Origin of the sequence: Dinoroseobacter sp. PD6, assembly GCF_028807315.1 — a bacterium.
GTDB classification, from domain to species: Bacteria; Pseudomonadota; Alphaproteobacteria; order Rhodobacterales; family Rhodobacteraceae; genus Dinoroseobacter; species Dinoroseobacter shibae.
On sequence record NZ_JARAMN010000015.1, the window covers coordinates 1 to 50755 of the forward strand.

The window sequence follows — 50755 nt, forward strand, 5'->3', positions numbered from 1 at the left end:
CCGCACCGTCGGCGCAGGCGTCGTGTCGAAGATCATCGAGTAACCATGACCAGCAGGGCGGGACAGGATCCCGCCCGACAGGTTCGACGAGGGGCGGCGTAACCCGCCGCTCCTCCTCTCAATCTCAAGCCGCGAAAGGCAATGACAATGGCCATCCAAAGCCAGAACATTCGCATCCGTCTCAAGGCGTTCGATTACCGTGTGCTGGACGCCAGCACCCAGGAAATCGTCAACACCGCCAAGCGGACCGGTGCCCAGGTGCGCGGGCCGATCCCGCTCCCGAACAAGATCGAGAAGTTCACGGTTCTCCGTGGTCCGCACGTGGACAAGAAGTCCCGCGACCAGTTCGAGATCCGCACGCACAAGCGTCTTCTCGACATCGTCGATCCGACCCCCCAAACCGTGGACGCGCTGATGAAGCTCGACCTCGCGGCGGGTGTGGACGTGCAGATTTCGGTCTGAGGAGGGCAAGACAGATGCGCTCTGGAGTGATTGCAAAGAAGGTGGGCATGACCCGCCTGTTCATGGAAGACGGCAAGCAGGTGCCCGTCACCGTGCTGCAGCTGGACAAGCTGCAGGTGGTGGCACAGCGCACCGCCGAGAAGGACGGCTATTCGGCCGTTCAACTCGGCGCGGGGACGGCCAAGGCCAAGCGGACGACGAAGGCCATGCGCGGCCATTTCGCCGCCGCCTCGGTCGAGCCCAAGCGCAAGGTTGCGGAATTCCGCGTGGCGCCCGAGAACCTGATCAATGTCGGTGAGGAAATCACCGCCGATCATTACTTCGAAGGCCAGTACGTGGATGTCTCCGGCACCTCGATCGGCAAAGGCTTTGCCGGCGCGATGAAGCGGCACAATTTCGGCGGCCTGCGGGCCTCCCACGGTGTGTCGATCTCGCACCGCTCGCACGGCTCCACGGGTCAATGCCAGGACCCAGGCAAGGTGTTCAAGGGCAAGAAGATGGCCGGCCACATGGGCGCTGCGCGGGTGACCACGCAGAACCTGCAGGTCGTGCGCACCGATGCTGATCGCGGCCTGATCATGATCAAGGGCGCTGTCCCGGGATCGAAGGGTGGCTGGGTGACGATCAAGGACGCGGTGAAGAAGCCCGTGCCCGAGAACGTGATCCTGCCCGCGGCGCTGAAGTCCGCGGCCGAAGAGGCCAAGCGTCTGGCCGAGGAAGCTGCCGCCGCGGCGGAAGCCGAAGCGAAGGCTGCTGAGGAGGCTGCGGCCGCCGAAGCGGCTGCTGCCGAGGAAGCCGCTCTGAAACAGGCCGAGGCTCAGATCGAAGCCGAGAAGAAGGAAGGTGACGAATGAAACTCGACGTCATCAAACTGGACGGCGAAGCGGCCGGCTCGGTCGAGCTGGACGAGGCCCTGTTCGGGCTGGAGCCGCGTGCGGACATCCTGCACCGCGTGGTCCGCTGGCAGCGCAACAAGGCGCAGGCCGGCACCCACAAGGTCAAGACCCGCTCGGAAGTCAGCTACTCCACCAAGAAGATCTATCGCCAGAAAGGCACAGGCGGCGCACGCCACGGCGCGCGGTCTGCGCCGATCTTCCGCAAGGGTGGTATCTACAAGGGTCCGACCCCGCGCAGCCACGCCCATGACCTGCCGAAGAAATTCCGCAAGCTGGGTCTGAAGCACGCCTTGTCCGCGAAGGCCAAGGCAGGCGAGCTTGTGGTGATCGACATGGCGACCTCCGAAGGCAAGACCGCAACCCTGGCCAAGCAAATCAAGAACCTGGGCTGGAAGCGGGCGCTTGTGATCGACGGGGCGCAGGTGGATGCGGGCTTCGCCAAGGCCGCGGCCAATATCGACACGCTCGATGTGCTGCCGTCCATGGGCGCAAACGTCTATGACATCCTCAAGCGCGACACGCTGGTGTTGACGAAGGCGGGTGTCGAAGCACTGGAGGCACGACTGAAATGACCGCCAAAGCACAGCATTACGACGTGATCCGCAAGCCGATCATCACCGAGAAGGCCACCATGGCGTCCGAAAACGGCGCTGTGGTCTTCGAAGTGGCCATCGACAGCAACAAGCCCCAGATCAAGGAGGCCGTCGAGGCGCTCTTCGGTGTGAAGGTGAAGGCGGTCAACACGACGATCACCAAGGGCAAGACCAAGCGCTTCCGCGGCACCCCGGGCAAGCGCAAGGACGTCAAGAAGGCCTATGTGACGCTCGAAGAGGGTGACACCATCGACGTGTCCACCGGTCTGTGAGGCCGTGGCGGGGGGAACCCCGCTCTCCATCCTGATTGAGAAGCCCCGGTCCTGAACAGGCCGGGGCTTCTTGCATCTGGGGTGTGGTGCGATCTCTAGGCGTCCGGTGCGGGCGAGATCCGCCAGGTGCTCCGCCCGGTGGAGGAGGTGAAGGTGACGGTGTCGCCTGACAACTCCGTCACGGGGCATTCGGTACCGGCCATGCCGGGCGGGCCGGTCAGGGTACGGCAGTAGGCGCCGTCGGTGACGCTCCAGCGTCCTTCGGCGAAGCCGGAGATTGTGCCGTCTTTGGCGAAGGTTACCTGGAATTCGGGGGCGCCGTCGAGGGTGAGGGTCTTGCCCGCCAGCGCGCGGGTGATCGGCCCGTCCTCGGGCGGGGCGAGGCCGAGATCCTGCGCGGTGCAGCCCGCCAGCGCCAGTGCCGCCAGCCCCATGACAAATCTCATCATCCACCTCCTTGTTTCATCATATAGAACAGCAGCTTGGCGCGGGGTGCAAGGCGAAGTCCGGGCCGCGGCACCGGGGGCCTGTGCATTCCTGGTCCTATCGCCGCGCGCCCCGCGCCGGGTGCCGCGCCCGCCGATGGCGCGATCCCGTGCCCTCGGGCGCGCAGAATCGGGAGCCGGGATCTGGGGGGAAACTTCGGTCGGATCGGTGTCGGACAACTGTCGGCTATGTGTCGGACAAGTGTCGGGCACCTCCGCACGCAGGTTTCGAAAAAGTCGAACGGGCGCGCCTAGCGGACGGTGATCGTGTAGCAGCCGCCGAGCGTTTCGCCAGGCACCGCGCTGCTGCGGTTGATGGTGCAGAACTCGTCCCGGCCCTTGAAGCCCGCGTTGGGCGTATAGGTGATGCCGCGCCGGGTCAGGCCGACCGTGCCCGATTTCGGGGCCTTGCGCAGGGAAACCTCGGTTGCCTCGGTAAAATCCTGCCCGCCATTAGAGAAGAACCCGACGAAGGGGATCAGGCAGGGGCCGCTGCCGGTCATCTCGTAACTGCCGGTGCCCTTGCCGCTGGCCCATCCGCGCCCGGTGGAGCCGTCGCAGGCCGCGGCGGCGAGGCCGGTGCCCATGGCAAGACAGGCGAGGGTGAGGGCGGTCAGGGACGGGATACGCATGGGAAAGCTCCGGATGTGACAGACATGAGATTTCCCCCCCACCCTAGGCGCGCCTTTGGGCGGCAGTCAAACCTGCGTCTGGGTCCCCGTTCTGCGGCGCCTTCCCGAGGCGAGGCCGGTCGCGCGTGTTGCGCGCCCGGACCTCTCTGCGGTGGCTGGTCGGATCAGAGCTCCGAGGCCGGCGTGCTCACGATCTCGGACCAGTTGGTGGTGGCCGTGTCGATGGTCTGGGTCGTCTGGCGCAGGTAGAGGTCATGCGCGCCTTCGGAGGAGTTCAGGTAAAGCTGGCCGTCCACGATGTCGAAGAATTCGGGCTGGGTGGCGATCTTCTTGCCCTTGGAGGCGCCGACAGTGCACCAGCCGCCGAAGGCCGGGGCGAAGGCGGCCGGATCGGCCTCGAAGGCCGCCTTGTTCTCGGCCGACGAGAACTTGTAGACGGCCCCATCATACTCCGCCTTGAACTCCGCGACGCCCTTGGTGGGGGCCCCGGCAGTGTGGTAGGCGACCGGGTCGTAGCCGTTGATCGCGATGTTCATGTCATTGTCGGTGATGAACACCTCGTCGGCGGCGAAGGCGGTGCCGAGGGACAGGGTGGTGGCCAAGGTCGCGACGGCAAAGCCGGTCCGGAGAGAGTTCAGGGACAGGGTCTTGGGCATGGGGGTTTTCCTCGCTGGGGTATGGTCCGAACGCCGACCGCTTTGAGAGATGTCGACGTTGCACGGTGTCCGTGCAGGTCAAGACTTGCCGCGCGGACGGGGGGAAAGCGAATAAACTCGGATCACCAAACGATCACTGCTACGGCATGCGCGCGTGATCGGGGGGGCGGGCCGGGGCCAAGCCCTTGTTTCTGTCGTCCCAGCCGCCCGGCTCTTGGCAACTTGCGCGGACTTGGTAGCTTGGAGACCTGTGCGCATGGCTATTGGGTGGTTGAGATGCAACGGAAACGACCGAGTGATTTCGAGACGCATTTCCTCACATATGCGGGGACTGGCACTGACTTGATCTTCAACCGCGGGCTCGACTTGCCGGGCTTTGCATCCTTTCCGTTGCTGGAACAGGCAGACACACGTCTTGTTTTGGCTCAGCAGATGGAGGCCTTGGTCGCGCTCGCAGACGAGGCCAAATTGGGGTGCATTCTGGACACGCCCACCTGGATGGCGAATGTTGATCGCGCCGCTCCGCTTGGCTATGACGCAGACCGCCTTGACCACGTGAACCGGGATGCGGCGGCGGTGATGGAGCAGGTGCGTCAAGCTGCGAAAAGGGACGATGTCCTGCTTTCGGCCTGCATCGGCCCTCGGCAGGATCCATATGTTCAGGACGCGGCGATGACGGTCGAGGACGCGCGCAGCTATCATGCACGGCAACTGTCGGTTTTTCAGGACACCCCCGTCGATTTCGCGACCGGGTACACGTTCAACCGCGTCGACGAGGCGGCGAAGTGCGTGCTGGCCGCGAAAGAGGCCGGGCTGCGGATCGTCATGTCATTTGTCGTTGAAACGGACGGGTGCCTTGCGGACGGAACGACACTGCTCGAGGCGATTGGGCATGTCGATGCAAAGTCGGAGCAGTTTGCTGATTATTTCATGGTCAACTGTGCGCATCCTTCACATTTCGCCAATGCTCTTGTCGCGCATCCGCGTTTGCAAGGCGTCGTGGCAAATGCATCGGTTTGTTCGCACGCAGAGCTTGACGAGGCTGAGAGTCTGGACGCAGGAGACCCGGTACAGCTGGGCAAGGAGTTGGCCGAGATCCGTCGCGCCAACCCGGACCTTCGGGTGTTCGGAGGGTGCTGCGGGACGGATATGCGTCACATGGCGTGCATTGCGGATGCCCTGTCCTCAGTGTGACGCTGCCACTTTGCAGGCTGCGCCGCGCGTGGCCGGGGCTGGTCGAAGGCCTCAAGGATGAGATGCTCGGTGGTTTCGACCAAAGAGCCGCTTTCAGATCAGGTCGGGTGTTGCCGCCATGGCGCTTGACCCGCTCCCCCTCATCTCCTTCGCAAGGCCCTAGATCCGTCCGGAGCTTTGGTTTGGTGTGGTGGTCGGGTAAGGCCTTGCCGGACGGGCCAGGTATTGGTGGGGTGAAACCCCACTTTACGGATAAACCAGATGGGGATCTTCGGGGTCCTGTGAGCGAAAAGGCCGGGCACCTATCCGGCATGCAACAATAGAAGTCGGATCACCAACCGATCACTGCTGCGGTATGTTCGCGTGATCGGGGCGCGGTGGCCGGGCTGATCTTGAGCGGGACGCCGAGGCGTGACCGGTCAAGGGCTGACTTCTGCGCACGTGCTGTCGCGCCATTGGGCGCTCCGCGCGTCTGAGGCGTTTGCGGCGGCTTGGAGCATGGGAACGGTACCCGTCGCTCCGGGGTTGAGGGCGTTGTTTGGCAGGGATCCGCCGGGATTGAGCGGTTGTGTGCTCAGGGCGGGGGCGCGATGCGGAACCTTCTGGGTCGGGACGCGTTTTCACCAAATATGTACATGTACACTTCCATACAAAAGGGGAAACAAATGTTCCGCACAGCAACTGCGATCAGTCTTGTCATGGCAGCTTCCGCAGGAGGCGTCTTTGCGGGGAACCCGGAGCCCGCGCCCGTCGCGCCGGTGATGGTGGCGCCCGTTCCAGCGCCCGCGCCCTTCTGGGCGGGCGGCTATATCGGGGCCCAGCTTGGCTATGCCTATGGCGACTTCGACATCGATGCGGCCATCGATGGCGACGACAATGATGATGGTTTCATCGGGGGTTTGACCGCCGGTTACCTTTTTGACGTGGGCTCCGGCTGGTATGTCGGCCCCGAGGTCCAGTACGACTGGGCCGATCTGGAGATCACCGAGGATGGCGGGGACACCGCGAGCTTTGACGAGATCGCGCGTCTGAAGCTCATCGTCGGGCGGGAGATCGGCAACGGCCTGCTCTACGGCACGGCGGGCATCGCCTATGGCAGCCTCGACAGCGCCGGTGACGTGTTCGACGGAATCGACGGCAGCGATACGAACTGGCTCCTTGGCCTCGGCTATGACTACCGGGTGGGCGATAACTGGACCGTCGGGGGCGAGTACATGTACCACAGCTTCGACGACGTGGACCTCAACACGCTTCACATCAAGGCGGCCTACCGCTTCTGAGGTTGACGCATCCCTCGTGACGACGGCTCAAAGCCCCGCTTCCTGCGGGGCTTTTTGCGTGGCGGGCTGGGCCTGCGGGGTGTCGGTGGGCCGATATCGCCTGTGGCGCTTGACGCCCTGACCTGACTGCCGTACGAGACCCCATCCGCAAGGCCCCGGATTCGTCCGGGGCTTTGGTTTTGGTTTGGTGCCGGGCAGAGCCCCGGCCTGCGACCAAGCGAGATGGGGACCTTCGGGGCCCTTCAAACCGAGAAGCCGGGTTCTACCCGGCACGCAACAACGGAAGACAGAAAGCATGGCACTCAAGTCGTATAAGCCGACGACGCCGGGCCAGCGTGGGCTGGTTCTGATCGACCGTTCCGAGTTGTGGAAAGGCCGTCCGGTCAAATCCCTCACCGAGGGTTTGTCCAAGAAGGGTGGCCGGAACAACACCGGACGGATCACGATGCGCCGCCGGGGTGGCGGGGCAAAGCGTCTCTACCGGATCGTGGATTTCAAGCGTCGCAAGTTCGACGTGGAAGGCGTGATCACCCGGATCGAATATGACCCGAACCGGACCGCCTTCATCGCGCTGGTCACCTACACCGATGGCGAGCAGGCCTATATCCTGGCCCCGCAGCGCACCGCCGTGGGCGACAAGGTGGTGGCCTCGCAAAAGGCCGATATCAAGCCGGGCAACGCGATGCCGTTCTCGGGCATGCCGATCGGCACGATCGTGCACAATATCGAGCTCAAGCCCGGCAAGGGCGGCCAGATCGCCCGTGCCGCGGGCACCTATGCCCAGTTCGTCGGTCGCGATGGCGGCTACGCCCAGATCCGTCTGAGCTCGGGCGAGCTGCGGCTTGTGCGGCAGGAATGCATGGCCACCGTCGGTGCCGTGTCGAACCCGGACAATTCGAACCAGAACCTCGGCAAGGCGGGTCGCAACCGGCACAAGGGCATTCGTCCTTCCGTGCGCGGTGTCGTGATGAACCCCGTCGATCACCCCCATGGTGGTGGTGAGGGCCGGACCTCTGGCGGGCGTCACCCGGTCACCCCCTGGGGCAAGCCGACCAAGGGGGCCCGTACCCGCAACAAGAACAAGGCGTCCAGCAAGCTGATCATCCGCTCGCGGCACGCCAAGAAGAAGGGCCGCTGATAGATGACGCGTTCTGTTTGGAAGGGCCCCTTTGTCGACGCTTACGTCCTCAAGAAGGCCGAGAAGACCCGCGAGTCGGGCCGCAACGAAGTGATCAAGATCTGGTCGCGCCGCTCCACCATCCTGCCGCAATTCGTGGGCCTGACCTTCGGGGTCTACAACGGTCGCAAGCACATCCCGGTGAACGTCACCGAGGACATGATCGGCCAGAAGTTTGGCGAGTACTCTCCGACCCGGACCTATTACGGTCACGCGGCGGACAAGAAAGCGAAGAGGAAGTAAGTCATGGGTAAGGACAAGAATCCCCGCCGCGTGGCTGAGAACGAGGCGATGGCCAAGACGCGCATGCTGCGCACCTCGCCGCAGAAGCTCAACCTCGTCGCGCAGATGATCCGGGGCAAGAAGGTCGACAAGGCGCTGGCCGATCTGACCTTCTCGCACAAGCGGATCGCCGTGGACGTGAAGAAGTGCCTTCAATCCGCGATCGCCAATGCCGAGAACAACCATGGGCTGGACGTCGACGAGCTGATAGTTGCGGAAGCCTGGGTCGGCAAGAACCTGACCATGAAGCGCGGGCGTCCCCGGGCCCGTGGCCGGTTCGGCAAGATCATCAAGCCCTTTGCGGAAATCACCATCAAGGTCCGTCAAGTTGAGGAGCAGGCATAATGGGTAACAAGGTTAATCCCATCGGCATGCGGCTTCAGGTCAACCGGACCTGGGACAGCCGTTGGTATGCAGACACCAAGGACTATGGTGACCTGCTGCTCGAGGATCTGAAGATCCGCGAGTTCATCAAGGAAGAATGCAAGCAGGCCGGCATCAGCCGTGTGATCATCGAGCGTCCGCACAAGAAGTGCCGGGTGACGATCCACACCGCCCGTCCCGGTGTCATCATCGGCAAGAAGGGTGCGGACATTGAAGGTCTGCGCCGCAAGATCGCGGCGATGACCGACAGCGAGCTGCATCTGAACATCGTCGAGGTCCGCAAGCCGGAGCTGGACGCGGCCCTGGTCGGCGAGAGCATCGCCCAGCAGCTGGAGCGTCGGGTGTCCTTCCGCCGCGCCATGAAGCGCGCGGTGCAGAACGCCATGCGCATGGGCGCGCAAGGCATCCGGGTAAACCTGGCGGGGCGTCTCGGCGGTGCGGAAATCGCGCGGACCGAGTGGTACCGTGAGGGGCGTGTGCCGCTGCACACCCTGCGCGCGGATATCGACTTCGCCAATGTCGAGGCCACCACGGCCTACGGCATCATCGGGATCAAGGTCTGGATCTTCAAGGGCGAGATCATGGAGCACGATCCGCAAGCGCGCGATCGGCGTCATGCCGAGCTGCAAGAAGGCGGTGGCCCGCGTCCCCAGGGTGGCGGTCGTCCGCGCCGGGATCGCTGAGGAGTATTGAACGATGCTGCAACCAAAGCGCACGAAATTCCGCAAACAGTTCAAGGGCCGCATCCGGGGCGAGGCGAAGGGCGGGTCTGACCTGAACTTCGGCACCTACGGTCTGAAGGCCTTGCAACCCGAGCGGATCACCGCCCGCCAGATCGAAGCCGCCCGCCGGGCCATGACGCGTCACATGAAGCGTCAGGGCCGAGTCTGGATCCGGATCTTCCCGGACCTGCCGGTGACCTCCAAGCCCGTCGAAGTTCGGATGGGTAAGGGCAAGGGTTCGGTCGATTTCTGGGCCTGCAAGGTCAAGCCGGGCCGGATCATGTTCGAGATTGACGGTGTGTCCGAGCCGGTCGCGCGCGAGGCCCTGCGCCTGGCGGCCATGAAGCTGCCGATCAAGACCCGCACGGTCGTCCGCGAGGACTGGTGACCCGGTCGAAAACGCAAGGCGTTTTCTGACCAGCGGGGTGTCGGCGGTTTTCGCAGAAAACCGTCCCGGCCCCGCACCTTCCGAATTCCAAGGCCCCCGCCCAACCGGCGGGGGCTTCTTCGTCTCTCCCAGCCCGTGTCGGAGTTGCCATGACCGCAGACACCCTCAAACCCGTGGATATCGTGAAATGGATCGCCACGGTGATCCAGTTGATCGGCTACGGCCTGACGGGGCTGAACCTCGTGCCCTGGAACGTGTGGTTCTTTTTTGCCGGGATCTTCCTGTGGTTCGCCGTGGGCGTGATGTGGAAGGACCGCGCGATCATGGTCGTCCATGTGGGCGCGTTCATCTCGCTGCTGGTGGGCTACCTGAACGCCTGACGGCGACAGCGGGGCGGGGGCAAGCCCGTTGGAACGGGCTTAAGCGCCTTGCAAGTCGCTTGCTGAAGGCGCTTGCAAGCGCCTTGGCCCGGAGCCGCGCCCCGGGTTCATCCGATCAGCACCACTGCCCAGCCCGCCAGCCCGATCTGGACCAGCTGGATCACCACTGACAGGCCGTGGAGCATTCCGAAGGCGCGTTTGTCGCCGCGGTCCGTGGCCGCGTTGATCTGGGCCATCAGGATCTGGCGGGCATAGACCGTGCTGAGCGCGATCGTCGCGAAGAGCCCGGCGGCTAGCGGGGAGACGAACCAGGCCGCGACCGCTGTGACCGCCGAGAGTCCGATCACCGCGAGGTAGTAATAGGGGAAGGTGCCGCGCAACAGCGGCCGCACCCGGTCCATCGGCAGTTGCGCGAAGAGCACCGGCGCGAAGCCGAAGCTGTAGAACACCATGCCGCCCAGCAGGGTGGCGGACATCAAGAGCACAAGGTCGGTCATCACAGCCTCCGGTTCCGGTCGCGGAACAGATAGGCGGCGTGGGCTCTCCGTCTATGCCCAGGCGTAATTGAAGCTGACGGAGATGCGTTCTTCCTCGGCCATGTTCATCGGGACCTCGTGGCGCAGCCAGCTTTCCCACAGGAGGACATCGCCGACGGCCGGTTTGGCGTAGACGAAGGTTTGCAGGTCTTCGGGGGCGTCTTTCAGCCGTGCGGGGGCGGCCATCATGCGGGCCGACCGGGGGTCTTCGAGTTTCAGGGCGGAGGTGCCTTCGGGCATGGCCACGTAGGTGGTGCCGGAGATCACCGAATGGGGGTGGATGTGGCTCGCATGCATGCCGCCCTGGGGCAGGATGTTGATCCAGATGTCTTCGAGTTTCAGCGCGCGGCCATCGAGGTCGAAGGCGAGATCCTCGGCGAAGGCGGCGACATGGGCATCGAGCGCCTTGACGAGATCGGCGAAGATCGGGAAGCGCCAGGGCAGGTCCGTGAGCGACGCGTAGGAGGTGTAGCCGGGATAGCCGTTCTGCTCGCACCAGTCCTGTCCGGCATCGTCATCTTCGGCGATCACGAGGCAGGATTTCTCCAGCTCGCCCGGGTCCAGGGCGGGTCCGAACTCGGCCAGTTGCGCGCGGTAGAGCCGGGTGACGAAGAGAGAAGTGATCGCGGGCATGGGCCTTCCTTTCCGGGTCTGGGTCGGCAACCCGACGCACCCCTTGGAAAACAGGGAAATGCGGGCTTGCCATGGGTCTCTGGGGGGCCTATACGGCCCTCTCATCTTGGACTCCACCAGAATCGAGGTGACCCGGCATGCGGCAACGCATGAAAAGGGGCCCACTGGTGACGTTGAAAAAAGGAAATGGCGATGAACGCCCAGGAACTGCGTGACAAGACGCCGGACGAGCTGCGGGATCAGCTGGCCGCGTTGAAGAAGGAAGCCTTCAACCTGCGCTTCCAGCAGGCCACCGGCCAGCTCGAGAACACTGCCCGCATGCGCTCCGTGCGCCGCGATGTGGCCCGGGTGGCCACGATCCTGACCGAAAAGGCCGCCGCTGCGGCCGCGACCGAATAAGGAGCGCCGCACATGCCCAAGCGTATTCTGAATGGCGTTGTGACCAGCGACGCGAATGCCCAGACCGTCACCGTGTCCGTGGAGCGCCGCTTCACCCACCCGGTTCTGAAGAAGACGATCCGGAAGTCGAAGAAATACCGCGCCCATGACGCCGAGAACGCGTTCAAGGTCGGGGACAAGGTCCGCATTCAGGAATGCGCGCCGATGTCGAAAACCAAACGTTGGGAAGTGATCGCCAACTGAGGCATCGCTTTCGCGATTTATCGAAACCCTGGGGCGGCTCGCATCGCTGTCTCCAAAGGTCGGGAGAAACCACATGATCCAGATGCAAACCAATCTGGATGTCGCTGACAACTCCGGCGCACGCCGTGTTCAGTGCATCAAGGTTCTGGGTGGGTCCAAGCGTAAATACGCCTCCGTCGGCGACATCATTGTCGTCTCGGTGAAGGAAGCCATCCCGCGCGGTCGCGTGAAGAAGGGCGACGTCCGCAAGGCCGTCGTCGTGCGCACCGCCAAGGAGGTCCGTCGCGAGGACGGGACCGCCATCCGTTTCGACCGCAACGCGGCCGTGATCCTCAACAACAACAACGAGCCGATCGGCACCCGGATCTTCGGGCCGGTGGTTCGCGAGTTGCGCGCGAAGAACTTCATGAAGATCATCTCGCTCGCGCCGGAGGTGCTCTGATGGCTGCGAAACTCAAGAAGGGCGACAAGGTCGTCGTGCTGGCCGGCAAGGACAAGGGCAAGGAGGGCGAGATCTCGTCCGTCTCGCCGAAGACCGGCAAGGCCGTGGTTGACGGGCTGAACATCGCCATCCGCCACACCCGCCAGTCCCAGAACAGCCAGGGCGGCCGCATCCCGCAAGCGATGCCGATCGACCTGAGCAACCTGGCGCTCGTCGACAGCAACGGCAAACCGACCCGCGTCGGCTTCCGCATGGAAGACGGCAAGAAGGTCCGCTTCGCCAAGACCACGGGGGAGGTTGTCTGATGTTGGACGCTGCCACCTATACACCGCGCCTGAAGGCGGCCTATGCGGAGACGATCCGCGCCGCCATGAAGGAAGAGTTCGGTTACAAGAACGACATGATGATCCCGCGCCTGGACAAAATCGTCCTGAATATCGGCGCCGGGGCCGAGGCCGTGAAGGACAGCAAGAAGGCCAAGTCGGCTCAGGACGACCTGAGCGCGATTGCCGGTCAGCGGGCGGTCATCACCAAGGCCAAGAAGTCCATCGCGGGCTTCCGGGTGCGTGAAGACATGCCGCTCGGCGCCAAGGTCACCCTGCGCGGCGACCGCATGTACGAGTTCCTCGATCGCCTGATCACCATCGCCATGCCCCGCATCCGCGACTTCCGCGGCGTGAAGGGCTCGGCCTTCGATGGGCGCGGCAACTATGCCCTGGGGCTCAAGGAACACATCGTCTTCCCCGAGATCAACTTCGACAAGGTCGATGAGGTCTGGGGCATGGACATCATCATCTGCACCACCGCGGCTTCGGACGCGGAAGCGAAAGCGCTGTTGAAGCATTTCAACATGCCCTTCAACTCGTGACGCGCGGGAGAGACTGATATGGCTAAGAAAGCAATGATCGAACGCGAGAAGAAGCGTCAGAAGCTGGTGGCGAAATACGCCGCGAAGCGCGCCGCTTTGAAAGAGATCGCGAATGACGACAGCAAGCCGATGGAAGAGCGCTTCAAGGCGCGCCTGAAGCTGGCGGAACTGCCGCGCAACAGCTCGGCGACCCGGCTGCACAACCGGTGCCAGCTGACGGGCCGTCCGCATGCCTATTACCGCAAACTGAAAATCAGCCGGATCGCCCTGCGCGACCTCGGCTCCGCAGGCCAGATCCCCGGCCTCGTGAAGTCCAGCTGGTAAGGAGGGTTAGCACATGATGAACGATCCTCTCGGCGATATGCTGACACGTATCCGGAATGCGCAGATGCGGGGCAAGTCCACCGTGCGCACACCGGCCTCCAAGCTGCGGGCCTGGGTGCTCGATGTTCTGACCGACGAAGGCTACATCCGTGGCTACGAGAAGGTCGCGGACAGCAAGCACCCGGAACTGGAGATCAGCCTCAAGTACTACGAGGGTGTTCCGGTGATCCGCGAGCTCAAGCGGGTGTCCAAGCCCGGCCGTCGCGTTTACATGGGGTCGAAAGACATCCCCTCGGTCCGCCAGGGCCTGGGTGTGTCCATCGTCTCTACCCCGCGCGGCGTCATGTCCGATGCAAATGCACGCACTGCCAATGTTGGCGGCGAAGTGCTTTGCACGGTCTTCTAAGGAGGTCCCGCGATGTCCCGTATTGGTAAGAAACCGGTCGAGCTGCCCGCAGGTGTCACCGCCTCCGTGTCCGGCCAGACCATCGAAGTGAAGGGGCCCAAGGCCACCCGCAGCTTCACCGCCACCGATGATGTTACCCTCAAGGTCGAGGACAACGTCATCACCATCGAGCCGCGCGGCAAGTCCAAGCGCGCCCGCCAGCAGTGGGGCATGTCCCGCACCATGGTCGGCAATCTTGTGACCGGCGTCACGAACGGCTTCAAGAAAGAGCTGGAAATCCAGGGCGTGGGGTACCGGGCGCAGATGCAGGGCAACACCCTGAAGCTGAACCTCGGTCTGTCCCACGAGGTGAATTACGAGGTGCCCGCGGGCGTCACGGTCACCTGTCCGAAGGTCACGGAAATCGTGATCGAAGGCACCGATGAGCAACTCGTCGGCCAGGTCGCGGCCAACATCCGCGACTGGCGCAAGCCCGAGCCCTACAAGGGCAAGGGCATCCGCTACAAGGGCGAGTTCATCTTCCGCAAGGAAGGCAAGAAGAAGTAAGGACGCGAGACATGGCAAACAGCAAAAGAGACCTGTTCTTGAAGCGCCGCCTGCGCGTCCGGAACAAACTGAAGAAGATGGCAGACGGGCGTCCGCGCCTGTCGGTGCATCGCTCGGGCAAGAACATCAGCGTGCAACTGATCGACGACGTCCAGGGCCGGACGCTGGCCGCGGCCTCCTCCCTGGAGAAGGACCTGGGCATCGTCGGCAAGAACAATGTCGAGGCCTCCGCAAAGGTGGGTGCCGCGATTGCCGAGCGCGCCAAGAAGGCCGGGATCAAAGAGTGCTACTTCGACCGGGGTGGCTTCCTCTTCCACGGGAAGGTGAAGGCGCTGGCCGATGCGGCCCGCGAGGGCGGCCTGAAGTTCTGAGGTGGGGCCGGGGACGATCCCCGGCCTGCATCTTTGCCACTCGGTCGGGCCCTGTCGGCCCGGTCGCACAGTTGCAGGGGGCGGTGCGCCGTTCTCTCGATGATCCGGGGTCGTGAAGGCCACCTGGATTGACCCAATACAGACGCAAGGAGCCCGCAATGGCAGAGCGTGACAACCGCCGGGGACGCCGCGACGACCGCGACGAGACCCCTGAATTCGCAGACCGCCTGGTCGCGATCAACCGTGTTTCCAAGACCGTCAAGGGCGGCAAGCGTTTCGGCTTTGCCGCACTCGTGGTCGTGGGCGACCAGCGGGGCCGCGTGGGCTTCGGCAAGGGCAAGGCCAAGGAGGTCCCCGAGGCGATCCGCAAGGCCACCGAGCAGGCCAAGCGTCAGATGATCCGCGTGCCGCTGCGCGAGGGTCGGACCCTGCATCACGACATCGAAGGCCGCCATGGCGCGGGCAAGGTGATGATGCGTACCGCCCCCCAGGGCACCGGGATCATCGCCGGTGGTCCGATGCGTGCCGTGTTCGAGATGCTGGGCGTGCAGGACGTGGTGGCCAAGTCCATCGGGTCGCAGAACCCCTATAACATGATCCGTGCAACGCTGGACGGTCTCCGCAAGGAGACCAGCCCCCGCATGGTCGCACAGCGCCGTGGCAAGAAGGTCTCCGACATCCTCAAGAAGGATGGCGAGCCCGCCGACGCCGCCGCCGAGCCGGCCGAAGCCTAAGGAGACGGGAACATGGCAAAAACCATCGTCATCAAGCAGATCGGCTCGCCGATCCGCCGCCCGGAAAAGCAGCGTCAGACGCTGATCGGCCTGGGCCTGAACAAGATGCACAAGACGCGCGAGTTGGAAGACACGCCGGCGGTGCGCGGCATGATCAACAAGATCCCGCACATGGTCCAGATCATCGAGGAAAAGGGCTGAACTTCGGCTCACCCGCGAAAGCGATAGGAAACGCCCCGGACTCCGGGGCGTTTTTCGTTTTCCGATGTGCTCGTCTGGTCAGTCTCGATTTCGCCGCTGAACGGGTCGCCCCCGTCCGACGACGCGACCGGTTCCGACTTGGGCCCTCGGATGGCCTTATTTCGCGCCAAGTTCCTTGCTTTGTGTGTTTCGTGGACAGGAGCTTCCAATGAACGCCTTGGGACCGGACAACGCTTTCTGGATTGATGGAGAGTGGTGCGCTTGGGACAGCATAGTCGATCCAGACGAGGTGACCCATAGTCGTTTGGAGGAGCTGGAGCGCGAAGCGGAGCTTCGTTTCAGGTATCCCAGGGCCGATTTGACTTTGGTGCCCTACTTCAACGACCTGCTGCTGCTCGCCAAAAGCTATTTCCACGACACGGGTCGGCATCTCAATGTCTATGGAGATATTGGCGAGCTGTTCGGTGCTCTTCACTACGGAATAAAGCTCCACAGAAACTATGCGCAGGGCTCTGATGGCAAACTGGGAAACGAGTTTGTCGAGATCAAAACGCTATCTCCCGCCAGGAATGACGACCAGGCGAGCGTCCGCCTTGAAAACCGGCATTTCAGCAAGCTGCTCGTGGTTCGGATTTTACCGGATTTCAGTGTTTCCGGGCGGATGATCGATCGCTGTGATCTGCCAAGGCGTGGAGGCAAGGCGCTGCGCATCCGGTGGAGCAACATGCCCCCATCCCCATAGTCATCGTCGCCTCGACGCGTGCGCGAATTGCGGCAACCGATATGCCGGCCTCGCGGGGGGAGCGGCCGCACTGGCCTTCCCCCACTGCGCCTCAAAAGTGCCCAGTTGGGGCTGCGTCCTGTTTTTGTTATGAACCGAGCGCATTTTTGAGGTGCGACCGGTTCTGGAATGGCGCTTCTAGGGTTGCCCCAAAGCGGGAAGTGCCACCCCTTTCCGGCCTTTTCCGTGCAGAGGGTGCGCGCTTGCGCAGCAGGGGTTGAACCGTCGCGAAAGCGCGCGTATACGCCCCCGGTGGTCCCTGCGGCCCGAGTCTAAAAACAAGCAAGAAACGCCGAGGTCGGGGGCTTTCGCTTCGATCCCCGCATCCGGCAAGGAGAAGCGATATGAAACTCAACGAACTGCGCGACAATCCCGGCGCCACCAAACCCCGCAAGCGGGTGGGGCGCGGCCCCGGCTCCGGCATGGGCAAGACCGGCGGACGCGGCATCAAGGGGCAGAAGTCCCGCTCGGGTGTGGCGATCAAGGGGTTCGAGGGCGGCCAGATGCCGCTCTACCAGCGCCTGCCGAAGCGTGGCTTCAACATGCGCAACCGCAAGAAGTTCGCGGTGGTGAACCTCGGGCTGATCCAGAAGTTCATCGAGGCCGGCAAGCTCGACGCGGGCCAGCCGATCACCGAGGATGCGCTGCTGGCCTCTGGCCTGATCCGGCGGAAGCTCGACGGTGTGCGGGTGCTCGCCAAGGGCGAGATCACCACCAAGATCGACCTGACCGTGACCGGCGCATCGAAGTCCGCGATCGACGCGGTCGAGAAGGCGGGCGGCTCCGTCGCGGTCACTTCTGCGCAGGCGGCTGCGTAAGCGGTTGTGAGCGGCCCCCGCGGCGCTTACATCTAGCATCAGTTTTCCAGCGCCGCCTGACCGGGAAACGGTCCGGCGGCGTTGTTCATGAGACGTCCCGAGGAACGAGATATGGCATCAGCAGCAGAGCAAATGGCCGCCAACATGAGTTGGTCCGCCCTGGGGAAGGCGACCGAGCTTCGGCAGCGGATCTTCTTCACCCTGGGTCTTCTGATCGTCTACCGGCTGGGCACCTATATCCCGGTGCCGGGGATCGACGGCGCGCAGCTGCGCGAATTCATGGACCAGGCGGCCGCGGGTCTCGGCGGCGTTTTGAACATGTTTACCGGCGGTGCGATTTCCCGGATGGGGATCTTCGCGCTCGGGATCATGCCGTATATCTCGGCCTCGATCATCGTGCAGCTGCTGACCGCGATGGTGCCCAAGCTCGAACAACTCAAGAAAGAGGGCGAGCAGGGGCGCAAGAAGATCAACCAGTACACGCGCTACGGCACGGTGTTCCTGGCGACCTTCCAGGCCTACGGGTTGGCGATCAGCCTTGAATCGGGCGGTCTGGTGACCGATCCGGGCTGGTTCTTCCGGGCGGCCTGCGTGATCACGCTGGTGGGCGGGACGATGTTCCTGATGTGGCTGGGCGAGCAGATCACCCAGCGCGGCATCGGCAACGGCATTTCGCTGATCATCTTTGTCGGTATCATCGCCGAGCTGCCCGCGGCCCTGGCGCAGTTCTTCGAGAGTGGCCGGTCCGGCGCGCTGTCCACGCCGGTGATCCTGGGCGTGATCCTGATGCTGCTGGCGACGCTGGTCTTCGTGGTGTTCATGGAGCGCGCGTTGCGCAAGATCCACATCCAGTATCCGCGCCGCCAGGTGGGCATGAAGATGTATGACGGCGGGTCTTCGCACCTGCCGGTTAAGATCAACCCCGCGGGCGTGATCCCGGCGATCTTTGCCTCTTCGCTGCTGCTCCTGCCGACGACGATCAGTACCTTCTCGGGCGGCAACTCCGGCCCGATCATGTCGACGATCCTGGCCTATTTCGGACCCGGGCAGCCGCTCTACCTGCTGTTCTTCGCGGGCATGATCATCTTCTTCACCTACTTCTACACCGCCAACGTGTCCTTCAAGACCGAAGATGTGGCGGACAACCTCAAGAACCAGAACGGCTTCATCCCCGGCATCCGGCCGGGCAAGAAGACCGAGGAATATCTCGATTACGTGGTCAGCCGCATTCTGGTGGTGGGCTCGGGCTACCTGGCCTTGGTCTGCCTCATCCCGGAAATGGTGCGGACCGAACTGGCGATCACGGCGTATTTCGGCGGCACCTCGATCCTGATTATCGTGTCGGTGGGTATGGACACCGTCCAGCAAATCCAGTCCCATCTGCTCGCGCATCAATACGAAGGGCTCATCGAGAAGTCCCAGTTGCGCGGCAAGAAACGCGGCAAAGGGAAGAGGAGCCCGGCACGTCGATGAATATCATACTTCTGGGGCCTCCGGGCGCCGGGAAGGGCACGCAGGCACGCAAGCTGGTCGAGGAGCGGGGCATGACCCAACTGTCGACCGGCGACATGCTCCGCGAGGCCCGGACCAGCGGGACGGAGATGGGGCAACGGGTGGCCGAGGTCATGGACCGGGGCGAGTTGGTCACCGACGAGATCGTCATCGGGTTGATCGAGGAGAAGCTGGCCGGAGAGGCCGGCGGTGGGTTCATCTTCGACGGGTTCCCGCGCACCCTGGCCCAGGCGGATGCACTCGGCGCGCTTCTGGACAAGCTCGGGCAGAGCCTCGATGCGGTGATCGAGATGCGGGTGGACGACGCGGCCCTCGTGGCACGGATCGCCGGGCGCGCGACCTGCGGCGGCTGCGGCGAGGTCTATAACGACACGCTGCGCCCGATCCCGGCGGATGGGAAATGCAGCAACTGCGGCGCCTCGGATTTCAAGCGCCGGGCGGATGACAACGAGGAAAGCCTCAAGCAGCGCCTGATGGAATACTACAAGAAGACTTCGCCGCTGATCGGGTATTACCATGCCAAGGGGACGTTGCGCCCGGTGGATGGCATGGGGGCCATGGACGCGGTGGCTTCCGAGATCGCGGCGGCATTGGACTGAGCTTCCGGCCCTGCGCGCGGGGCATTGGGTCCACGCGGCGCGGGGTCGGCAAGAAACCCCTTGACAGGTTGTGAATCGGGTTGACCTCCGGTCTGAACGGGCCTAGGTCAACCCATCCGGCGCGCGGCGATTCCCGATCGTCGAGTCGCCGGGTCGGGCCCGTGGAGACCCCACGGGCTTTTGGTTGTGAAAAAAGGTTCTGGCATGACGGAACCGCACCGAAAAGGACATATGATTTGGCACGTATTGCTGGCGTGAACCTGCCCACGGGCAAGCGCACCCCCATCGCCCTCACCTACATCACCGGGATCGGCCTGAGCTCCGCGCAAGCGATCTGCGAAGCCGTGGGCATCGAAGAGAGCCGCCGTCTGAACGAGCTGTCGGATGCCGAGATCCTTGCGATCCGTGAGCATATCGACGCCAACTACACGGTCGAAGGCGATCTGCGCCGCGAGACGCAGATGAACATCAAGCGTCTGATGGACCTGGGCTGCTACCGCGGTCTGCGTCATCGCCGCAACCTCCCCGTTCGCGGTCAGCGGACCCACACCAACGCACGCACGCGCAAGGGCCCCGCAAAGGCCATTGCCGGCAAGAAGAAGTAAGGGGAGGGCGCAGACATGGCACGTGACAAGCAGCGCACGAAGAAGAAAGAGCGCAAGAACATCGCCGCCGGCGTGGCGCATGTGAACAGCTCGTTCAACAACACCAAGATCCTCATCTCCGACGTCCAGGGCAATGCGATCGCGTGGTCCTCGGCCGGGACCATGGGGTTCAAGGGGTCGCGTAAATCCACCCCCTACGCCGCCCAGATGGCCGCCGAAGACGCGGGCAAGAAGGCACAGGAACACGGCGTCAAGACGCTGGAAGTTCAGGTGCAGGGCCCCGGGTCGGGCCGCGAGAGCGCGTTGCGCGCCCTGGCGGCTGTCGGGTTCAACATCACGGCGATCCGCGATGTGACCCCGATCGCCCATAACGGCTGCCGTCCGCCCAAGCGCCGCCGCGTCTGAGCGTACACATTTTCCCCGAGGGCCGCGGGTTTTTCCCGTGGCCCTTGGTGTCATTTATTCCTCGGGCGTCTTTGGCACCGGATCACACCGCTGGAGACAGGTATGGAGGCGACACCTATGATCCACAAGAATTGGCAAGAACTCATCAAACCGACGCAACTGGAGGTCAAGCCGGGCAATGAACCCGCGCGCCAGGCCACCGTCGTTGCGGAACCGCTGGAGCGGGGCTTCGGCCTGACCCTGGGCAACGCGTTGCGCCGGGTGCTGATGTCGTCGCTGCAGGGCGCGGCCATCACCAGCGTCCAGATCGACAACGTGCTGCACGAATTTTCCAGCGTTGCGGGCGTGCGCGAGGATGTCACCGACATCGTGCTGAACCTCAAGCAGGTCGCGATCCGCATGGAAGTCGAAGGCCCCAAGCGGGTGTCGATCTCCGCCAAGGGTCCGCGGGTCGTCACCGCCGGGGATATCTCGGAGAGTGCGGGGATCGAGGTGCTGAACCGCGATCACGTGATCTGTCACCTCGACGAGGGCGCGGACCTGTTCATGGAGCTGATCGTGAACACCGGCAAGGGCTATGTCTCGGCGGACAAGAACCGTCCCGAGGATGCGCCCATCGGCCTGATCCCGATCGACGCGATCTTCTCGCCGGTCAAGAAGGTGTCCTATGACGTGCAGCCCACCCGTGAGGGCCAGGTGCTGGACTATGACAAGCTGACGTTGAAGCTGGAAACGGACGGATCGGTCACGCCGGACGATGCCGTGGCCTATGCCGCGCGGATCCTGCAGGACCAGCTGTCGGTTTTCGTCAACTTCGACGAGCCGGAAGCGGCCCGCAGCCAGTCCGAAGAGGACGATCTGGAGTTCAACCCGCTTCTGCTGAAGAAGGTGGACGAGCTGGAGCTGTCGGTGCGGTCGGCCAACTGCCTGAAGAACGACAACATCGTCTATATCGGCGATCTGATCCAGAAGACCGAGGCCGAGATGCTGCGCACGCCGAACTTCGGCCGCAAATCCTTGAACGAGATCAAGGAAGTGCTGTCGGGGATGGGGCTGCATCTGGGGATGGATATCCTGGATTGGCCGCCGGAGAACATCGAGGACCTGGCCAAGAAGTTCGAAGACCAGTTTTGAGGGAAGGCCGGGGTGAACTCCGGCCTACACCCCCGCACGACCGGGCATCCGCCCCAAGGAGAGCGGCTGACACGCATCGGCCGCCGGACAAAGCAAAACAAAGCTACGGAGACAGAAAATGCGTCACGCGAGAGGCTATCGCCGCCTGAACCGCACCCATGAGCACCGCAAGGCCCTGTTCGCGAACATGGCCGGGTCGCTCATCGAACATGAACAGATCAAGACCACCTTGCCGAAAGCCAAGGAACTGCGTCCGATCGTGGAAAAGCTGATCACGCTGGCCAAGCGTGGCGACCTGCATGCGCGCCGTCAGGCCGCTTCGCAGCTCAAGCAGGATGCCTATGTGGCCAAGCTGTTTGACGTGCTGGGCCCGCGCTATGCCGAGCGCCAGGGCGGCTATGTGCGGATCATGAAGGCCGGGTTCCGCTACGGTGACATGGCGCCGATGGCGATCATCGAGTTCGTGGACCGCGACGTGGATGCCAAGGGCGCTGCCGACAAGGCGCGCGAGGCCGCGGACGAAGACGCGCTCTGAGCGTCACCACAGGCCGGAAAACAAAAAACCCCGCCATTGGCGGGGTTTTTTAGTTGGCTCCCGGCTGGACGTCTAATTCTGTTCCAATCTTTGGGCTTTTCGTTGCGTCCGCTCGCGCTCGATGCGCGCCGATATGTCATCGATCAGCGCTTCCAGACACGTGTCGTCCACAGGGGATCCACCCATGAATTCCAGTAAATCTTCACGCGCCGCGTCGGGCAGAGCCATGACACGCGCAAAGAGTCCCGGACTTATTCTAGCGGGCATTCGATACCTCGTTACAACCTTCGGTAGAACGGTTTTGCAGCTTGACGGGATTCTTTTCAACTTGTCTAAAAAGACATGTCCATAAAGCTAGGCATCGAACTGGATCTACATGAATTGGGGCTTCTCTCCCCAACTGGATACTATATCGGCCTTCATATCCGGTTCGCCGCCCCTCTGCTGGACTACCAGACCTATCCACAAGAGTGGAAGGATCGCTACACCGAACAGGCCTATGCGCTGCGCGACCCACTTCTCGCCTGGGGCTTTGGAATGACCGGGGCCACCCGGTGGAGCGAGATCGGAATCCCGGATCCGTTCGGCATCCTCGACGATGCGGCGCGGTTCGGGCTCAACTATGGTGTCGCCGTCTCTTGCGGCGAGATCAGTTCACGGACCATCGCCGGAGCTGCCCGGTCGGACCGTGAGTTCACGGATGACGAGATATCGGCCATCCAGACGATCGTCTTGCGGCTTCACGACACCACGACGCCGCCGGACAGCCTCACCAAGGCACAGATCGAGGCTCTCGGCCACATTGCGGCCGGGGACCGACATACAGCGGCCGCTGCCAAACTCGGTATCTCCGAAAGTGCGTTGAAAGCTCGCCTCACGGCGGCGAGACAGAAGCTGATGGCACGTACCACAGCCGAAGCCATTCAACGAGCGAAGGACTACAGGCTGCTATAGGGGTCTTTGGCCTCGGTCTTCTCGACCCACCACCACCACAAACTGGAGACTGACCCATGCAAACCACCACGCTTTCGTTCGAGAACCTTCACAACCATGGCGAGTTATTCGCAAATCTCTTTCGCGCGAGGCGACAGTCCTTCATTGTTCAGAACAAATGGGACCTGCCCGAGGCGATGGGGATGGAGTACGACCAGTACGACACGCCCGCGAGCCGCTGGGTCGCCGTGCACGAATTCGGCGAGGTTTATGCCGGTATCCGGCTGACGCCCACCACGGCGCGCTGCGGGATCTATACCTACATGATCCGGGACGCCCAGATGGGGCTGCTCGACACCATCCCGCAGGACCTGCTCTATGGGCCTGCGCCGGTGGATGAGAGTGTCTGGGAATCGAGCCGCGTCTTCGTCTCGCACACCACGCCGCAGAAGCTGCGCCGCCGGGTCCATGCCTGCCTGATCAGCGAGATGACCAAGGCCGCGCGGGAGCATGGCGCGTCCAGGGTGCTGGGGCTCGTCCCGGCGGTCTGGACCCGTTTCGCGGACCGGCTGGGCCTGGATATCGAGCCGGCCGGGCGGGTGATGGAGCTGGACGGGATCGACAACCAGTGCGTGTCGATCGACCTGACCCGCAAGCTGCACTAGGCGCCGCGCGCAGAGTGCCTTGAACCGACGGGGCGGAGCGCGCATACCTGCGGCCTCACAGCCTGGCGGGGTCTTCATGCGTCTTTCGGTTTCCTGTCGATACTCCGCGGGGGGGATGTGCGTCCCCCTCGCACCGCGGCCCGCAGGGGGCGCGCCCCTTTCCGGCCGCGGGCAGGGCCATGGCTGATCTGTTCGACCGCGACGGGGCCGCGCCGCCCGATGACGGGCCCCGGCCCCTGGCGGACCGGCTGCGGCCCGCGCACCTGTCCGAGGTGATCGGGCAGGATCACCTTCTGGGCCCGGACGGGCCGCTCGGCGCTATGCTGGCCAATCGTGCGCTGTCCTCGGTGATCTTCTGGGGGCCGCCCGGGGTGGGCAAGACCACCATCGCGCGGCTGCTGGCGGCGGAAACCGACCTTGCCTTCGTTCAGATCAGCGCGATTTTCACCGGGGTGCCGGACCTGCGCAAGGTGTTCGAGGCCGCGCGGCTGCGGCGGCAGGGCGGGCAGGGGACGCTTCTGTTCGTGGACGAGATCCACCGGTTCAACAAGGCGCAACAGGACGGCTTTCTGCCCCATATGGAAGACGGGACCATCGTTCTGGTGGGCGCCACCACGGAAAACCCGTCCTTCGAGTTGAACGCGGCGGTCCTGAGCCGGGCACAGGTTCTGGTGCTGCACCGTCTGGACGCGGTGGCGCTGGAGGCGCTGTTGGCGCGGGCGGAGGCGCTGCTGGGCGTGAGCCTGCCGCTGGAGCCCGGGGCGCGGGCGGCGCTGATCGAGATGGCGGATGGGGATGGGCGGGCGCTCTTGAACCTGATCGAGCAGGTGGCGAGCTGGACGCCCGAAGCGCCGCTCGATGCCAAGGCGCTCGGGCAGCGGCTGAGCCAGCGGGCGGCGCAATACGACAAGTCGGGCGACGGGCATTACAACCTGATCTCGGCGCTGCACAAATCGGTGCGGGGATCGGACCCGGATGCGGCGCTCTACTGGCTGGCGCGGATGCTGACGGCCGGGGAGGACCCGCGGTACCTGATGCGGCGGATCACGCGGATGAGCGTGGAGGATATCGGGCTGGCCGACCCGCAGGCGCAGCGGCTGTGCCTGGATGCGTGGCAGACCTATGAGCGGCTGGGCAGTCCCGAAGGTGAGCTGGCGATCGCGCAGGCGGTGGTGTACCTGGCGCTCGCGCCCAAGTCGAACGCGGCCTATGTCGCCTACAAGGCGGCGATGAAGCAGGCGAAATCCAGCGGCTCGGCCCCGCCGCCCAAGCATATCCTGAACGCGCCCACGGCCCTGATGAAGGATCAGGGGTACGGCGCGGACTATGCCTATGACCACGATGCGGAGGATGGGTTTTCGGGGCAGAACTACTTTCCCGACGACATGGCGCGGCCGCGTTATTACGCGCCGGTGGAGCGCGGGTTCGAGCGCGACCTGGCCAAGCGGCTGGCCTATTTCGCCAAGCTGCGCGCCAAGAGGCAGAGTTGACAAGCCGCGCGCCAGGGCCGACAGAGCGGCCATGATATCCACCCTTCTCCAGGTTGCCCTCGGCGGCGCGGTCGGGGCCAGTTTGCGCTGGCTTCTGGGCGTTGGCGTTCTGCGTCTGACGGGGCCGACGGCGTTTCCGGTGGCGGTGCTGGGCGCGAACGTTCTGGGCAGTTTCCTGATGGGGGTGTTCGTGGTGATGGCGGCGAATCGGGGGCTGACGCACCTGTCGCCGCTGGTGATGACCGGGCTTCTGGGAGGGTTCACCACCTTCTCGGCCTTCTCGCTGGAAACGGTGACGTTGATCGAGCGCGGGCAGCTGGGCCTGGCGGCGGGCTATGTGCTGGCGTCGGTGGTGTTGTCGGTGGGCGGGCTTTGGACGGGGATGCATATGGCGCGGATGGTAGTGGCATGAGCGGTGTGCAGACCCTGACCGTGGGCGTGGACGAGGGGGATCAGCGGCTCGACCGCTGGCTGCGGCGGCGGTTTCCCCATCTGGGCCAGGGCCGGATCGAGAAGATGTGCCGCAAGGGCGAGCTGCGCGTGGATGGCGGGCGGGTGAAGCCCGCGACGCGCCTGCAGACCGGGCAGGCCGTGCGGGTGCCGCCCCTGCCGGAGCCGGGCGAGATCACGGCGCGGCCCGCGCGGGCGCGGATCTCGGATGCGGATCGCGAGATGCTGCAGGCCACGGTGATCTACCGCGACGCGGATATCCTGGCGCTGAACAAGCCCGCCGGGCTGCCGGTGCAGGGCGGCTCGGGGCAGGAGCGCCATATCGACGGGATGGCCGAGGCGCTGCAATTCGAGCTCGACGAGCCGCCGCGCCTGGTGCACCGGCTCGACAAGGACACGTCGGGCGTGCTGCTGATGGCGCGGACCCGGCGCAGCGCCGCGGCCCTGACGGCGGCGTTCCGGGCGCGCCAGACGCGCAAGATCTATTGGGCGGCGGTGGCCGGCGTGCCCCAGCCACAGCTGGGCACCGTGCGCTATGCCCTGATGAAGGCGCCGGGGCACGGCAAGCGCGGCGAGGGCGAGAAGATGCTCTGCATCGACCCCCGGCAGATGGACGCCCATCCGGACGCCAAGCGCGCGACGACGGATTACGCTGTGCTCTCGGCCCTGGGGCGGCGGGTGGCCTGGTGTGCGCTGGTGCCGATCACCGGGCGGACGCACCAGTTGCGCGCCCATATGGCCGAGCTGGGGCATCCGATCATCGGCGACGGCAAGTATGGCGGGTCGGGGCAGGAAAACCTGGGCGATGGCTGGGGCGCGCAGCTGGGCGGCGAGATGTCGAAGAAGCTGCATCTACATGCGCGACATCTGAGCCTGACGCACCCCGTCACCGGCGCGCGGCTGTCGCTGACCGCGCCGCTGCCGCCCCATATGGCGCGCACCTGGGAGGCGCTGGGCTGGGATGCGCGGGACGTGCCCGTGGACCCGTTCGAGGCGCTTGAATGACCCTGCGTCTGGTGGTGTTCGACGTGGACGGCACGCTGGTGGACAGCCAGCAGCAGATCCTTGCGGCGATGATCCAGGCGTTCGAGGGGATCGGCCTCGTGCCACCGGAGCCTGCGGCCATGCGCGCGATCATCGGGCTGTCCTTGCCCGTGGCCATGGCGCAGCTGGCGCCGGAGGTCGGGGCGCGGGACCATGATCGCCTTGCGGAGGGGTACAGGCAGGCCTTCGTGGCCCAGCGGGCCGCGGGCGGGGCGGAGGCGGATGCGCCGCTCTATCCCGGGGCGCTGGCGGCGTTGCGGGCGCTGGCCGAGCGGGACGACACGCTGCTCGGGGTGGCGACCGGCAAATCCCGCCGGGGTCTGGAGCTTCTGCTCGACTGCCACGATTTGCGGCCCTTTTTCATCACTTCGCAGGTGGCGGACGACCATCCGTCGAAACCGCATCCCTCGATGCTGTGGCAGGCCATGGCCGAGACCGGGGTCGATGCGGCGCAGGCGGTCATGCTGGGCGATACCGGGTTCGACATGGAGATGGCGCGCGCCGCCGGGGTCACGCCGCTGGGCGTCGGTTGGGGCTACCACGCGCCCGCGCGCCTGCGCGACCATGGCGCGGTTGAAGTCCTGGCGGATTTCGCCGAACTACCCACCGCGTTGGAGACGATCTGGAGGCAGGGATGAGCGGCTGGGCAGCGAAACGGTTCTGGAAAGAGACGGACATCGTCGAGGCCGGCACGGGGTTCGAGGTGCGGCTCGATGGGCGCAGCGTGCGGACGCCGCTCAAGACCCTGCTGGTGGTGCCGAGCCGCGGTTTCGCCGAACGCATCGCCGCCGAATGGGACGCGCAGGACGAGACGGTGAACCCGCAGTCGATGCCGTTTACCCGCGCGGCAAATGCTGCCCTGGACAAGGTGACGCCGCAGCACGCGGAGGTGGCCGAGATGCTCAGCGCCTATGGCGGCACGGACCTGCTGTGTTATCGCGCCACGGGGCCGGATACGCTGTGCGCGCGCCAGGCAGAGAGCTGGGATCCCCTGCTCGACTGGGCGGCGGAGCGGTACGGGGCGCGGCTGCGGGTGACTGCGGGGGTGTTGCCGGTGGACCAGGACGCCGACAGCCTGGCGCGCTTGTCGCAGGCGGTCGCGGCGTTCACCCCGTTCCAGCTGACCGGTTTTCACGACCTTGTGGCGATCTCGGGCTCCCTCGTTCTGGGGCTTGCGGTGGCCGAGGGCCGGATGAGCGCCGAGGCGGGTTTTGCCGCGTCGCGAATCGATGAAGAGTGGCAGATCTCCCAATGGGGTGACGACGAGGAAGAGGCCGAGCGCATTGCGGTGAAGCGCGCGGACTACCTGCGGGCGAAGGAAATCTTCGACCTTTCGTAACGTCACCTTGGTGCCGGGCGCGCTATGGCGACAAGAACTGTTTCCCGATCGGAAATTAACGTATCCGGTGCCGCCCTGGCGCAGGCCCGAATTCTGGCATGTTTCCCGTGCCTTGTCCGAAAAACGCGACCAATTTGAAAGCGCTTGTGTATTTCTTGGGCATTTCCCACGGCGCCGAAAGTGCTATCTGGTAAGGGAAGGGAATGTACCGCCGAACACTTGACGTTATTTTGGGGAAATGCCCAATTTGTGACGCTGGTGGGAGGGGTGTTCTCTCTCGTGACATGCAAACGGCCACAAAGGCCGACTTTGTCGGACATAACCGGCAAACCATCAGGAAGAGGATAAGATGAAGAAATCAGTTCTTTTTGGCGCTCTGGCGGCCGCTGGGCTTGCAGCGACCGGTGCCGCGGCAGATACGCTTGAAGAAGTTCAGGCGCGTGGTGCCGTGAACTGCGGGATCAGCACCGGCCTCGTGGGCTTCGCATCGCAGGACGCAAACGGCGAGTGGCAGGGCTTCGATGTGGCCGTGTGCCGTGCCGTGGCCGCCGCGGTCTTCGGTGACCCCACCGCCGTCAACTTCAACCCGGTCACCAACCAGGTCCGTTTCGAGGTTCTGAACTCCGGCGAGATCGACATGCTGGCCCGGAACACCACCTGGACCTTCTCGCGCGATGTCGACCTCAAGCTCGAGTTCACCGGGATCAACTATTACGACGGTCAGGGCTTCATGGTGCCCAAGGCGCTGGGCGTGAGCTCCGCCACCGAGCTGGACGGCGCCACGGTGTGCATCCAGAAGGGCACCACGACCGAGCTGAACCTTGCGGACTTCTTCCGCGCCAACAACATCTCCTTCGAGCCGGTGCCGATCTCCACCGCGTCGGAAGCGCAGCAGCAGTATCTGGCAGGGGCCTGTGACGTCTACACGACCGACGCCTCCGGCCTGGCCGCGACCCGCGCCTCCTTCGAGAGCCCGGACGAGCATGTGGTTCTGCCCGAGATCATCTCGAAAGAGCCGCTGGGCCCGCTGGTGCGCCACGGGGACAACGAGTGGGGCGACATCGTCCGCTGGACGCTCAACGCCCTGATCGCCGCCGAAGAGCTCGGCGTGACCTCCGCCAATGTGGCCGAGCTGGCCGCGGGCACCGACAACCCCGAGATCAACCGCCTGCTGGGCACCGAGGGTAACCTCGGCGAGCAGCTGGGCCTGTCGGCCGACTGGGCCGTCAATGTGATCAAGGCGGGTGGCAACTACGGCGAGATCTTCGAGACCCATATCGGGGAGAACACGCCGATCGGTCTGGCACGTGGGCTGAACGCCCAGTGGACCGAGGGTGGTCTGCTCTACGCACCGCCCTTCCGCTAAGCGGGGCACAGATTGGGCGCAGGATTTCCTGCGCCCTTTTTCGTTTACGATTACATCCGAGCAGGGCAGCGCAGTTCAAGCGCGATAAAAAGAACCCTGCCGCAACCACAGGGGCCTCAGATGACCACCTTCAGTGATCCGCCACCCGCGAGCGGGCCGCCAAACCAGCCCTTCAACCTGGGCATGTTGATCAATGATACCCGGTATCGAGGTTACACGTTTCAGTTCATCGCGCTCATCGCGCTGATCTTCTTCTTCGGCTGGCTTGTCAGCAACGCGATCTACAACCTCGCGGCCCTCGGCCAGGACATCAATTTCAGCTTCCTCGGACAGCCCGCGAGCTACGAGATCGACCAGACGCTGATCCCGTACACCTCGACCGACACCCATATGCGCGCGGCATTCGTCGGCTTGCTGAACACGCTGCTGGTGGCTTTCCTGGGCTGCATCACCGCAACGATCTTCGGCGTGCTGGCCGGGGTGCTGCGCCTGTCGAAGAACTGGCTCGTGGCCAAGGTGATGTCGGTCTATGTCGAGATTTTCCGCAACATCCCGGTGCTGATCTGGATCGTCATCATCTCGGCGGTGATGAGCCAGGCTTTGCCGCAACCGCGGGCATTCCGCGGCGAGGACGCCACCGCCACGATGGTTCTGTGGGACAGTGTGGCCTTCACCAATCGCGGGGTCTACATCCCGGCGCCGGTCTGGAACCCCGGCTCGGGCATCGTCGTGGCGGTGTTCTTGTTGTCGATCATCGGGATCTTCGTATTCCGGCGTTACGCCAAGAACCTGCTGTTCAACACCGGCAAGCTGCTGCCCGTGGGCCGCATCTCGCTGGCGATTTTCTTCGTTCCGACGCTCTTGGCCTTTTTCGTCATGGGGCGCCCCATCGGTCTCGACTACCCCGAACTGGGCGGGTTCAACTTCCGGGGGGGGATCAACATCCGCGGCACGCTGATCGCGCTGTGGTTCGCGCTGGCGCTTTATACCGGCGCCTTCATCGCGGAGAACGTGCGGGCGGGCATCCTGGCGGTCTCCAAGGGTCAGACAGAGGCGGCCGCCGCGCTCGGCATGCGGCCCAACCGGATCATGAGCCTGATCATCCTGCCGCAGGCGCTGCGGGTGATCATTCCGCCCGTGATCTCGCAATACCTGAACCTGACCAAGAACTCGTCCCTCGCGGCCGCAATCGGCTACATGGACCTGACGGGAACCCTGGGCGGCGTGACGCTCAACCAGACCGGGCGAAGTTTCGAATGCGTGTTGTTGCTGATGCTGTTCTACCTGCTGATCTCCCTGAGCATTTCGGCGCTGATGAACCTCTACAACAATGCCGTGAAGCTGAAGGAGCGTTGAGATGAGCGATACCCATGCAAGCGCCGCCTTCGTCCGCACCGAGGAAATCCCGCCGAGCCCGCCGCCGGTCTCGGAAGTCGGGATCGTCAACTGGCTGCGCAGCAACCTGTTTTATTCGATCCCGTCCTCGATCCTGACGCTGCTGACGGCGGCCTTCATCTATTGGCTGTCCTCGATCCTGATGCCCTGGATGTTCAACGGGGTCTGGGATGCAAATTCGATCCGTGATTGCCGGGAGATCCTGGACGGGGCGATCGGTGGCTGTTTCGCGGTCATCGCCGAACGCTGGCCGCAGCTGATCTTCGGCAACTACCCCAACGAGGAATACTGGCGCGCGGTGCTGGCCTTTGTCGGGCTGTTCGTCGCGTTGGCGCCGGTGCTGTTCTTCAAGCTGCCGCGCAAGATGCTGTGGTTCACGGGGCTGTTCCCGTTCATCGCCTACTGGCTGATCTGGGGCGGCTCCGCCTGGGTGTCGGTCATGGCGCTCGTGGGCGTTGTCGTGGGCTATGTCGCGTTCAAGGCGCTGGAGGAAAGATCGTTCTTCGGGGCGATCGTCGCGGCACTCTTTGCCACGCTGCTCTTCTGGATCTTCATCTCGCCGCTGGCGGTGAACGCCCTGTCCTCGGTCGTGGCACTGAGTCTGCCGCAGGTGGAAAGCCGCTTCATCGGCGGATTCATGATCAACTTCATTCTCGGAACCTCGGGCATCGCGCTGTCGCTGCCGCTGGGGATCGCCCTGGCACTGGGGCGGCAGTCGAACCTGCCGATCATCAAGGGCGTCTGCGTGGTCTTCATCGAGTTCATCCGCGGCGTGCCGTTGATCACCCTGCTGTTCGTGGCCTCGGTCATGCTGGCCTATTTCCTGCCGCCGGGCACGAGTTTCGACCTGGTGCTGCGCGTGATCATCATGATCACCCTCTTCGCCTCGGCCTATATCGCGGAAGCGATCCGGGGCGGGCTCGCGGCCTTGCCGCGGGGGCAGTACGAGGCGGGCGACAGCCTCGGCCTCGATTACTGGCAGTCCATGCGTCTGATCATCCTGCCGCAAGCGTTGAAGATCTCGATCCCGTCCATCGTGAATATCGCGATCGGGCTGTTCAAGGACACCACGCTGGTCTCGATCATCTCGATGTTCGACATGCTCGGCATGATCCAGGGGCCGATCCTGTCCTCGACGGAATGGTTCGGCGTCTACTGGGAGCTTCTGGGCTTCTTCGGGTTGCTGTTCTTCGTCTTCTGCTACGGCATTTCGCAATACTCGCAATGGTTGGAGCGTCAGCTCGCAACCGAACATCGCTAAGGAAAGGGCATTCATATGGCTATGACAGACCAGGCCCCGGCAATGACCGTCTCGGACGAGGTGGCCATCGAGATCGACAAGATGAACAAGTGGTACGGGCAATTCCACGTGCTGCGCGACATCAACCTGACGGTCTACCGAGGCGAGCGGATCGTGATCTGTGGGCCGTCGGGCTCGGGCAAATCCACGCTGATCCGGTGCATCAACGCATTGGAGGAGCATCAGGCGGGCTCGATCACCGTGGACGGCACGCTGTTGTCTTCGGACCTCAAGAACATCGACACGATCCGGTCCGAGGTCGGGATGTGCTTCCAGCACTTCAACCTCTTTCCGCATCTGACCATCCTGGAGAATTGCACCCTGGCGCCGATCTGGGTGCGCAAGACGCCCAAGAAGGAAGCCGAGGCCACGGCGATGCATTTCCTCGAGAAGGTGAAGATCCCGGACCAGGCCAACAAATATCCCGGGCAGCTGTCCGGCGGGCAGCAGCAGCGGGTGGCGATTGCCCGGTCGCTGTGCATGCGGCCGCGGATCATGCTCTTTGACGAGCCGACCTCGGCGCTCGATCCGGAGATGATCAAGGAAGTGCTCGATACCATGATCGAGTTGGCCGAAGAGGGCATGACCATGATCTGCGTGACCCACGAGATGGGCTTCGCGCGGCAGGTGGCGAACCGGGTGATCTTCATGGATGCCGGTCAGATCGTGGAGCAGAACGAGCCGGAGGAGTTCTTCGGCAACCCGCAATCGGATCGGACCAAGCTGTTCCTGAGCCAGATCCTCGGCCACTGAAGCACCGACATCGCGCGAAGGCCCCGGACCCCCGGGGCCTTTGTCATGTCCGGGTCACGCCGAGATCTGCGGGGATCACGAAAGACGCAAGGCGCCCCGTGTTCCATTCAAGGGCCGCCCATTCCGCGATGGGGAAGTGCAGCACCGTGGTCGCCCCGGTCGGGTACTGGGCGAAGCGCGGATGCTCGGGCCGGTCCGGTGTCAGGCGGCTGGCGAACTCGGCGATGCCCGGGTTATGGGCGATCATCAGGACCCGGTCCCCGGTTGCCTGCTGCAGGCGCGCCATCAGGGCCGCGCCTTCGGCGTGATAGAGTGCTCGGTCCAGCGTCACCTCGCCCGGCAGATCGAGGCGCCGCCAGGTTTCCCGGGTGCGCGCCGCGTCGGAGCACAACACTTCGTCCGGGACCAGGTCATTGTCGCGGATCCAGCGGCCCAGGGCCTCGGCCCCGCGCCGCCCGCGTCCGTTCAGGGGGCGGCTGTGGTCGTCGCGCCCGGGCTCGGCCCAGCTCGACTTGGCGTGTCGCATGAGAAGAAGTGTCTTCATTCCGGCCCCCGTTGCCTCCGCCTGTGAAAGCTCTGCATGTGGAAGGCCGATTGCGCCTCGGCCCGGCCGTAGGATCGGCTGAGGGGGCAGGCGCGGCGCACGGCGCATCCGCGCCCATGACAGTCGAGACCCGCGGGCGTGTCCAGAAACGATTTGCACAGGGGCACGTCATAGGCCTCCGGCGAGAGGGCGGAGACCGGGCAGGCGATGCGGCAGGGTTGGGATGAACACTCCGCGCAGGGGACGGGCGGCGGGGGTGGCAGGGTGAGGCGTTGTTTCAGCGCCAGCGCGCCCCGGTAGCTGATCATCAGCCCCGCCGTATCATGCACGAGCAGCCCGACCGGCGAGATATGCGCCCGGCCCGATTCGCGCGCCCAGCGGATGAAGGGGCGCCAGGGCGGGCCGCCGAAGGGGAAGAGCGCCTTTGCGCCGAGGTCGCAGGCCCACTGGCCGATCACGCGCCGGGACCAGCGGTCGAGCGGGTCGGCGCAAGCCTCCTGCGCCTCCGGGCTGGCGCGGAAGGCGGCCCAGAAGCCCGGCTCGCGCGGCCCGAGCAGGATCATGGTTTGCGTGCCCGCCGGCACATCCGGGTCGCCCTCAGGATGCCAGGCGCCGAACACGGCCAGGTGGCGCGCCGCGGCGGCGGCCTCCAGCCCAGCAAAGTCCGTGGCCTCAGCCCCGGCGGATGATCGAGCCGGCGCCATGTTCGGTAAACAGCTCCAGAAGGCAGGCATTGGGCGCACGACCGTCGAGAATCACCGCCGCGCGCACGCCGCCCCTGATCGCCGTAACGCAGGTCTCGGTCTTGGGGATCATGCCCCCGGCGATGACGCCTGCGGCGGTCATCTCCTCGATATTCTCCACGGTCAGTTCGGTCACGACCTTACCTTGCGCATCCTTCACCCCGGACACATCCGTCAGCAGCAAGAGCCGGTCAGCCTTGAGCGCGGCGGCGATGGCGCCTGCAGCCGTGTCGCCATTGATGTTGAAGGTTTCGCCCTCGCGCCCGGTGCCGATCGGGGCGATCACCGGGATGATCTCGGACCGGACGAGTTGCAGCAAGGTGTCCGGCGTCACCTCCACCGGTTCGCCGACGAAGCCGAGCGCCGGGTCCGCCGGGTCGCAGACGATGAGGTTGGCATCCTTTCCGCTGAGCCCGATGGCGCGCCCGCCCTCGCGGTTGATCGCCTGCACGATGCGCTTGTTCACCAGGCCCGACAGGACCATTTCGACCACCTCGATCGTCGCGGCATCGGTCACCCGCTTGCCGTTCACGAAATCCGACTTGATGTCGAGCTTGGCCAGCATGGCGTTGATCATCGGCCCGCCGCCATGGACGATCACCGGGTTCACCCCGACCTGGCGCATCAGCACGATGTCGCGGGCAAAGCTCGCCATCGCCTCGGCATCGCCCATGGCATGGCCGCCGAACTTGATCACGACGATCGCGTCATCGTAGCGGCGCAGGAAGGGGACGGCTTCGGAAAGGGTGCGCGCGGTGGCGATCCAGTCGCTTTTCATCGGTCTCGTTTTCATCTTGGGCCCGGTCTGGTGTGGTCACGCCTGTTACCTGTTTCCCGGCAGCGTGCCAAGGCGTAGGCTGCGCGGGAAAGGTCCAGCCCCATGAGTCGTCAACGTACTCTCGTTCTGACCGGTGCCAGTCGCGGTATCGGCCACGCCACCGTGAAGAAGTTCAGCGCGGAGGGGTGGCGGGTTCTGTCCTGCTCCCGCCAGCCCTTCGATGCGCGGTGCCCATGGCCCGGCGGAGAGGACAATCATATTCAGGTCGATCTCGCCGACCCGCACAACACGATGGAGGCGATCTCGGTCATTCGCGACAAGGTGGGCGGCTGTCTCGATGCGCTGGTGAACAATGCAGGTATCTCGCCCAAGGGGGCGGGCGGCGCGCGGCTGAGCACGCTGGACACGGACCTGCGGACCTGGGGGCAGGTGTTCCACGTCAATTTCTTCGCCTCGGTGGTGCTGGCGCGGGGGCTGAAGGACGAGTTGGCCGCCGCGGGCGGGGCGGTGGTGAACGTCACCTCAATCGCCGGTACCCGGGTGCACCCCTTCGCCGGGGCGGCCTATGCCACGTCCAAGGCTGCGCTCAAGGCGCTGACGCGAGAGATGGCCCATGATTTCGGCCCGCTCGGCGTGCGCGTGAATGCCATCGCGCCGGGGGAGGTCGAAACCTCGATCCTGTCGCCGGGGACGGACAGGATCGTCGAGAAGCTGCCCCTGCGGCGGCTCGGGCAACCCTCCGAGGTGGCCGAGGCGATCTATTTCCTGTGCTCGGAGCGGAGCAGCTACATCTCCGGCACGGAGATCGAGGTCAATGGCGGCCAGCACGTCTGAGGGCGGGCCGGTATCTGATCACGGGCCAGTTCCCAACCCCGGGGGTGTTTCCCGACCCGAGCCTACACCAGCCCGGCGACGGTGGCGCGCAGGGTCTCGATCCCGTCGCCCTTGGCCGAGCTGGTCAGCAGAAGCTCGGGGAAGGCCGCGGGGTGCCTGGCAAGCTCCTTGCGGACCTGGGCGAGGGTCTTGTCCTGCTCGGCCGTCTTGATCTTGTCCGCCTTGGTCAGCACCACCTGGAAGGTGACCGCGGCGGTGTCGAGCAGGGACATGATCTCGTGATCGACCGCCTTGATCCCGTGCCGCGCGTCGATCAGCACGAAGGCGCGGCGCAGGGTGGGCCGCCCGGTCAGGTAGGCCTTGAGCAGGGCCTGCCATTTCTGCACCACCGCCACGGGCGCCTCGGCAAAGCCGTAGCCGGGCACATCCACAAGGTAGCGATCCTCGCCGAGGCAGAAATAGTTGATCTCCTGGGTGCGACCGGGCGTGTTGGAGGTGCGCGCCAGCGCCTTGCGCCCGGTCAGCGCGTTGATCAGGGAGGATTTGCCCACGTTCGAGCGGCCTGCGAAGCAGACCTCCAGCCGGTCCGCCGGGGGCAGGCCGGACATGGCCACAACGCCCTTGAGGAAGGTGACCTCGCCCGCAAACAGCTTGCGCCCCGCCTCAAGGCTTTGCGCGTCGGGCTCGGGGCTGAGGGGGAAGGGCAGGGCGGTCATGGCAGGACCCGCAGCTCTGCGCCGAGGGGCACCTCGCCGTCGCGGGTGACCACCGCATAGACGCCGAAATTGCGGTGTCCCCAGCCGGTCTCAAGCGCGGCGAGCGTGTCGGCGTCGCGGCGCCCCGTCTCCGGGTTGGCCATGGTTGCAGTGCACCGCGCGATAGGCTCGGTAACTTCCAGTTCCGCCGTGCCAAGGGCAATGCGCCGCCCGACCCATTCGAGTTCTTCCCACAGGGCGGGCCCGTCGAGCCAGATATTGCCCCGCCAGCGCAGGGGGGACAGCTCGCGGCCGAGCTTCTGGCTCACGGCACGATGAGAGGCGAGGTTGCACAGGCTGATGGTGGGCTCCGGCGTGTCGGTGAAGCCGCGCGCATCGTTGCGCAGCACGGCCACGGGTTGGGCGCGGTCCGCGGGGACCAGCGGTTCGACCCAGGCGAGGAAGGCGTCCGCCTCCCGGTCCGGCGCGACGTCCAGGTCCGGACGGTCCGGGTGGGTCAGCGTGACGGTCTGCCCATCGGGATGCAGCCGGGCGCGGATCGCCGCCAGCGCCGGTGCCTTCGCGACGCGCGCGAAATTCGCGCAGGGCGACCAGCCCTCGGGATTGGGCTTTGCCGCATCGTGCAGCACCGCCCAGAGCCGGTCGCCGGGCAGGGTGCCGCCCCGGGACAGGGTCGCCGTTTCCAACGCCTCGGCCCCGTGGGACTTGATCGGGTGGCGCCAAATCGCGGCGACGGTGCCGGTCACTTGTCCTCCGAGGGCTTCTTCTTCTTGAAGCTGGCCACGATGTTGCCGAAGAGGTCGGGTTTGTACCCGTGGCGCCGCATGATGAAATACTGTTGGGCGAAGGTGATGACGTTGTTCGCGATCCAGTAGACGATCAGGCCGCTGGCGAAGGTGCCAAGCATGAACATGAACACCCAGGGCAGCCAGGCGAAGATCATCGCCTGGGTCGGGTCCGTGGGCGCCGGGTTCAGCTTCTGCTGGAGCCACATGGAAATCCCCAGCAGCAGCGGCAGGATCCCGATGAAGATCAGCGCCAGGATCGAGCCGGGCTCGGGCGAGGCGAAGGGCAGCAGGCCGAACAGGTTCATGATCGAGGTCGGGTCGGGCGCCGACAGGTCCTGAAACGGGCCGAAGAACGGGGCGTGACGCAGCTCGATCGTGACGAAGATCACCTTGTAGAGCGAGAAGAAGATCGGGATCTGGAGCAGGATCGGCAGACAGCCCGCGGCGGGGTTCACCTTTTCCTTCTTGTAGAGCTCCATCATCGCAACCTGGAGCTTCTGGCGGTCATCGCCCGCCTTCTCCTTCAGCTTCTCCATCTCGGGCTGCAACTCTTTCATGCGCGCCATGGAGACATAGGACTTCCAGGCCAGCGGCAGCAAAAGCGCCTTGATCAGCAGGGTCAGGACGATGATCGCGACGCCCATGTTGCCAATCAGAAGGTTCAACTCGTGCAGAACGAAGAAGATCGGCTTGGTCAGGAAGTAGAACCAGCCCCAGTCGATGCTGTCGATGAAGCCTTCGATGCCCAGCTCGCGCTCGTAGCCGCGGATGGCTTCCCACTCCTTGGCCCCGGCAAAGAGCCGGGTCTCGACCGTCACGGTCTGTCCCCCGGGCACGGTTTGCGTCGGCAGGCGGGTCTCGGTCTGGTAGATGTCGGCGTTGCCCACGTATTTCGCCACGGAGGTGAAGGGCTGCCCGGGCGTCGGGATGAGGGTGGTCATCCAGTTCTTGTCGGTAAAGCCGATCCAGCCGTTCTGCTCGACCTGCTCGACCTCGGCCCGGGCGCCTTCCCGTTCGACGAAATCGTAGTCGAGCATGTCGTCATAGTCGGATTCGATCAGGCTGCCATCGGCCATGGCCACCACGCCCTCGTGCAGCACGAAGAAGTTGATCGTGTCGGGCTCGCCGTGCCGCGCGATGATGCCGTAGGGCTGCATCCGCTTGTCGGTTTCGGTGGTGTTCTCGACGCTCTGGGTCACCGTGAACATGAAATCATCGTCCACCGCGAGGGTGCGGCGGAAAATCAGGCCGTTGCCGTTCTCCCAGCGCAGCACCACGGGGGTGTCCACCGTCAGGGTGTCGCCGCTTTCCACGGTCCAGAGGGTGTTGGCACCCGGCACATCGTCAAAGGACAGGGTGCCGGCCGGGGCCCAGCCATAGAGCGCATAGTAGGCTCCGGGCGCGTCCACCGGAGACAGCAGGCGCACGATCGGCGAGTCCGGCTCCAGGGTTTCGTTGTAGTTCCTCAGGGACAGGTCATCTATCCGCCCCCCGAGAAGAGAGATCGACCCCTCCAGCGCAGGGGTGTCGATCTGGACCCGCGGGGCGTTCTCGGTCGGGGTCGCGGCTGTTTGCGGGGCGGCACCCGGGGCGGCTTCGGTCACGGCGGCAGGCGGTGTCAGGGCGACATCGGCCGTCTCGCCCGATTGCGTGATCTGGGTCGGCGCGTTGGGGTCGGTCACCGGCTCTTCCGGTGGGAAAAGAAGGAACCAGACAAGGATCACCAGAAAGCTGAGCGCCGTGGCGAGAATGAGGTTCTTGTTCTGGTCGTCCATGTGAAGCCCGCACCTTCTACCGTTGGGATAGGGGGGTTCAACCGAGTGGACCGAAAAAGGTCAAGTCATTTTCCCGAATGTGACCACCCGGGGGGTGGCGACACGCCCGGAATGCCGCGGCTCAAGCGCCGCGTTGGCGTTCGATCCGGGGCGTGGGGGCGCGTTTGCGCTCATGCTCGGCCAGCCAGGCAAAGGTGTCCTCGAAGGGCATTGGCCGCGCGATCCCGAACCCCTGTACGTGCTGGCAGCCGAGCTGGGCGAGGATCGAGTGTTCACCGATGGTCTCGACACCTTCGGCCAGCGACTCCACCTGGAGTTGCTGCGCCATTGTCAGGATGGCGGCGACCATGCGCTGCTGCTCCCCATCCTTGTCGATATGGGTGACGAAGGACCGGTCGATCTTGATGCGGCTGGTCTTGAAGCGTTTGATCGCACTGATGGAGGCATGGCCGGTGCCGAAATCGTCGAGGTCGATGCCGCAGCCAAGCTCCCCCAGCGCCTTGATATTGCGAAGAACTATGTCGTCATCGGTCTCGGTGATGACGGTCTCGAGGATTTCCACCGACAGCCGATCTGCCGTCAGGCCGAACCGGTCCAGCTCCCATTTCACCTTGTCGATCAGGTGGGGATTGCGCAACTCGAGCCCCGCGAAATTGACACCGATGGAGGGGATCACGAAGCCGCCCCGCTCCCATGCGACGAGGGCTTTCAGCCCCTGGTAGAGCATGACCTCGCTCAGGCGTTCAGTACGTCCGGAGGCTTCGATGGCCGGCAGAAACTCCGCCGGGGACACGATGCCGCGGCTGGGGTGGTCCCACCGAGCCAGCGCCTCGAAGCCCGTGACCTGCCCGGTTTCAGTGGAGACCTGAGGCTGGAACCAGGCAACGATTTCGCCGTTCTCCAGAGCCTTGGCCAGATCTTCGGCCAACTCGTGGCTGGCGCGAATCTCCGTCTGCATCTCGGCCGAGAACAGCCGCAGGGCACCGGCCCCCTGGGAACGGGCTTCGACCATGGCGCGCTCCGCGGCGACAAGCAGGCTGGCAGCCGTCGGTTCGGGTGATTTGCTGGCAAGCGCAATCCCGACCGAGGCGCTGACATAAGCGGTGAGCCCGTGCAGCACCAGCGGCTCGCTGAGGGCGCGCTGGATGCGGTCGGCGATCGACAGGGTGGAGTCGAGCGTCATGCCTTCGGATGGTCCGAGGTAGAGCGCGAAGGCGTCCGCATCGAGCCGCACCACGAGGTCGTTGTCGCGCACTGCGCTGCGCAGGCGATTCGCGGTCTGGCGCAGAACCTCGTCCGCAGCCTCACGTCCCCAGCGTTCATTGAAACTGTGAAAGTCGTCGAGGTCGATGACCATGCACGCCGCGGTCCGGGTACTGGCCCCGGGTGTGGCGAAGTACTTGTCCAGCACCTCCAGCAACGCGGCGCGGCAGGGCAGGCCCGTCAGTCCGTCGCGCCCGCCCTTTGGAGAGGTGACCACATCGAAGGCCCTGATCGCCAGAACCAGGAAAGGGATGAGCGTGCTGGCACCGATCAGCCAACGGATGTCCCGCGTCGAGTAGGACAGGGCCACGAAGAGCGGGATGAACCCGGCCAGCAATGCGGGGTCGCGGAACAACTGCTTGCCGGTGGATCGGAAGAAATCGAGAAATCGTGAAACCAACACGCCACTGCCTCTTGCTGCGCGCGCCGCATGCCGGGCGCTCGCCATCAGGCTAGGGGATCACCATGCGCAGACCATTAACGGGGTGGATCAATCTACTTCGGATTTTCCGAAAATGCGTCCGCAAGCCCGAGCCCGGCAAAGTCGAACAGGTTCGGGTCGAGCATGTGAGACGGGCGGATATTGGTCAGCGCCTTGAACATGACCTGGCGCCGTCCGGGGGAGTTCGCCTCCCACCCATCCAGAAGGGCCTTGACCTGCTGGCGTTGCAGGCCGTCCTGGCTGCCGCAGAGGTCGCAGGGAATGATCGGGTAGTCGAGGGCCTTGGCGAAGCGCGCGCAGTCGGCCTCTGCCACATGGGCGAGGGGCCGGAGCACGAACAGATCGCCCTCTTCGTTGACCAGTTTCGGTGGCATGGTCGCAAGGCGTCCGCCGTGGAAGAGGTTCATGAAAAATGTCTCTAGAATGTCGTCCCGGTGATGCCCCAGCACCACGGCCGAACACCCCTCCTCCCGCGCGATCCGATATAGGTTGCCCCGACGCAACCGCGAGCAGAGCGCGCAATAGGTCCGCCCCGCGGGCACCTTGTCCATCACGATGGAATAGGTGTCCTGGTACTCGATCCGATGCGGCACGCCCATGCGCTCCAGGAACTCCGGCAGCACCGTCGCCGGAAACCCTGGCTGCCCCTGGTCGAGATTGCAGGCCAGGATCTCCACCGGCAGCAACCCGCGCCATTGCAGCTCGGTCAGAGCCGCGAGCAGGGTGTAGCTGTCCTTGCCGCCGGAAAGGCATACCAGCCAACGCGGCTTCGTCCCCTCGCGGGCCTCGCGCTCGACCATGCCGTAAAGGTCGATCGCCTCCCGGACATTGCGGATGATCCGCTTGCGCAGCTTCTTGAACTCGGTCGTGCCGGGCGCGTTGTGAAACAGCGGGTGAATGTCGGCGTCGTCGAGCATCTGATCCCTCCGGATTGGCTGTTGCCGGGATAGGGGAGGGAGGCGGGGTGCGTCAATCGCCGGTGGGCGAAAGCGGCTGGATCACCAGCGTTGTCGCAGCTGCGGGGAGGAACCGGGCGGCGCATAATTGGTCTTGTGATGGTCGGGCCGCCACGGTAAGCAACCGCCGTTGCCTCAATAGCTCAGCTGGTAGAGCAGGTCCTTCGTAAGGACAAGGTCGGGGGTTCGAGTCCCTCTTGAGGCACCACGTATCTCAATCCGGCACGTCATCTACGCCCGTCCCGCCCCAAGGGTGGCAGCGCAGGATGCGGCGCAGGGCGAGCCAGCCGCCCTTCACACCGCCATGTTTGCGCAAAGCCTCCATCGCGTAGGCCGAACAGGTGGGATCGTAGCGGCAGTTGAACCCGACCCAGGGCGAAAAGATCAGCCGGTAGGCCCGCACGGGCAGGGACAGGAGCCAGGCCAGCGGGCTCATGACGGGCGCCCCTTGCCGTGGATCCGGGCGAGGGCAGCGGCGAGGTCCGCGCGCAGCAGGGTGAAATCCCGCTCCGCCGTGACCGCCTTGCGCCCGATCAGCACGTAATCCCAGCCGTCCCGGCCGTGAGTGGGCAGCTCCAGGCGGGCGATCTCGCGCAGCCGCCGCTTGGCGCGGTTGCGCGCGACCGCGTTGCCGACCTTTTTCGAGCAGGTGAAGCCGATGCGGATGCCCGTCGCGGGCTCGTCCGGCGCCCGGCGGCGCGCCTGCAACAGGAAAGCCGGCGCGGACTGGCGCCGGGCTCGGGCGGCGCGCAGGAAATCCGCGCGTTTGGTCAAAACACAAAGCGCCGCCTGCGAAGATGCGGGCGGCGGGGAGGGGGCCATCTCGGCCCCGGTCGCGGCTTGTGCGGGCGCTGTCGTCATAGCCCGAAGGCCAGCGGCAGAGCTCAGGCGCTCAGCGACTTGCGACCGCGGGCGCGGCGGGCGTTCAGGATCTTGCGGCCGGCCTTGGTGGCCATGCGCGCGCGGAACCCGTGGCGACGCTTGCGAACCAGGTTCGACGGCTGGAACGTACGCTTCATCGTGTCTCTCCTTCGGTTGGCCCGCCGCCCGGACGGCGGTTGGACCCGAAAATTTCAGAACCCGCCTATACGAGGCGCGGGCCGTTCATGTCAACGCGTATGAAGCGTTCTGCCCTTTTCCCGGTGGCCTTGCAGCGCGCAGGCCGGTGGAAAAGTGGCGGACCGAGGAGGATTCGAACCCCCGACCCCTTGATTCGTAGTCAAGTACTCTATCCAGCTGAGCTATCGGTCCGTGAGGGTGGTGACTAGCGCCCCGGTCCTGCCTTTGCAAGCCGGTTTTTCGTCATTCCGCCGCGGCGTCGAGGATGGCGGAGTTGCGTGGCAGCCGCAGGGCGAACTCCGTACCGCTCTCGTCCGAGCGCACCAGGTCGAGCGCGCCGCCATGGCCGCGCACCAGCTCGGCCGCGATCACGAGGCCCAGGCCCGTACCGCCCTTGCGCACCCCGCCCTGGAAGGCGGTGAACAGATTGTCGCGGGCCTTGGGGGGCAGGCCGGGGCCACTGTCGCGGATGCAGACCACCCATTCGGCATCCTCTTCGCGCGCCGCGACGCAGATCTCACCGGGCTGGCCGGTCGCCTCGATCGCCTGGCGGGCATTGCGCACGAGGTTGGTGATCACGCGGTAGAGCTGCTCGCTGTCGGCCCGGATCATCAGCCCCGGCGGGATTTCGGCGCGCAGCACGATCTCGCTCGGGTCGCAGGCCAATGCCTCGCTGTCGAGCACGTCGTCGATCAGAGGGGCGAGGTTGAAGCGCGACAGGGTAGGCGGCAGCTCTTCGGCCTTGCCGAAGGCCAGGGTGCCCTCGCAGAGATTGACCGCCCGGCTGATGGAGCGGACGAGCTTCGGCGCGGCCTTCTGCACGGTGGGGTCTTCGGAGCGTTCCATCCGGTCCGCGAGCAGCTGTGCGACGGTCAGCACATTGCGCAGATCATGGCTGATCTTGGCCACCGCAGAGCCGAGCTGCGCCAGCCGGTCCTTCTGCTTGAGCGCCGTGGTCAACTGGGTCTGCAATGATTGCAGGGCGGCCTCGGCATCGCGCAGCTCCCGCACGCCCGCATCGGGAATGATGATCCGGCGCGCATCCTCCGGCGCCTCGGCATAGGCGGTCATGTGGTCCACCACCCGCCGCATGGGTTTGACCAGGAACCGCCGCACCGCAAGAAACAGCAGCGCCGCGGTGAAGATCGAGATCACCGCCGACAGGATCAGGATGCGGATGCCGTAATCGATCAGGGCGGCGCGCAGGGGGCCCGTGGGCATGGTGATCTCGATCACCTCACCGGCGCCGCGCACCGGGTTGCCGATCACCCGGATCACCTGGTCCTCGGTCATCACGATGTTCCACAGCGCATCGCGGATCAGCTCATAGGCGGACGGGTCGCGCAGATCATAGGTGCCGTAGATTTCCGGCGGCATGGGACGCGACAGGATCAGCTGCCGCACTTCGTCCCGTCGCAACACCACGTTGAACACCTCGGCATTGGCTAGAAGTTCCGCCTCCAGCTCTGGCGCGACCATGTCGTCGGGCGTCGCCAGCAGGGCGAGGGAGGCGATCTGCGCCCGTTCCAGCCGGTCCAGCAGGTAATCCTCGCGAAACCGCGCGACCGAGGGCACGAAGATGAGCACCTCGGCCAGCATCACGAAGATGATGGTCAGCACCAGGAACCGTCCGGACAGCGAATTCACGTGGGTCGCTCCTTTCTGATCCCTGACATACGCCTGTCAGAACTTCTGGACAATGCGTACGATCCGCTTGACCAGAGCGCTCTCGAACAGCCGGGGGGAGAAATAGGCCCCCGCCGCGCGCTTGTTGATTTCGCCCAGGGTTGGGTAGGGCGCGATCATGTTGGCAACCGCGCTCATCTTGTGCTTGTTGGCGATGGCATAGGCCCAGAGGCCGATCAACTCGCCGGCCTCGGCACCGACGATGGAGGCCCCGATCGGGCGGCCCTTGACCACCATCACCTTGATCAGGCCGGTGGTCTTGCCCGACGCGATGGCGCGGTCGTTCTCGTCATATTCGAACCGGGCGACCTCGAGGGCGGCGCCGTGCTTCTCGCGCGCCTGTGCCTCGGTCAGGCCGACCTGCGCGATCTCGGGGTCCGTATAGGTGGCCCAAGGCACATGGTCGTCGCGGGTTTTCGCGGGCAGGCCGAGCACCAGCTGCCGGATCAGGATGCCCGCGTGATACCCCGCCACATGGGTGAACTGCAGCGGCCCGGCCACGTCGCCCGCGCCGTAGATGCGCTTGTTGGTGGTCCGCAGCGAGGCATCCACCTTCAACCCGCGGCGGTCATGGTCGACCTTCGCCGCCTCCAGGTTCAGCTTGTCGAGGTTCGGCGTGCGCCCCACGGCCATCAGGAGGTGGGTGCCGGTGACGCTTTGGCCATTGGCGGTCTCGACCGTAATCGCGCCGCCCTTGCCCGAGATGTTCGAGGCCTGCGCGCCTTCGATGATCTCGATCCCCTCGCCGCGCAGCCGTTCCAGCGCGATGGCGGCAAGTTCCGGGTCATCCTTGCCAAGCGCCTGCGCGCCCTCCAGCACCGTGACCTTGCAGCCGAGCCGCACATGGGCCTGGGCCATTTCCATCCCGATCGGGCCACCGCCGATGATGATCAGGTGCTCGGGCTTCTCGCGCAGGTCGAAGATCGTCTCGTTGGTGTAATAGGGCACGTCCTCGACACCTGGAATCGGCGGCACGAAGGGGCGGGATCCGGTGGCGATGACGAAGCGGCGCGCCGTGATGACCGTGTCACCCGCCTGAAGCTCGGTTTCCGAGATGAAGGAGGCGTATTCACGGATCACCGTGCAGCCGAGGCCCTCGAAGCGTTCCTGGCTGTCCACCGGGGCGATGGTGTCGATGACGCGGCGCACATGTTCCTTGGCGGCGGCGTAGTCGATCACCGGCTCCGCGGGCGCGACGCCGAAGCCGCCGGTGCGCACGATATGGGCCTGCTTGCCTGCGGCGATCAACGCCTTGGAGGGCACGCAGCCGAAGTTCAGGCAGTCGCCCCCCATCAGGTGGCCTTCGATCAGGACGACCCGCGCCCCCATCTGGACGGCCCCTGCGGCGACGGACAACCCGCCGGAGCCCGCGCCGATCACGCAGATATCGGTTTCAATTCGGTTGGTCATGGGATCAGGCGCCTTTGGTCTTGCGGAAATACTTCAGGAGAATGGGCAGCAGGGCGAGCGCCGAAAGCCCGAGAATGGGGCCGAGGATATGGGGCTCGAAAATGATGCCGAGGTTCGGGGTTTCGCCGCGGGCGAAGACCTCGCCCAAGCCCGCGCCGACCCAAGTGTAGACGGCGGTGCCGGGGATGATCCCGAAAAAGGTCGTGAAGACGAAGTTGCGTAGCTTCACCCCCACCAGCGCGGGCAGCAGGTTGGCGACGAAGAACGGGATCGCGGGCACGAGGCGCATCAGGAACAGCACGCTGATCTCGTTTTCCGCAAGCCCGGCCTTGAGCTGTTTCACGCGGCCCTCCGAGGCGTCCATCTTCGCGGCGAGCCGTTCCCCCAGGCCCCAGCGGGCGGCGAGAAAGATGATCGTCGCGCCAATGGTGGCGGCAAACACCGTCAGCAAGGTACCCGTGCCCAGCCCGAAGAGGAACCCGCCGGTCAGGGTGGTGATGGTCGCCCCGGGCAGGGAGAACGCCACAACCGCGATGTAGACGGCCAGGTAAACCCCTATGGTCAGGCCGAAATTCGCATCGCGAAAGGCGATCAGCGCCTCGCGGTTCTCGGCCAGCGCCTGGAAGCTCAGCGTGTCCCTGAGGGTGAAGGCGCCAATGGCGGCAATGGCGGCGATACCGGCGATGGGCACCCAGCGGGGCAGCGCGGCTTTGCGGTTTTCATCCATAATCGACATCCCGGGGGTCCTTTGCATGTGGGGCTGTTGTCCCATGAATTGAGCCTGAATGCGCGTCACTGTTAGGTCGATCACGCCCGGTTGATCCGGGGTGAGGATTTCGCACCGTTTGCAACAAGCGGCTCCGAAAACTGTAACCTTTGGGCAAGGCCGGGCAGGGTTTGTTACAATCTGGACAGGGCGACGGCCCGATCCTACCGTACATGTTGTGCCGGTTTGAGGTGTGTCATGCGAATTTCGGGTCTTCCTTGTGCGGTCGTCGTCTTGCTCTGTCTCGGGACCGCGCCGGTTCTGGCGCAAGGGACTGGCAGCGAAATCTTGCTGAAGCTCCTTCAGTCGCAAACGAAGGCCCCCGAAACACCCGATGAGAAGGCCGCTCGAGAGGCCGAACATGCGGCTTACCTCACCGATTTGCAGACCTGGCTGGCCTATTACGGGTTTTACACCGGTCGCGTGGACGGGATCGCCGGTCCGGCCACCCAACATGCGTTGACCGAGGCGCTGGCTTATGTGCACCGCGGCCCGATCCCGGTCGAGGCGTTGGGTCTTGCGCACCGCCGCCAGTCCCTGACCTTCCTCGAGCGTACCTATGCGGCACGGGAAACCGTGGATCCTGATGCGCTGGACGCGGTTGGTCGGGCGCGGTTGGCGGAGGCGGGGCCGAAGTTCTGGTTGCGCGAAGCGCTAAGCCCGCCTCCGGAGCGCCTCGGTATCCGGACATCGCGGGAGCAGGATCGCTGCGGTGCGTGGCAGAATGCAGCGCTTCTGAACACGCAAATCGACCTCAAACAGCGTCTTTATCTGCCGGGGGCAGAGTATGTGCGCGTGATCGGCCGCGGGCCGATCACAATGGACTTCAGGCCGTCACGGTTGAACGTCGAGATCGACCATTGGGATACGGTGGTCGCGCTGAGCTGTAGCTAGGAGCGTTACCCGGACCCCTAGAAGTCGACCTCGACGCCCGGCAGGTTCAGCGCCTTGACCAGTTCGCGCAGCTCCTGACGCGCGGCGACGTTGGACATGTTCAGCTTGTCGATCCCGATGTCGCGCAGATCCAGCAGGGTCAGCCCCCGGGGAAACAGCTCGCGGAAGATCACCCGCTCCGAGAAACCCGGAATGACCCGGCAGCCGATCCGCTTGCTCAGGTCCTTCAGCGCGTCGCCGATCTTCTTCTTGTTGTGCATGTACTGGGTGCCCAGCCGGTTTCGCAGCACCACCCATTCGATCGGCGGCAGGCCCGCGCGCGCCCGCAATTGCCGCGCATCCCACACCATCTCGGAATAGACCGAGGGCCCGAGCACCTTGTTGGTGGTCGGATCGATCCGCGCCAGCATGTCAAAATCCACATAGCTGTCGTTCAGCGGCGTGATCAGCGTATCGGCGAGCGAATGGGCGACCTGGCTCAGCCGGGTATGGGAGCCGGGACAGTCGATCACCACGAAATCGCATTCCTCTTCGAGCGACGAGACCGCAGCGCTCAGCCGGTAATCCCACACGTTCTCGCCCTCCGGCAGGCTCGCCGGGTCGATCTGCGGCAACTCGATCAGTTCCGGCGTGGGCAGGGCGATCCCCTCCCGCTCGCAGGAGGCCTTGCGGTTCTCCAGGTAGCGGCCGAAGCTGCGCTGCCGCAGGTCGAGGTCGAGCCCGCCCACCCGGTGACCCATCCGCGCCAGGGCGGTGGCCACATGCATGCAGGTGCTGGACTTGCCCGATCCGCCCTTCTCGTTGCCGAAAACGATGATATGTGCCACTGCGCGCCCTTTCTGCGACCGGTCCTTGTCCCCGCCGGTTGGCCGGGACAGTACAAAGCTGCTCCCCGCATTGGAATCCCAAAACGGCGACAATCGGCTCAAATCCAAGCCATTGCAGATGTTCATCGCAGGAAGGGCTTTGTGTTTGGTTAACGCGCGCCCCGCTGCCGACGCGCCGTTTCGGGATATCCCTCCCCCTGGGGAGCCGGTAGGCTCGTCGCCAAACACAACACGGAGGATCCCCCAATGCCCAACCTGACACGCCGCGCCCTTGGCCGCGCCGCCCTCGCCCTATCGCTCCCGGCCGCGCTGCTGTCCAGTGCCGTGCAGGCCGCAGGCCCCGGGGGCATGGCCACACCCGGGCTGGTCGAGATGCCGCTTGGGGCGTACCGAATCACGGCGCTCCTCGACGGGATGGCGCCTCTGGGACGGCCTTTCTTCTTCGGCCCCGACGAAGGGGCGATCGACGCCAAGCTGGCGGAGATGGGCCTGGGCCCTGACCTGCTGCCCGCGCCTGTCACGGCCTATCTCCTGCGCTCCGACGACCGCACGATCCTGATCGATGCCGGCATGGGGGAGGTCGATCTGCTCGGCCCGGGCTTCGGGCGCGTGGCCGCGGCGCTGGGCGCGGCGGGCGTGGCGCCGGGCGATGTGGACACGGTGATCCTGACCCACGCGCATCCCGACCATCTGGGCGGTCTTGTTGCGGACGGTGCCGTGGTCTTCGCCAATGCGGAGCTGGTGATGGCCGAGGCCGAGGCGGGGTTCTGGCTCGATGCCGGGATGATGGCCCAGGCGCCGACGGAGGCGCAGGGGCTGTTCCAGCTGGCGCAAACCGTCGTCGAGGCCTGTGGCGACCGGGTCACCCGCGTGGCCGACGGGGCGGAGGTCGCACCGGGGGTGCGGCTGATCCTCTCTCCGGGACATACCCCGGGACACGCGGTGCTGCGCATCGACGGCGGCGACCGGCAGCTCCTGATGCTTGCCGATACGCTGCACAGTGCGGACCTGCATACCGCGATGCCCGATGTGGGCTTCGGCTTCGACGTGGACCCGGCAGCCGCGGCGCAGTCCCGGCGGCGTCTGTTCGAGGAGGCCGCAAGCGACGGGGTGCTGATCGCCGGCAGCCATGTGCATTTCCCGGGGTTCGGACGCATCCAGCGCGCCGGCGACGCGTTCCGCTACGTGCCGGCCAGTTGGCTCTAGGCGCGGGGCGTCCGCAGGGCACAAGCGCGTTCGAACGCGCTTGCACGTGGCGCCGTGCGCCCTCGCGCGTCAGCGGCCCGCGATCTTGCGCCGTATCTCGGCCGCTCCGGCCAGCGTTCCGCCCGATTGCGCGATGGCCTGCGCCGCCGCCTCGGTCCAGCCGATATTGCTCAGCTCCGTGCCGAAGGGCGCATCCTCCAGGCCCACGCGCACATGGACGCCTGCCGGCACCGCGGCCCCGATCAGCGGCAGGATATCCACCTGCAATCCCGCGATCATGCAGGGGGCGCCGGGGTCCAGCTCGGCCATCAGCGCAAGGTAGCTGTCCAGCGCATAGCCCCGTGGCGGATATCCGAAGGTGAACCCTTCGGAGAACATGAACCTGTAGATTGGGCGGGGCACACCCGGCACCTGTGCGGCCAGGGCCGCCCCCAGACGGGCGAAGCCCGGCTCATAGATCGCATAGCTCGGGTGAAACCCGTAAGTCCGGGCGAGATCCAGCCCGTGCCGGACCTCCGCCTCCGAATTGTGGTAAACGAACCCCTCCCGGCCTGCGCGGATTTCCGACAGGCTCGACAGGATCGCGCAGCCCGGATCCACCACCGCCCATTCCAGCAGCCCGTCCCGGGCCAGCGCCTCGACCACGGCAAACCGCGCCTCCGGCGTCATCGCCGTCGCCGCGTCCCTTGAGCCCGAAAGCGGCAGGGTCGGGTAGACGATCACGTCCTCCACTGCGCGGATCCCCTCGATCACCTTGGCATAGGCGTCGTAATCCTCCCGCTGCCGCCCGGTATCGGGGTCGTAGACATGGACATGGACCACCGCCGCCCCGGCCCGGGCACAAGCGATGCCCTGGGCGATCAACTCGTCGGTGGTGATCGGCATGCCCGGTTGCAGGCTGCGCGACCAGGGCCCGTTCAGCGCGACTTCAAGGCAGATCTGGGGCATGGGTCCTCGCAAGCTGGCTCGGAGCTGCAGTCAACACCCCCGGTCCCCAGCGCACAAGCCCGCATGAAAAAGGCGCCCACGAAGGGGCGCCTTTGCACGATCGAGAGAGCGGCAGGCTCAGAAGCCGAGGCCCTCGTATTTCTTCTTGAACTTCGACACGCGGCCGCCGGTGTCCAGCAGGCGCGAGGTGCCGCCGGTCCAGGCCGGGTGAACGGACGGGTCGATGTCGAGCGACAGCTGGTCGCCCTCGGCCCCCCAGGTGGAGCGCATCTGGATCACGGTGCCGTCGGTCATCTTCACGTCGATGATGTGATATTCGGGATGGATGTCTTTTTTCATCTCGGCGGCCCTCAGTTCGATTTCGGCTTGTAGTTGGTCTGCTCGGCGATCCGGGCCGATTTGCCGCGACGGGCACGCAGGTAATAGAGCTTGGCGCGCCGCACCTTGCCGCGACGGACCACCTCGATGCTGTCGATATTGGTGGAATGCA

General features: G+C 65.0%; 70 protein-coding genes and 2 tRNA genes (1 of these 72 cut by a window edge). 47 read left to right on the plus strand and 25 right to left on the minus strand.

What is annotated here, in order from left to right:
* The first annotated feature begins 153 nt into the window (after window positions 1-153).
* Genes rpsJ through PVW48_RS18830 form a run of 4 tightly spaced genes read left to right on the plus strand, consistent with a single transcriptional unit; the run spans window position 154 to window position 2223 of the window.
* Window positions 154-462, plus strand: a complete 309-nt coding sequence (gene rpsJ, locus PVW48_RS18815; protein WP_044028221.1) for a 30S ribosomal protein S10 — start codon at window positions 154-156, stop codon at window positions 460-462.
* A gap of 14 nt (window positions 463-476) precedes the next feature.
* Window positions 477-1316 carry a 50S ribosomal protein L3 gene (gene rplC, locus PVW48_RS18820; protein ID WP_012176956.1) on the plus strand — a complete coding sequence of 280 codons (840 nt, stop codon included), beginning with the start codon at window positions 477-479 and terminating at the stop codon, window positions 1314-1316.
* Window positions 1313-1930 carry a 50S ribosomal protein L4 gene (gene rplD / locus PVW48_RS18825; protein WP_012176957.1) on the plus strand — a complete coding sequence of 206 codons (618 nt, stop codon included), beginning with the start codon at window positions 1313-1315 and terminating at the stop codon, window positions 1928-1930. Before rplC ends, rplD begins: the two co-directional genes overlap by 4 nt.
* Window positions 1927-2223, plus strand: coding sequence for a 50S ribosomal protein L23 (locus PVW48_RS18830; protein WP_274582474.1), 297 nt, complete (start codon window positions 1927-1929; stop codon window positions 2221-2223). Before rplD ends, PVW48_RS18830 begins: the two co-directional genes overlap by 4 nt.
* A gap of 95 nt (window positions 2224-2318) precedes the next feature.
* Here the strand turns inward: PVW48_RS18830 and PVW48_RS18835 are convergent, their stop codons facing one another.
* From PVW48_RS18835 to PVW48_RS18845, 3 genes are all read right to left on the minus strand, one after another.
* A complete protein-coding gene (locus PVW48_RS18835; protein ID WP_274582475.1) occupies window positions 2319-2672 on the minus strand; it encodes a hypothetical protein in 354 nt (117 codons plus the stop codon).
* A gap of 287 nt (window positions 2673-2959) precedes the next feature.
* Entirely contained in the window at window positions 2960-3340 is a 381-nt protein-coding gene (locus PVW48_RS18840; protein WP_012176960.1) for a hypothetical protein, read from the minus strand.
* A 164-nt stretch (window positions 3341-3504) separates the two neighbouring features.
* A complete protein-coding gene (locus PVW48_RS18845; protein ID WP_274582476.1) occupies window positions 3505-3996 on the minus strand; it encodes a YHS domain-containing (seleno)protein in 492 nt (163 codons plus the stop codon).
* A 342-nt stretch (window positions 3997-4338) separates the two neighbouring features.
* On the opposite strand from PVW48_RS18845, the gene PVW48_RS18850 reads away from it, so the two are divergent.
* From PVW48_RS18850 to PVW48_RS18885, 8 genes are all read left to right on the plus strand, one after another.
* On the plus strand, window positions 4339-5190 hold the full coding sequence (locus PVW48_RS18850; RefSeq protein WP_274582477.1) for a homocysteine S-methyltransferase family protein: 852 nt from the start codon (window positions 4339-4341) through the stop codon (window positions 5188-5190).
* Between the two features lie 698 nt (window positions 5191-5888).
* Window positions 5889-6470: an outer membrane protein gene (locus tag PVW48_RS18855; protein ID WP_274582478.1), complete on the plus strand. Its 582-nt coding sequence runs from the start codon at window positions 5889-5891 to the stop codon at window positions 6468-6470.
* A 295-nt stretch (window positions 6471-6765) separates the two neighbouring features.
* Window positions 6766-7608: a 50S ribosomal protein L2 gene (rplB, locus tag PVW48_RS18860; protein ID WP_012176965.1), complete on the plus strand. Its 843-nt coding sequence runs from the start codon at window positions 6766-6768 to the stop codon at window positions 7606-7608.
* 3 nt (window positions 7609-7611) lie between these two features.
* A complete protein-coding gene (gene rpsS, locus PVW48_RS18865; protein ID WP_012176966.1) occupies window positions 7612-7890 on the plus strand; it encodes a 30S ribosomal protein S19 in 279 nt (92 codons plus the stop codon).
* A 3-nt stretch (window positions 7891-7893) separates the two neighbouring features.
* Entirely contained in the window at window positions 7894-8274 is a 381-nt protein-coding gene (gene rplV, locus PVW48_RS18870) for a 50S ribosomal protein L22 (protein ID WP_012176967.1), read from the plus strand.
* Window positions 8274-8996, plus strand: coding sequence for a 30S ribosomal protein S3 (rpsC, locus tag PVW48_RS18875; protein ID WP_274582479.1), 723 nt, complete (start codon window positions 8274-8276; stop codon window positions 8994-8996). The genes rplV and rpsC overlap by 1 nt, the downstream gene beginning before the upstream one ends.
* A 13-nt stretch (window positions 8997-9009) precedes the next feature.
* Complete coding sequence (rplP, locus tag PVW48_RS18880; protein ID WP_012176969.1) at window positions 9010-9423, plus strand: 50S ribosomal protein L16; 414 nt, start codon at window positions 9010-9012, stop codon at window positions 9421-9423.
* Window positions 9424-9572: 149 nt separating this feature from the next.
* A complete protein-coding gene (locus PVW48_RS18885; RefSeq protein WP_274582480.1) occupies window positions 9573-9803 on the plus strand; it encodes a DUF6552 family protein in 231 nt (76 codons plus the stop codon).
* 107 nt (window positions 9804-9910) lie between these two features.
* On the opposite strand, the gene PVW48_RS18890 is transcribed toward PVW48_RS18885, so the two are convergent.
* On the minus strand, window positions 9911-10300 hold the full coding sequence (locus PVW48_RS18890) for a DUF4149 domain-containing protein (RefSeq protein WP_274582481.1): 390 nt from the start codon (window positions 10298-10300) through the stop codon (window positions 9911-9913).
* A 51-nt stretch (window positions 10301-10351) separates the two neighbouring features.
* Window positions 10352-10972 (minus strand): 2OG-Fe(II) oxygenase family protein, encoded by a 621-nt coding sequence (locus tag PVW48_RS18895; RefSeq protein WP_044027575.1) that lies wholly within the window; start codon window positions 10970-10972, stop codon window positions 10352-10354.
* Between the two features lie 192 nt (window positions 10973-11164).
* On the opposite strand from PVW48_RS18895, the gene rpmC reads away from it, so the two are divergent.
* From rpmC to rplQ, 19 genes are all read left to right on the plus strand, one after another.
* Entirely contained in the window at window positions 11165-11371 is a 207-nt protein-coding gene (gene rpmC, locus PVW48_RS18900) for a 50S ribosomal protein L29 (protein ID WP_012176973.1), read from the plus strand.
* A gap of 12 nt (window positions 11372-11383) precedes the next feature.
* The gene (gene rpsQ / locus PVW48_RS18905) at window positions 11384-11614 is read left to right on the plus strand and encodes a 30S ribosomal protein S17 (RefSeq protein ID WP_012176974.1); all 231 of its coding nucleotides are present in this window, start codon (window positions 11384-11386) and stop codon (window positions 11612-11614) included.
* Window positions 11615-11687: 73 nt separating this feature from the next.
* Window positions 11688-12056, plus strand: coding sequence for a 50S ribosomal protein L14 (gene rplN, locus PVW48_RS18910; RefSeq protein WP_011567679.1), 369 nt, complete (start codon window positions 11688-11690; stop codon window positions 12054-12056).
* On the plus strand, window positions 12056-12361 hold the full coding sequence (gene rplX, locus PVW48_RS18915; protein WP_274582493.1) for a 50S ribosomal protein L24: 306 nt from the start codon (window positions 12056-12058) through the stop codon (window positions 12359-12361). The genes rplN and rplX overlap by 1 nt, the downstream gene beginning before the upstream one ends.
* A complete protein-coding gene (gene rplE / locus PVW48_RS18920) occupies window positions 12361-12924 on the plus strand; it encodes a 50S ribosomal protein L5 (RefSeq protein ID WP_012176976.1) in 564 nt (187 codons plus the stop codon). Before rplX ends, rplE begins: the two co-directional genes overlap by 1 nt.
* Window positions 12925-12942: 18 nt before the next feature.
* A complete protein-coding gene (gene rpsN / locus PVW48_RS18925; protein ID WP_012176977.1) occupies window positions 12943-13248 on the plus strand; it encodes a 30S ribosomal protein S14 in 306 nt (101 codons plus the stop codon).
* Between the two features lie 16 nt (window positions 13249-13264).
* Entirely contained in the window at window positions 13265-13654 is a 390-nt protein-coding gene (gene rpsH, locus PVW48_RS18930; RefSeq protein ID WP_044028227.1) for a 30S ribosomal protein S8, read from the plus strand.
* Between the two features lie 12 nt (window positions 13655-13666).
* Window positions 13667-14200 carry a 50S ribosomal protein L6 gene (gene rplF, locus PVW48_RS18935; protein WP_274582497.1) on the plus strand — a complete coding sequence of 178 codons (534 nt, stop codon included), beginning with the start codon at window positions 13667-13669 and terminating at the stop codon, window positions 14198-14200.
* 11 nt (window positions 14201-14211) lie between these two features.
* The gene (rplR, locus tag PVW48_RS18940; RefSeq protein ID WP_274582499.1) at window positions 14212-14571 is read left to right on the plus strand and encodes a 50S ribosomal protein L18; all 360 of its coding nucleotides are present in this window, start codon (window positions 14212-14214) and stop codon (window positions 14569-14571) included.
* 158 nt (window positions 14572-14729) lie between these two features.
* A complete protein-coding gene (gene rpsE, locus PVW48_RS18945; RefSeq protein ID WP_274582502.1) occupies window positions 14730-15305 on the plus strand; it encodes a 30S ribosomal protein S5 in 576 nt (191 codons plus the stop codon).
* Window positions 15306-15317: 12 nt separating this feature from the next.
* A complete protein-coding gene (rpmD, locus tag PVW48_RS18950) occupies window positions 15318-15506 on the plus strand; it encodes a 50S ribosomal protein L30 (RefSeq protein ID WP_012176982.1) in 189 nt (62 codons plus the stop codon).
* 208 nt (window positions 15507-15714) lie between these two features.
* Window positions 15715-16248 carry a hypothetical protein gene (locus PVW48_RS18955; protein WP_274582505.1) on the plus strand — a complete coding sequence of 178 codons (534 nt, stop codon included), beginning with the start codon at window positions 15715-15717 and terminating at the stop codon, window positions 16246-16248.
* A 383-nt stretch (window positions 16249-16631) separates the two neighbouring features.
* The gene (gene rplO / locus PVW48_RS18960) at window positions 16632-17105 is read left to right on the plus strand and encodes a 50S ribosomal protein L15 (RefSeq protein ID WP_012176983.1); all 474 of its coding nucleotides are present in this window, start codon (window positions 16632-16634) and stop codon (window positions 17103-17105) included.
* 111 nt (window positions 17106-17216) lie between these two features.
* On the plus strand, window positions 17217-18578 hold the full coding sequence (secY, locus tag PVW48_RS18965) for a preprotein translocase subunit SecY (protein ID WP_012176984.1): 1362 nt from the start codon (window positions 17217-17219) through the stop codon (window positions 18576-18578).
* Window positions 18575-19216 carry an adenylate kinase gene (locus PVW48_RS18970; RefSeq protein WP_274582508.1) on the plus strand — a complete coding sequence of 214 codons (642 nt, stop codon included), beginning with the start codon at window positions 18575-18577 and terminating at the stop codon, window positions 19214-19216. Before secY ends, PVW48_RS18970 begins: the two co-directional genes overlap by 4 nt.
* A 236-nt stretch (window positions 19217-19452) precedes the next feature.
* Window positions 19453-19821, plus strand: coding sequence for a 30S ribosomal protein S13 (gene rpsM / locus PVW48_RS18975; RefSeq protein ID WP_044027576.1), 369 nt, complete (start codon window positions 19453-19455; stop codon window positions 19819-19821).
* A gap of 15 nt (window positions 19822-19836) precedes the next feature.
* Window positions 19837-20226: a 30S ribosomal protein S11 gene (rpsK, locus tag PVW48_RS18980; RefSeq protein ID WP_012176987.1), complete on the plus strand. Its 390-nt coding sequence runs from the start codon at window positions 19837-19839 to the stop codon at window positions 20224-20226.
* A 117-nt stretch (window positions 20227-20343) separates the two neighbouring features.
* Window positions 20344-21360 (plus strand): DNA-directed RNA polymerase subunit alpha, encoded by a 1017-nt coding sequence (locus tag PVW48_RS18985; RefSeq protein ID WP_044027577.1) that lies wholly within the window; start codon window positions 20344-20346, stop codon window positions 21358-21360.
* Between the two features lie 118 nt (window positions 21361-21478).
* On the plus strand, window positions 21479-21895 hold the full coding sequence (gene rplQ / locus PVW48_RS18990) for a 50S ribosomal protein L17 (RefSeq protein WP_274582510.1): 417 nt from the start codon (window positions 21479-21481) through the stop codon (window positions 21893-21895).
* Window positions 21896-21967: 72 nt separating this feature from the next.
* On the opposite strand, the gene PVW48_RS18995 is transcribed toward rplQ, so the two are convergent.
* A complete protein-coding gene (locus PVW48_RS18995) occupies window positions 21968-22123 on the minus strand; it encodes a hypothetical protein (protein ID WP_157865182.1) in 156 nt (51 codons plus the stop codon).
* 114 nt (window positions 22124-22237) lie between these two features.
* On the opposite strand from PVW48_RS18995, the gene PVW48_RS19000 reads away from it, so the two are divergent.
* The 11 genes from PVW48_RS19000 to PVW48_RS19050 all read left to right on the plus strand — a co-directional run bounded on the left by PVW48_RS19000 (window position 22238) and on the right by PVW48_RS19050 (window position 32630).
* Window positions 22238-22849, plus strand: a complete 612-nt coding sequence (locus PVW48_RS19000) for an autoinducer binding domain-containing protein (RefSeq protein ID WP_012176990.1) — start codon at window positions 22238-22240, stop codon at window positions 22847-22849.
* 56 nt (window positions 22850-22905) lie between these two features.
* Window positions 22906-23493, plus strand: coding sequence for an acyl-homoserine-lactone synthase (locus PVW48_RS19005; protein WP_012176991.1), 588 nt, complete (start codon window positions 22906-22908; stop codon window positions 23491-23493).
* A gap of 179 nt (window positions 23494-23672) precedes the next feature.
* A complete protein-coding gene (locus PVW48_RS19010) occupies window positions 23673-24983 on the plus strand; it encodes a replication-associated recombination protein A (RefSeq protein ID WP_274582515.1) in 1311 nt (436 codons plus the stop codon).
* Window positions 24984-25014: 31 nt separating this feature from the next.
* Window positions 25015-25395: a fluoride efflux transporter CrcB gene (crcB, locus tag PVW48_RS19015; RefSeq protein ID WP_274582517.1), complete on the plus strand. Its 381-nt coding sequence runs from the start codon at window positions 25015-25017 to the stop codon at window positions 25393-25395.
* Window positions 25392-26438, plus strand: coding sequence for an RluA family pseudouridine synthase (locus PVW48_RS19020; RefSeq protein WP_274582519.1), 1047 nt, complete (start codon window positions 25392-25394; stop codon window positions 26436-26438). Before crcB ends, PVW48_RS19020 begins: the two co-directional genes overlap by 4 nt.
* Entirely contained in the window at window positions 26435-27115 is a 681-nt protein-coding gene (locus tag PVW48_RS19025) for an HAD-IA family hydrolase (RefSeq protein ID WP_274582522.1), read from the plus strand. Before PVW48_RS19020 ends, PVW48_RS19025 begins: the two co-directional genes overlap by 4 nt.
* Window positions 27112-27816, plus strand: coding sequence for an ATP12 family chaperone protein (locus PVW48_RS19030; protein WP_274582524.1), 705 nt, complete (start codon window positions 27112-27114; stop codon window positions 27814-27816). Before PVW48_RS19025 ends, PVW48_RS19030 begins: the two co-directional genes overlap by 4 nt.
* Before the next feature lie 349 nt (window positions 27817-28165).
* Window positions 28166-29182 (plus strand): amino acid ABC transporter substrate-binding protein, encoded by a 1017-nt coding sequence (locus PVW48_RS19035; protein ID WP_012176997.1) that lies wholly within the window; start codon window positions 28166-28168, stop codon window positions 29180-29182.
* Between the two features lie 120 nt (window positions 29183-29302).
* Window positions 29303-30538, plus strand: a complete 1236-nt coding sequence (locus PVW48_RS19040; RefSeq protein ID WP_274582528.1) for an amino acid ABC transporter permease — start codon at window positions 29303-29305, stop codon at window positions 30536-30538.
* A 1-nt stretch (window position 30539) separates the two neighbouring features.
* Window positions 30540-31838, plus strand: coding sequence for an amino acid ABC transporter permease (locus PVW48_RS19045; protein WP_274582529.1), 1299 nt, complete (start codon window positions 30540-30542; stop codon window positions 31836-31838).
* Between the two features lie 21 nt (window positions 31839-31859).
* Window positions 31860-32630 carry an amino acid ABC transporter ATP-binding protein gene (locus PVW48_RS19050; RefSeq protein WP_044027579.1) on the plus strand — a complete coding sequence of 257 codons (771 nt, stop codon included), beginning with the start codon at window positions 31860-31862 and terminating at the stop codon, window positions 32628-32630.
* 43 nt (window positions 32631-32673) lie between these two features.
* On the opposite strand, the gene PVW48_RS19055 is transcribed toward PVW48_RS19050, so the two are convergent.
* The 3 genes from PVW48_RS19055 to argB are packed head-to-tail and all read right to left on the minus strand — an operon-like array spanning window position 32674 to window position 34710.
* Window positions 32674-33174 carry a SixA phosphatase family protein gene (locus PVW48_RS19055; RefSeq protein WP_274582530.1) on the minus strand — a complete coding sequence of 167 codons (501 nt, stop codon included), beginning with the start codon at window positions 33172-33174 and terminating at the stop codon, window positions 32674-32676.
* Window positions 33171-33878, minus strand: coding sequence for a ferredoxin (locus PVW48_RS19060; protein WP_274582531.1), 708 nt, complete (start codon window positions 33876-33878; stop codon window positions 33171-33173). The genes PVW48_RS19055 and PVW48_RS19060 overlap by 4 nt, the downstream gene beginning before the upstream one ends.
* Complete coding sequence (gene argB / locus PVW48_RS19065) at window positions 33847-34710, minus strand: acetylglutamate kinase (RefSeq protein ID WP_274582532.1); 864 nt, start codon at window positions 34708-34710, stop codon at window positions 33847-33849. The genes PVW48_RS19060 and argB overlap by 32 nt, the downstream gene beginning before the upstream one ends.
* On the opposite strand from argB, the gene PVW48_RS20155 reads away from it, so the two are divergent.
* Both PVW48_RS20155 and PVW48_RS19070 read left to right on the plus strand, forming a co-directional pair.
* A complete protein-coding gene (locus tag PVW48_RS20155) occupies window positions 34673-34801 on the plus strand; it encodes a hypothetical protein (RefSeq protein WP_443112691.1) in 129 nt (42 codons plus the stop codon). The genes argB and PVW48_RS20155 overlap by 38 nt on opposite strands.
* Complete coding sequence (locus PVW48_RS19070) at window positions 34798-35529, plus strand: SDR family NAD(P)-dependent oxidoreductase (protein WP_274582533.1); 732 nt, start codon at window positions 34798-34800, stop codon at window positions 35527-35529. Before PVW48_RS20155 ends, PVW48_RS19070 begins: the two co-directional genes overlap by 4 nt.
* 62 nt (window positions 35530-35591) lie before the next feature.
* Here PVW48_RS19070 and yihA read toward each other — a convergent pair whose 3' ends face one another.
* The 5 genes from yihA to ttcA all read right to left on the minus strand — a co-directional run bounded on the left by yihA (window position 35592) and on the right by ttcA (window position 41430).
* Window positions 35592-36245, minus strand: a complete 654-nt coding sequence (yihA, locus tag PVW48_RS19075) for a ribosome biogenesis GTP-binding protein YihA/YsxC (protein WP_012177005.1) — start codon at window positions 36243-36245, stop codon at window positions 35592-35594.
* Window positions 36242-36991 (minus strand): MOSC domain-containing protein, encoded by a 750-nt coding sequence (locus PVW48_RS19080; protein WP_274582534.1) that lies wholly within the window; start codon window positions 36989-36991, stop codon window positions 36242-36244. Before PVW48_RS19080 ends, yihA begins: the two co-directional genes overlap by 4 nt.
* Entirely contained in the window at window positions 36988-38808 is a 1821-nt protein-coding gene (gene yidC / locus PVW48_RS19085; RefSeq protein ID WP_274582535.1) for a membrane protein insertase YidC, read from the minus strand. The genes PVW48_RS19080 and yidC overlap by 4 nt, the downstream gene beginning before the upstream one ends.
* Window positions 38809-38929: 121 nt before the next feature.
* On the minus strand, window positions 38930-40474 hold the full coding sequence (locus PVW48_RS19090) for a putative bifunctional diguanylate cyclase/phosphodiesterase (protein WP_274582537.1): 1545 nt from the start codon (window positions 40472-40474) through the stop codon (window positions 38930-38932).
* 92 nt (window positions 40475-40566) lie between these two features.
* The gene (gene ttcA, locus PVW48_RS19095) at window positions 40567-41430 is read right to left on the minus strand and encodes a tRNA 2-thiocytidine(32) synthetase TtcA (RefSeq protein WP_274582538.1); all 864 of its coding nucleotides are present in this window, start codon (window positions 41428-41430) and stop codon (window positions 40567-40569) included.
* A gap of 171 nt (window positions 41431-41601) precedes the next feature.
* Between ttcA and PVW48_RS19100 the strand changes: the two genes are divergently transcribed.
* Window positions 41602-41677: transfer RNA gene (locus tag PVW48_RS19100), tRNA-Thr, on the plus strand.
* 6 nt (window positions 41678-41683) lie between these two features.
* On the opposite strand, the gene yidD is transcribed toward PVW48_RS19100, so the two are convergent.
* From yidD to PVW48_RS19135, 7 genes are all read right to left on the minus strand, one after another.
* A complete protein-coding gene (gene yidD / locus PVW48_RS19105) occupies window positions 41684-41905 on the minus strand; it encodes a membrane protein insertion efficiency factor YidD (RefSeq protein WP_274582539.1) in 222 nt (73 codons plus the stop codon).
* Window positions 41902-42330, minus strand: a complete 429-nt coding sequence (gene rnpA / locus PVW48_RS19110; RefSeq protein ID WP_443112692.1) for a ribonuclease P protein component — start codon at window positions 42328-42330, stop codon at window positions 41902-41904. Before rnpA ends, yidD begins: the two co-directional genes overlap by 4 nt.
* Before the next feature lie 23 nt (window positions 42331-42353).
* A complete protein-coding gene (gene rpmH / locus PVW48_RS19115; protein WP_012177012.1) occupies window positions 42354-42488 on the minus strand; it encodes a 50S ribosomal protein L34 in 135 nt (44 codons plus the stop codon).
* A 155-nt stretch (window positions 42489-42643) separates the two neighbouring features.
* Window positions 42644-42720: transfer RNA gene (locus tag PVW48_RS19120), tRNA-Arg, on the minus strand.
* 51 nt (window positions 42721-42771) lie between these two features.
* Entirely contained in the window at window positions 42772-44127 is a 1356-nt protein-coding gene (locus tag PVW48_RS19125; RefSeq protein WP_274582599.1) for a sensor histidine kinase, read from the minus strand.
* 84 nt (window positions 44128-44211) lie between these two features.
* Window positions 44212-45624 (minus strand): dihydrolipoyl dehydrogenase family protein, encoded by a 1413-nt coding sequence (locus tag PVW48_RS19130; RefSeq protein ID WP_274582540.1) that lies wholly within the window; start codon window positions 45622-45624, stop codon window positions 44212-44214.
* Window positions 45625-45628: 4 nt separating this feature from the next.
* Complete coding sequence (locus tag PVW48_RS19135) at window positions 45629-46360, minus strand: TVP38/TMEM64 family protein (protein ID WP_274582542.1); 732 nt, start codon at window positions 46358-46360, stop codon at window positions 45629-45631.
* A gap of 318 nt (window positions 46361-46678) precedes the next feature.
* On the opposite strand from PVW48_RS19135, the gene PVW48_RS19140 reads away from it, so the two are divergent.
* Window positions 46679-47284, plus strand: coding sequence for a peptidoglycan-binding protein (locus PVW48_RS19140; RefSeq protein ID WP_274582543.1), 606 nt, complete (start codon window positions 46679-46681; stop codon window positions 47282-47284).
* Window positions 47285-47301: 17 nt separating this feature from the next.
* Here PVW48_RS19140 and PVW48_RS19145 read toward each other — a convergent pair whose 3' ends face one another.
* Window positions 47302-48111, minus strand: coding sequence for a division plane positioning ATPase MipZ (locus PVW48_RS19145; protein ID WP_274582545.1), 810 nt, complete (start codon window positions 48109-48111; stop codon window positions 47302-47304).
* A gap of 246 nt (window positions 48112-48357) precedes the next feature.
* Here PVW48_RS19145 and PVW48_RS19150 point away from each other — a divergent pair, with 246 nt between their 5' ends.
* Window positions 48358-49317 (plus strand): MBL fold metallo-hydrolase, encoded by a 960-nt coding sequence (locus PVW48_RS19150; RefSeq protein ID WP_274582546.1) that lies wholly within the window; start codon window positions 48358-48360, stop codon window positions 49315-49317.
* A gap of 69 nt (window positions 49318-49386) precedes the next feature.
* Here PVW48_RS19150 and PVW48_RS19155 read toward each other — a convergent pair whose 3' ends face one another.
* The 3 genes from PVW48_RS19155 to rplS all read right to left on the minus strand — a co-directional run.
* Complete coding sequence (locus tag PVW48_RS19155; protein WP_274582547.1) at window positions 49387-50265, minus strand: 3-keto-5-aminohexanoate cleavage protein; 879 nt, start codon at window positions 50263-50265, stop codon at window positions 49387-49389.
* Window positions 50266-50382: 117 nt separating this feature from the next.
* A complete protein-coding gene (gene rpmE / locus PVW48_RS19160; protein ID WP_012177019.1) occupies window positions 50383-50604 on the minus strand; it encodes a 50S ribosomal protein L31 in 222 nt (73 codons plus the stop codon).
* An 11-nt stretch (window positions 50605-50615) separates the two neighbouring features.
* Window positions 50616-50755 carry the final stretch of a 50S ribosomal protein L19 gene (gene rplS / locus PVW48_RS19165; RefSeq protein WP_012177020.1) on the minus strand. The gene runs 235 nt beyond the window's last position, so only the last 140 of its 375 coding nucleotides appear in the window; the start codon falls outside the window, past its right edge; its stop codon occupies window positions 50616-50618.

What these genes read in the sequence shown, in the direction of transcription:
- rplC (WP_012176956.1), top strand. Translation starts at nt 477, where the DNA reads ATGCGCTCTGGAGTGATTGCAAAGAAGGTGGGCATGACCCGCCTGTTC.
- rplD (WP_012176957.1), top strand. Translation starts at nt 1,313, where the DNA reads ATGAAACTCGACGTCATCAAACTGGACGGCGAAGCGGCCGGCTCGGTC.
- PVW48_RS18830 (WP_274582474.1), top strand. Translation starts at nt 1,927, where the DNA reads ATGACCGCCAAAGCACAGCATTACGACGTGATCCGCAAGCCGATCATC.
- PVW48_RS18835 (WP_274582475.1), bottom strand. Translation starts at nt 2,672, where the DNA reads ATGATGAGATTTGTCATGGGGCTGGCGGCACTGGCGCTGGCGGGCTGC.
- PVW48_RS18840 (WP_012176960.1), bottom strand. Translation starts at nt 3,340, where the DNA reads ATGCGTATCCCGTCCCTGACCGCCCTCACCCTCGCCTGTCTTGCCATG.
- PVW48_RS18845 (WP_274582476.1), bottom strand. Translation starts at nt 3,996, where the DNA reads ATGCCCAAGACCCTGTCCCTGAACTCTCTCCGGACCGGCTTTGCCGTC.
- PVW48_RS18855 (WP_274582478.1), top strand. Translation starts at nt 5,889, where the DNA reads ATGGCAGCTTCCGCAGGAGGCGTCTTTGCGGGGAACCCGGAGCCCGCG.
- rplB (WP_012176965.1), top strand. Translation starts at nt 6,766, where the DNA reads ATGGCACTCAAGTCGTATAAGCCGACGACGCCGGGCCAGCGTGGGCTG.
- rpsS (WP_012176966.1), top strand. Translation starts at nt 7,612, where the DNA reads ATGACGCGTTCTGTTTGGAAGGGCCCCTTTGTCGACGCTTACGTCCTC.
- rplV (WP_012176967.1), top strand. Translation starts at nt 7,894, where the DNA reads ATGGGTAAGGACAAGAATCCCCGCCGCGTGGCTGAGAACGAGGCGATG.
- rpsC (WP_274582479.1), top strand. Translation starts at nt 8,274, where the DNA reads ATGGGTAACAAGGTTAATCCCATCGGCATGCGGCTTCAGGTCAACCGG.
- rplP (WP_012176969.1), top strand. Translation starts at nt 9,010, where the DNA reads ATGCTGCAACCAAAGCGCACGAAATTCCGCAAACAGTTCAAGGGCCGC.
- PVW48_RS18885 (WP_274582480.1), top strand. Translation starts at nt 9,573, where the DNA reads ATGACCGCAGACACCCTCAAACCCGTGGATATCGTGAAATGGATCGCC.
- PVW48_RS18890 (WP_274582481.1), bottom strand. Translation starts at nt 10,300, where the DNA reads ATGACCGACCTTGTGCTCTTGATGTCCGCCACCCTGCTGGGCGGCATG.
- PVW48_RS18895 (WP_044027575.1), bottom strand. Translation starts at nt 10,972, where the DNA reads ATGCCCGCGATCACTTCTCTCTTCGTCACCCGGCTCTACCGCGCGCAA.
- rpmC (WP_012176973.1), top strand. Translation starts at nt 11,165, where the DNA reads ATGAACGCCCAGGAACTGCGTGACAAGACGCCGGACGAGCTGCGGGAT.
- rpsQ (WP_012176974.1), top strand. Translation starts at nt 11,384, where the DNA reads ATGCCCAAGCGTATTCTGAATGGCGTTGTGACCAGCGACGCGAATGCC.
- rplN (WP_011567679.1), top strand. Translation starts at nt 11,688, where the DNA reads ATGATCCAGATGCAAACCAATCTGGATGTCGCTGACAACTCCGGCGCA.
- rplX (WP_274582493.1), top strand. Translation starts at nt 12,056, where the DNA reads ATGGCTGCGAAACTCAAGAAGGGCGACAAGGTCGTCGTGCTGGCCGGC.
- rplE (WP_012176976.1), top strand. Translation starts at nt 12,361, where the DNA reads ATGTTGGACGCTGCCACCTATACACCGCGCCTGAAGGCGGCCTATGCG.
- rpsN (WP_012176977.1), top strand. Translation starts at nt 12,943, where the DNA reads ATGGCTAAGAAAGCAATGATCGAACGCGAGAAGAAGCGTCAGAAGCTG.
- rpsH (WP_044028227.1), top strand. Translation starts at nt 13,265, where the DNA reads ATGAACGATCCTCTCGGCGATATGCTGACACGTATCCGGAATGCGCAG.
- rplF (WP_274582497.1), top strand. Translation starts at nt 13,667, where the DNA reads ATGTCCCGTATTGGTAAGAAACCGGTCGAGCTGCCCGCAGGTGTCACC.
- rplR (WP_274582499.1), top strand. Translation starts at nt 14,212, where the DNA reads ATGGCAAACAGCAAAAGAGACCTGTTCTTGAAGCGCCGCCTGCGCGTC.
- rpsE (WP_274582502.1), top strand. Translation starts at nt 14,730, where the DNA reads ATGGCAGAGCGTGACAACCGCCGGGGACGCCGCGACGACCGCGACGAG.
- rpmD (WP_012176982.1), top strand. Translation starts at nt 15,318, where the DNA reads ATGGCAAAAACCATCGTCATCAAGCAGATCGGCTCGCCGATCCGCCGC.
- PVW48_RS18955 (WP_274582505.1), top strand. Translation starts at nt 15,715, where the DNA reads ATGAACGCCTTGGGACCGGACAACGCTTTCTGGATTGATGGAGAGTGG.
- rplO (WP_012176983.1), top strand. Translation starts at nt 16,632, where the DNA reads ATGAAACTCAACGAACTGCGCGACAATCCCGGCGCCACCAAACCCCGC.
- secY (WP_012176984.1), top strand. Translation starts at nt 17,217, where the DNA reads ATGGCATCAGCAGCAGAGCAAATGGCCGCCAACATGAGTTGGTCCGCC.
- PVW48_RS18970 (WP_274582508.1), top strand. Translation starts at nt 18,575, where the DNA reads ATGAATATCATACTTCTGGGGCCTCCGGGCGCCGGGAAGGGCACGCAG.
- rpsK (WP_012176987.1), top strand. Translation starts at nt 19,837, where the DNA reads ATGGCACGTGACAAGCAGCGCACGAAGAAGAAAGAGCGCAAGAACATC.
- PVW48_RS18985 (WP_044027577.1), top strand. Translation starts at nt 20,344, where the DNA reads ATGATCCACAAGAATTGGCAAGAACTCATCAAACCGACGCAACTGGAG.
- rplQ (WP_274582510.1), top strand. Translation starts at nt 21,479, where the DNA reads ATGCGTCACGCGAGAGGCTATCGCCGCCTGAACCGCACCCATGAGCAC.
- PVW48_RS18995 (WP_157865182.1), bottom strand. Translation starts at nt 22,123, where the DNA reads ATGGCTCTGCCCGACGCGGCGCGTGAAGATTTACTGGAATTCATGGGT.
- PVW48_RS19000 (WP_012176990.1), top strand. Translation starts at nt 22,238, where the DNA reads ATGTCCATAAAGCTAGGCATCGAACTGGATCTACATGAATTGGGGCTT.
- PVW48_RS19005 (WP_012176991.1), top strand. Translation starts at nt 22,906, where the DNA reads ATGCAAACCACCACGCTTTCGTTCGAGAACCTTCACAACCATGGCGAG.
- PVW48_RS19010 (WP_274582515.1), top strand. Translation starts at nt 23,673, where the DNA reads ATGGCTGATCTGTTCGACCGCGACGGGGCCGCGCCGCCCGATGACGGG.
- crcB (WP_274582517.1), top strand. Translation starts at nt 25,015, where the DNA reads ATGATATCCACCCTTCTCCAGGTTGCCCTCGGCGGCGCGGTCGGGGCC.
- PVW48_RS19020 (WP_274582519.1), top strand. Translation starts at nt 25,392, where the DNA reads ATGAGCGGTGTGCAGACCCTGACCGTGGGCGTGGACGAGGGGGATCAG.
- PVW48_RS19025 (WP_274582522.1), top strand. Translation starts at nt 26,435, where the DNA reads ATGACCCTGCGTCTGGTGGTGTTCGACGTGGACGGCACGCTGGTGGAC.
- PVW48_RS19030 (WP_274582524.1), top strand. Translation starts at nt 27,112, where the DNA reads ATGAGCGGCTGGGCAGCGAAACGGTTCTGGAAAGAGACGGACATCGTC.
- PVW48_RS19035 (WP_012176997.1), top strand. Translation starts at nt 28,166, where the DNA reads ATGAAGAAATCAGTTCTTTTTGGCGCTCTGGCGGCCGCTGGGCTTGCA.
- PVW48_RS19040 (WP_274582528.1), top strand. Translation starts at nt 29,303, where the DNA reads ATGACCACCTTCAGTGATCCGCCACCCGCGAGCGGGCCGCCAAACCAG.
- PVW48_RS19045 (WP_274582529.1), top strand. Translation starts at nt 30,540, where the DNA reads ATGAGCGATACCCATGCAAGCGCCGCCTTCGTCCGCACCGAGGAAATC.
- PVW48_RS19050 (WP_044027579.1), top strand. Translation starts at nt 31,860, where the DNA reads ATGACAGACCAGGCCCCGGCAATGACCGTCTCGGACGAGGTGGCCATC.
- PVW48_RS19055 (WP_274582530.1), bottom strand. Translation starts at nt 33,174, where the DNA reads ATGAAGACACTTCTTCTCATGCGACACGCCAAGTCGAGCTGGGCCGAG.
- PVW48_RS19060 (WP_274582531.1), bottom strand. Translation starts at nt 33,878, where the DNA reads ATGGCGCCGGCTCGATCATCCGCCGGGGCTGAGGCCACGGACTTTGCT.
- argB (WP_274582532.1), bottom strand. Translation starts at nt 34,710, where the DNA reads ATGAAAACGAGACCGATGAAAAGCGACTGGATCGCCACCGCGCGCACC.
- PVW48_RS19070 (WP_274582533.1), top strand. Translation starts at nt 34,798, where the DNA reads ATGAGTCGTCAACGTACTCTCGTTCTGACCGGTGCCAGTCGCGGTATC.
- yihA (WP_012177005.1), bottom strand. Translation starts at nt 36,245, where the DNA reads ATGACCGCCCTGCCCTTCCCCCTCAGCCCCGAGCCCGACGCGCAAAGC.
- yidC (WP_274582535.1), bottom strand. Translation starts at nt 38,808, where the DNA reads ATGGACGACCAGAACAAGAACCTCATTCTCGCCACGGCGCTCAGCTTT.
- ttcA (WP_274582538.1), bottom strand. Translation starts at nt 41,430, where the DNA reads ATGCTCGACGACGCCGACATTCACCCGCTGTTTCACAACGCGCCCGGC.
- yidD (WP_274582539.1), bottom strand. Translation starts at nt 41,905, where the DNA reads ATGAGCCCGCTGGCCTGGCTCCTGTCCCTGCCCGTGCGGGCCTACCGG.
- rnpA (WP_443112692.1), bottom strand. Translation starts at nt 42,330, where the DNA reads ATGACGACAGCGCCCGCACAAGCCGCGACCGGGGCCGAGATGGCCCCC.
- rpmH (WP_012177012.1), bottom strand. Translation starts at nt 42,488, where the DNA reads ATGAAGCGTACGTTCCAGCCGTCGAACCTGGTTCGCAAGCGTCGCCAC.
- PVW48_RS19125 (WP_274582599.1), bottom strand. Translation starts at nt 44,127, where the DNA reads ATGCTGGCCGAGGTGCTCATCTTCGTGCCCTCGGTCGCGCGGTTTCGC.
- PVW48_RS19130 (WP_274582540.1), bottom strand. Translation starts at nt 45,624, where the DNA reads ATGACCAACCGAATTGAAACCGATATCTGCGTGATCGGCGCGGGCTCC.
- PVW48_RS19135 (WP_274582542.1), bottom strand. Translation starts at nt 46,360, where the DNA reads ATGTCGATTATGGATGAAAACCGCAAAGCCGCGCTGCCCCGCTGGGTG.
- PVW48_RS19150 (WP_274582546.1), top strand. Translation starts at nt 48,358, where the DNA reads ATGCCCAACCTGACACGCCGCGCCCTTGGCCGCGCCGCCCTCGCCCTA.
- PVW48_RS19155 (WP_274582547.1), bottom strand. Translation starts at nt 50,265, where the DNA reads ATGCCCCAGATCTGCCTTGAAGTCGCGCTGAACGGGCCCTGGTCGCGC.
- rpmE (WP_012177019.1), bottom strand. Translation starts at nt 50,604, where the DNA reads ATGAAAAAAGACATCCATCCCGAATATCACATCATCGACGTGAAGATG.